Below are 55,705 nucleotides of genomic sequence, written 5' to 3' on the forward strand. Positions count from 1 at the left end.
CCCCGGCAGAGCGGGGCGGTTTTCCATCTAAATATCGGCAACAAGGGGCTGTGTTTCAAGAGATTCCGGGCGAAAACCGACTAAAACACGCAACAAAAATGCCAACAGGCGACTCAAAGTCGCCCATCGCCATAAAAATATGAGAGTCACAGTCACCTTTTCCAGAATTGAGGTGCATCCCAGAAAAAGCGTTTTGCTTCTGCGGATGCTTCCTCGCGGGTGACTCCGATATCGTCCAGCACGGCAGCATCCAGTTGTGCCAGATTTCGCCGCTGTCTGGACAGTTCGAACGCTTGAGAGATCAGGGACACCAGGGAACGTTTGGCCGGTTTGCAGGGATTATGGATTGCGAGTTGCGTCATAGCTTGTCCTTTCTGTATTCTCGATGGTTTTGCTGGCTGTTATCAATTTCCTTGATTGATATGGGTGAGTGTGACACATTTTAAAAACGAATATTTTTGATGGAACGCATAAGGAATCGTGAAGATGCGAAATCTGGACATTACAACCCTGCGATCCTTTGTGGCGGTGGCGGATCAGGGCGGTGTGACCCGCGCCGCCGGATTTCTGCACCTGACGCAGTCTGCGGTGTCCATGCAGCTGAAGCGGCTGGAGGAGCTGCTGGGCCTGGAGTTGCTGGACCGAAGCGGCAGGACAATTGCTCTGACCGCATCCGGTGAGCAGCTGCTGGCCTACGCGCGCCGCATGATTGCCCTGAATGACGAGGTAATCTCAAAACTCACCGATCAGGCCTTTGAGGGCGAAGTGGTTCTGGGCGTTCCCCATGACATCGTCTACCCCGCGATTCCCCGGGTCCTGCAACGGTTCAACGCAGATTTTCCCCGCGTCAGGGTGCAGTTGGTGTCGTCCTATTCACTGCAATTGAAAGACATGTACAAGCGGGGCGAATGTGATGTGATCCTGACGACCGAACCGTCTTCGGCCGCTGGTGCAGAGACCATCGCAGAGCTGCCGTTGCGCTGGATCGGCGCGCCGGGCGGGTCTGCATGGCGCAAGCGCCCGTTGCCTCTGGCACTGGGGCGGCGCTGCTTGTTCAGACCGCAGGTCATATCGGCGCTGGATGCGGCCGGAATACCGTGGGAGCTGTCCGTGGAAACCGAAAACGACCGTACCATAGAAGCCACGGTCAGTGCCGATCTTGCGGTTCACGCAATGCTGGACGGAACCGAGGCCGCACATCTTGAACAGATCGACTCGGCTGGGGCTCTGCCGGATTTACCTGCGCATATGATCAACCTCTACGGTGGCGAGCAGGGCCGGGATGCGGTTGTCGAAGCTCTGGCACAGTTGGTGCGACAGAACTTCAGATTGCTGGGCGGTACCCAGTTGCGGGCCGTGGTTGGATGATCACGATCAGGGCGTGATCACGATCTTGCCCGTGGATTTTCGCTCTTTCAGCAACTGCATTGCATGCGCGACATCTTCAAGGGGCAGGACGTGACTGATGTGCGGTTTTATCCTGCCCTCTGAATGCCACTTGAACAGGGTGTCGAAACTGTTGCGCACAGCTTCGGGTCGGAATTTCAGATAGCCGCCGATATACACCCCGATCACGGTCAGGTTTTTGACCAGCAGATGATTGGCCGGAATCTGCGGGATGTCGCCCCCGGCGAAGCCGATGGGCAGCAAACGCCCTTCGGGATTGGTGGCCCTGAACGCGGCCTTGAACACATCCCCGCCGATGACGTCATAGACGACATCCGCGCCACCCAGCGATTTGACCCGCTCGCGCAGGTCTTCGGAAGCATCGATCAGATGATCGGCACCAGCGGCACGGGCAACGGCAAGCTTGTTCTCGCCGCGCGCCTGCGCGATGACCGTGGCGCCCATAAGCTTGCCGATTTCGACGGCAGTCAGGCCGACGCCTCCCGCTGCGCCGGTGACCAGAAGGGTTTCACCCGGTTGCAGGCGTGCCCTGTGATCAAGGGCCATGTGACTGGTGGCATAAGCGATCTGGATGGCGGCGGCGTCTTCGAATCCGGTGTCGTCCGGCAGCACGATCGCACGATCCGCGTCGAATACACCGTACTCGGCCAGCCCACCCTGACCGGAATAGACTGCGATCCGGTCGCCTGGGCCGAGTGTTGAAACGCCGGGCCCGACTGTCTCCACGATACCGGCGATCTCCATGCCCAGGGTGAATGGGGCAGGTGGCGTGTCCTGATACGCCCCCGTCTGCATCAGCAGATCGGCGAAATTCAGGCCGCAAGCTTTTATCGCGACCCGCACCTGGCCTTCGCCCGGCTCGGGTATTTTCACGTCACAAAGCTGGGCAGACGCCCCGTCGGATGGAATGCAATAGGCCCGCATATTGTTCCTCAAGAGTTTCCGACATAGGCGCGTGTGCCGTCAGAAAAGTCAATCCGTTTGCTGCGCGGGCGCAAAAGGCCCCCGATTTTGAAGGAGGATTCAGTTGCAGGAATATGGTTCTGTAAAGGCTTTGGGTAATACAACCACAAATCCCTGTCAGGGGCATTCGACTCAACCAGCTTGAAAAAAATCTCAAAACCGGCATTATAAACAATCAGTGCTGTAAACGGGGGGCGGTACAGTCCGTATTAGGGAGCGGTTAAGGGGAGCTCTCTAAAACTGCGATATCGGACGTCGCAAAATCCCGTGCAGATGTTTGTGTAGTATAGGAGAATACCAATGACTCATCACGTCGATGTCCATGTGGGCAAGCGCGTTCGGCATCGCCGCTGGCTGATTGGGATGACCCAGCAGCAGTTGGCGCAGCAAGTTGGTATCAAGTTTCAGCAAATCCAGAAATATGAGACCGGTGCCAACCGAATCAGCGCATCCCGCCTGTGGGACATCGCCGAGGCGCTGGATGTTCCGGTCAGCTTTTTCTTCGAAGGTCTGGAAGAAGCCCAGAAAGGCGATGCGGACAAGAAATCCGTCCCTGCCGACCTGATGGGTGACAAAGAGGCTTTGGATCTGGTGCGCTCTTACTATGCGATTCCGGAAAACCAACGTCGCCGCCTGTTCGAGCTGGCGCGGGTTCTCAGCGACGTTGCCTGACTGACTTGACTTTGTCGCGGATTGCTCGCACCTCAGGGTCATGCAACCGACGACACAGAGCGATATCGAAATTGCCGAAGAAATGGCCGAAGCTGCGCGTGAGGCCATACTTCCCTTTTTTCGTCAAACAAATCTGGAAACCACGAACAAGTTGGCCGATGGGTTCGACCCGGTGACAGTGGCTGATCGTGCCGCTGAACAGGCGATGCGGGACGTTCTGGCGCGGCGGCGCCCGGATGACGGTGTGCTGGGCGAAGAGTTCGGCGCGCATACGGGCACCAGTGGCCGCACCTGGGTACTGGATCCCATCGATGGGACCCGTGGGTTTATCAGCGGCACGCCAACCTGGGGTGTTCTGATTGCGCTGAGTGATCAGGACGGGCCTTTTATGGGTGTAATCGATCAGCCGTATATCGGAGAGCGCTTTGTCGGATCGTCTTCCGGTGCTCACATGACCGGTCCGCAGGGCACCAGAAGTATGCAAACGCGCGATACCAGGGCGCTGGATCAGGCGACCTTGTTTACCACGTTCCCCGAGGTTGGAACCCCGAAGGACCGCGCAGGGTTTCATGCCGTGTCCGAGCAGGTGCAGCTGACGCGCTATGGAATGGATTGCTATGCCTATGCGCTTCTGGCTGCCGGTCAGGCGGATTTGGTGATCGAGGCGGGCTTGAACTCCTATGATATCCAAGCGCCGATTGCCGTTATTCAGGCGGCCGGCGGTATCGTGACCGATTGGCAGGGCGGCCCCGCACATCACGGCGGCCGGGCGCTGGCTGCGGCAAACGCTGACCTTCACGCCGCAGCGCTTGAGATACTCTGCCAATTCTGAATTCTGTTGCCCGGCGCATCAAAGGCAACTACAACGGTGATGGCCGGTTCTTGCGCCCGTTTTCCACCGGCCGACGCACTTCTTGCATGAGACGGGCAGATGCAGGAGCGCGATATGACGGAAATCCTACTCAAGAATGCTGATCTGATCCTGACGATGGACGAGTCCCGACAGGAATTGTCCAAGGCCGATATTTTGGTTCGCGACGGGCAGATCGCCCGGATCGGGCAGCGACTGGAAACACAGGGCGAGGTGCATGATGTTTCGGGCTGTCTGGTGACGCCTGGTCTGGTGAATACCCACCACCATCTTTATCAAACCCTGACACGGGCGGTGCCGGGCGGGCAGGATGCGTTGCTGTTTGGGTGGCTGCAAACGCTCTATCCCATCTGGTCGCGTTTCGGGCCGGAGGAAATGTTCACCTCGGCCCAGATCGGTTTGGCCGAACTGGCGCTGTCGGGGTGCACGCTCAGTTCCGATCACCTTTACCTCTATCCCAACGGCGCGCGGCTTGAAGATACGATCGCGGCCGCGTCCGAGCTGGGGATGCGGTTTCATCCGACACGCGGCGCGATGAGCATCGGCGAGAGCGACGGGGGCCTGCCACCGGATCATCTGGTGGAAAACGAGGCCGCTATTCTGGACGACATGGTACGTGTCGTGGATGCGTTTCACGACCCATCAGAGGGGGCCATGTGCCGCGTCGGCCTTGCCCCGTGTTCACCGTTTTCCGTCAGCCGGGATCTGATGCGCGATGCGGCGTTGCTGGCGCGGGACAAGGGCGTGATGCTGCATACCCATCTGGCCGAGAATGACGAGGATATCGCCTATTCGCAGGCGCAATTCGGCTGCCGCCCGGGGCAATATGCCGAGGAATTGGGCTGGACCGGCCCGGATGTCTGGCACGCCCATTGCGTCAAGCTGGACGGGGCCGAGATTGATCTGTTCTCGCGCTCGGAAACAGGCGTGGCCCATTGCCCCTGTTCAAATTGCCGCCTCGGATCGGGTATCGCACCGGTGCGGGCGATGCGCGATGCGGGCGTCAAGGTCGGCCTCGGTGCCGATGGATCGGCCAGCAATGACAATGGCAACCTCATGCTTGAGGCGCGCCAGGCGATGTTGCTGCAACGGGTCGCCAATGGTGCAGATGCCATGTCGGCCCGCGAAGCGCTTGAGATCGCGACGCGCGGCGGCGCGGATGTGTTGGGACGTCCCGATTGTGGACGGCTGATGCCCGGAAAACGTGCCGATATTGCGGTGTGGGATACCCGCGGCATCGAAAGCGCGGGCAGTTGGGATCCGGCGGCGCTGCTTCTGGCGGGGCCGATGTCTGTGAAACACCTGTTCGTCGAAGGCCGCCAGATCGTGCGTGACGGGCACATAACGACCGTCGATCTGCCCCGCGTGATCGAACGCCAGAACACGCTTGCCCGGGCGTTGCAGGCCTAAGCCGCCTGCTGTCCGCCGATCCAGACCTCTGCCACGGCGCGATCATCACCCATCATGATGGTTGGGAAGATCGCTTCCCAAACATCTTCTGCACGGGCCTCGCGCTGGGCGATGGCGGGGGTCGAGGCGAGGTCGATCACGACCAGATCCGCCTCCATCCCCCGGGTTATGTTTCCGATGCAGTCGTCCATGCGCAGGCTCCGGGCGGATCCGACCGTACCCAACCACAGCAATTGCGCCGGATGCAGCGGGCGGCCGCGCAATTGGCCGATCTCATAGGCGGCGGCCATGGTGCGCAGCATCGAAAAGCTGGACCCGCCGCCGGTATCCGTGGCCAGACCGATCCGGTGGCCATCATGGATCAGCCCGTTCATGTCAAACAATCCCGATCCGATGAAGGTGTTCGACGTGGGGCAATGGATCAAAGAGGCATCGACTTCGCGCAGCCGATCCCGCTCCCGGTCTTCCAGATGGATGACATGGCCATACAGGCCGTTCTGGCCCAACAGGCCGAATTTCTCGTAGGTATCCAGATAATCCCTTGCTTCAGGGAACAGGGATCGAACCCATTCGATTTCATCCGTTTGCTCGCTCAGGTGGGTTTGCATAAGACAATGGGGATGCTCGGCCCAAAGCGCGCCCATGGCCTCGAGCTGTTCCGGGGTTGAAGTCGGTGAAAAGCGCGGCGTGATCGCATAGGACAAGCGGTCGACGCGATGCCATTTTTCCAGCAGGGCGGCGGATTGGTCGTAAGCCGTCTGCGCGGTGTCGCGCAGACCTTCGGGCGCGTTCCGGTCCATGCAGGTCTTGCCGGCGACGACACGCTGCCCACGCTGTTGCGCCGCGGTGAAAAAGGCATCCACGCTTTCAGGGTGAATCGTGCAAAAACTGCACATGGTCGTGGTGCCGTGGGCGGTCGTCAGGTCCAGATACCGATTGGCGATCTTGGTCGCATAGTCGAAATCGCCGAACTTCATCTCTTCCGGGAAGGTGTAGGTGTTCAGCCAGTCGATCAGCCGTTTGCCCCAGCTGGCGATCATCGCCGTCTGTGGATAATGCACATGCGGATCGACGAACCCAGCCATGATCAGGCGCGTTCCGTGATCCTTCGTGACTGCGTCAGGATGGGCTTTTTTCAGCGCATCGGCGGTGCCGACCTCTGCAATTCGCCCGTGTTCGATCACGACCGCTTCGTCCAGCCGGGTCGCCTCGGTCGGCTCTCCGTCGAAGGGTGATCCTGTGAAACTCAGAACACGCCCTTTCAAAAGCGTCTTTTGCGCCATTTTCCCTGTTCTCCACCTGTTTGGAACCGCACACCAGCATAGGCGGACGAAAGAAGTGGGTAAATCGGCGCATTGTCATTGTTTTCCGGTAGCTGCTTCTTCTATTTAGGGGCCAATCGCAAAAAGGGGCAGAGCATGACGACAGGCAGAGACGAAGCCGGACACGATCAGCCCCGGGATGAAGACGCCTATGCGTTGGACCCCAAGGCAGTTGCGGCGATCCTGTACGCGGTGGATATAGACGACCGCGACAAGCTGGTTGAGTTGATGGAGCCGCTGCACTCGGCCGACATTGCAGACCTTCTTGAACAGATCAATCCGTTTGACCGGGCGCGCCTGATCCGCCTGTACGACAAAGAGTTCGACGGCGACATCCTGTCTGAACTGGATGAATCGGTTCGTGAAGAGGTGATCTCGGTTCTGAACCCGGATGTTCTGGCCGAAGCCGTGCGCGAGATGGAAAGCGACGATGTCGTTGACCTGCTGGAAGACCTTGAGGAACCGCAGCAGGAAACCATTCTGGACGCATTGGAGGATTCCGAAAGGATCGCAGCCGAGCAGGCACTGTCCTACCCCGAGAACTCGGCCGGTCGTCTCATGCAGCGGGAAGTCGTCATGGCGCCCGAACATTGGAGCGTTGGGCAAGCCATCGACTTCATGCGCGCCAATGATGATTTGCCCGAACAGTTCTATCACGTCGTTCTGGTCGATCCGCGCCTTAAACCGGTTGCTCAGGTGACGTTGGGCAAGCTTATGGCGGCGCGGCGTGAAGTGCCGCTGATTAATCTGGCAGAAGAAGAGTTTCACATCATCCCCGTCGATCAGGATGAGGAAGACGTGGCTTATGCCTTCAACCAGTATCACCTGATCTCGGCCCCGGTGGTGGATGCGGATGGCCGTTTGGTCGGTGTCATCACCATTGACGACGCGATGGTCGTTCTGGATGAAGAACACGAAGAGGACATCCTGCGTCTTGCCGGCGTAGGCGACGAAAGCTCGTTGTCCGACAGTGTGGCGGCAACCAGCCGGCGAAGGTTGCCCTGGTTGGCTGTGAACCTGTGCACGGCGATCTGTGCTTCTTTGGTGATTTCGCAATTCGAGGCGGCGATTGATCAACTGGTCGCGCTGGCCATCCTGATGCCGATCGTTGCGTCAATGGGGGGCAATGCGGGAACACAATCGCTCACCGTGGCGGTGCGTGCGCTGGCGACGCGCGACCTGACAAATTCAAACGTGATGCGTGTTATCAGGCGGGAACTGCTGGTGGGGATGTTGAACGGGCTCTGTTTTGCCATCGTGTTGGGGACCGTGGGGATGCTGTGGTTCGATTCCCCGCTGCTGGGTGTCGTGATCGGGGCGGCCTTGGTCGTGAATATGATCATCGCCGGGTTCGCAGGTACGGTAGTACCTGTCTTGCTGGACCGCTTGGGCATCGACCCTGCGCTGGCATCGGGAACCTTTGTGACAACCACGACGGATGTCATGGGTTTCTTCATATTTCTTGGGCTTGCCAGCGTGGTGCTACTGTGACCGATCTGACTGAAATCAAAGCCGCAGCGCGCAAAGCGGCCTTTGCCCGCCGCAAGGCCGCGTTTGATGCCCGCCTGCCGGGTGCAGCCGGGCGCTTGTCCGAGGTTCTGGCAGGACATCGCGGCGTGCCCCTGTCAGGATACATGCCGATCCGGACCGAGATCGACCCGGTGCCCGCGATGGCCGAAGCATCGGCTTATGGCCCGGTGGGTGTGCCTGTCATCCAGGCAGCCGGTCAGCCGCTGAAGTTCTCTCGCTGGACGCCGGACGGTGTGCTCAAGGATGGCCCGTTCGGTGCAAAAGTGCCCCAGGTGGATGACTATTTCGACCCCGAAATTCTGATCGTTCCACTGGTCGCCTTCGACGCAAATGGTGGCCGCCTGGGGTATGGCGGCGGGTTTTATGACCGAACGCTGGAAGGCTTGCGCGCCAAACGCCCGACGCTTGCCATCGGGTTTGCTTTTGATGCGCAAGAGGCTGCGGACCTGCCGCTCGAGCCAACCGACCAACCGCTGGACATGGTTGTCACGGAAAGCCGCGTGCTGACCTTCTAGCTGCTACTGTTCGAAATGGCTGCGCAAATAGTCCCAGGCATCCACCTCGGTGCCGTCCTTCAGGATGCAGACGCCATAGACACTGCCGTCTTCGTTTTTACGAAGCTGGTAGGTCCCGTCGTTTTCAATGCAAAAGGTCGCGGCGGGGTTGGGCATGGATGTCTTGGTGCCTTCGGCAGCGGCAGCAGTTGCAGCCAAAAGGCAGCCGGTCAGAACAATTGACGACTTCACGCAGAATTCCTTCTGTATTCAAGAGACGTATCGAAACATTGCCACGGCAGAATTTGATTTCAACCCCCAAGTCTGCCGTTAATTTCACGCTTCCGCCTTGTTATTGCCCAGTACAGCCCCTACGACCCGGATCATGAGGATTCTGTTTCTTGGTGATGTCATGGGGCGCGCGGGCCGCGCGGCCGTTCAGCAGCATTTGCCGCGCCTGCGCGACGAATGGCGGCTGGATTTTGTCGTGGTCAATGGCGAAAACGCGTCGAACGGCATGGGGCTGAGCGGAGATCACGCCAGGCTGTTGCTCGACGCCGGAGCGGATTGCCTGACGCTGGGCGATCATGCGTTCGACCAGAAAGACATGCTGCAATTCATCGAGAAGGAACAGCGCATCGTACGACCCGTGAACTTCGCCAAGGGCGCGCCGGGGCGGGGTCATCGGCTGTTCACGGCCCCGGGGGGGCGCAAGGTTCTGGTGGTTCAGGTGCTGGGTCAGGTCTTTATGAAACGCCCGTTCGACGATCCGTTCTCGGCTATCGAACCGATCCTGAAATCCCATCCCAGAGGCGGACAGGCGCAGGCGATCATCGTGGACATGCATTGCGAGGCGACGTCCGAGAAGATGGCGATGGGGCACTACTGCGACAAACGTGCAAGCCTTGTGGTGGGAACGCATACCCATGTCCCGACGGCTGATTCCCAGATTCTGCCGGGTGGCACCGCTTATTTGACCGATGCCGGCATGTGCGGAGATTACGATTCGGTCATCGGCATGGACAAGCAGGAGCCCATGCGACGGTTCATCACCGGCATGCCCAAGGCGCGCTTTACCCCAGCAAACGGCGAAGCCACACTGAGCGGCGTGTTCGTGGAAACCGACGATCGTGACGGACAGGCCAAAACCGTGCGTATGGTGCGCGTCGCAGGGCGTCTGGAACAAGCCGGGCCCGAGTAATCATCGTCAGGCTTGCTCTGTCGGGCGCAATGCGTGAAACTGCATGTCATCAGGCGCTTGGGCCCGGGTTCGGACAGAATACCACGAATGAATTTCCTTTCACTGACAGACACAGGAAGCGCGGTTCTGGCGCTGGTCATCGTTGCGGGCATGTTCATCATGTTCCTGCGCGAGGTTTATCCGACCGAGGTCGTGGCCATTGGCGGTGTCTCACTGATGCTTGTAACCGGCATTCTGCCCTATCAAAACGCGCTTGCAGTTCTGTCCAACCCGGCACCCTGGACGATTGCCGCGATGTTCATCATCATGGGTGCTTTGGTGCGGACCGGAGCCTTGGACTCGTTCACCTCGACCGCGCAAAAGCAGGCTCAGGTGAATCCGCGTATCGCCATCGCATTGCTCATGGGGTTTGTCGTGCTGGCCTCGGCGGTGGTTTCGAATACGCCAGTGGTCGTGGTGATGATACCGGTCTTTGTGCAAATCGCCCGCACCCTGAATGTTCCCGCGTCCAAATTGCTGATTCCGCTGAGTTATGCGGCTATTCTGGGCGGCACGCTTACATTGATCGGCACGTCCACCAACCTGCTGGTCGATGGCGTGGCCCGCGCGCAGGGGATGAAACCCTTTACGATTTTCGAAGTCACGCCGCTGGGGATCGCGCTGGTGATCTACGGCATGATCTATTTGCGGTTCATCGCGCCCAAACTTTTGCCCGAGCGGGACAGCATGGCGTCGCTGCTCAGCGACCGGTCCAAGATGAAGTTCTTTACCGAGGCCGTCATTCCGCCGGACAGCAACCTGATCGGGCGCGAAGTGACCGGCGTGCAGTTGTTCAAACGCCCCGGCGTGCGCCTGATCGATGTCATCCGGGGGGATGAGTCGTTGCGGCGCAACCTGAAAGGCGTCGAACTTAAGGTCGGCGACCGGGTGGTTCTACGCACCGAGATGACCGAACTTCTGAGCCTTCAGCGCAACAGGGAACTCAAACGCGTGGATCAGGTATCGGCCGTTGAAACCAAGACGGTTGAGGTGTTGATCACGCCCGGATGCCGTCTGGTGGGTCGGACCCTTGGGATGATGCGGCTTCGGCGTCGTTATGGCGTTTACGTGCTGGCGGTGCACCGTCGCAACCAGAATATCGGCCGTCAGCTGGATGACTTGGTGGTCAGGGTTGGGGATACGCTGCTTTTGGAAGGTGCCCCGGCGGATATCCAGCGGCTGGCGGCGGAAATGGACATGGTGGACGTCACCCAGCCATCGGCTCGTGCCTTCCGTCGAAGCCATGCACCGATTGCGATTGGGGCTCTTGTAGGGATTGTTGCCCTTGCCGCGCTGGGCATTGCGCCCATCCTGTTGTTGTCGATTGTGGCCTGCGCCGTGGTTCTGCTGACCCGCTGTATCGATGCGGATGAGGCGTTTTCTTTTGTGGAAGGTCGCCTGTTGGCATTGATCTTCGCGATGCTGGGCATAGGGGCCGCGCTGGACAGCTCGGGCGCGGTTTCTCTGATCGTCGAGGCCGTTGCGCCGGGGCTCAGTGTCTTGCCGCCATTCCTCATTATCTGGGCGATTTACCTGCTGACCTCGGTGCTGACCGAACTGGTTTCCAACAACGCCGTGGCGGTTGTGGTCACCCCGATCGCCATCGGTCTGGCTCAGGCGGTCGGAATAGATCCGCGCCCACTGGTCGTCGCGGTCATGGTGGCGGCTTCGGCATCTTTTGCTACTCCGATCGGATACCAGACGAACATGATGGTCTATGGCCCCGGGGGCTACAGGTTCACCGACTTCATGAAGGTCGGTGTGCCGCTGAACCTGACGGTCGGATTGTTGGCGTCTCTGCTGATCCCGTTGATCTGGCCGTTATGACATTGGCACAGAATTGCCGCTTTATCCGCGGCGTACTTGTAAATGTCGGATGAACAGCAATCTTTTGTAGAAATATTACTTTAAGGGGTACTGCCATGCTGACATTCGGCCGCTCCACGTTTCCTGCAGTTGCTTTCGCCACCGTTTTGAGCGGCGCATCGCTTGCCGGAACCGTCGAAGGAACCGCAACCTACCGAGAGCGTATTGCGCTTCCGCCTGACACGACCTTGTTCGTCGAGCTTCAGGATATCTCATTGGCGGATGCGCCGGCCGAAACTCTTGCCGCGCAGAGATATGCCTTGACCGGTGTGCCGGCGCAGTTCGAACTGACCTATGATGACGCATTGATTCAGGACGGGCGCAGATACGCCGTGCGTGCTTCGGTCATGCAGGGGCAAAAGCTGTTGTTCACCACCGATACCGTTTATCCGGTACTGACACATGGGGCCGAGAATTCTGCTGACCTGCTGATGATACAGGTGCAACACCAAGGTGCCGCGATGCTGGAAAACACCGAATGGGTCGCTTCGGGCCTCAATGGTGCGGCTGTCGAGACAGAGAAACGACCTGAACTTGCTTTTGGGCAGGGCGGGGCATTTTCAGGCAGCGGCGGTTGCAACCGGTTCAGTGGCCAGGCCGAGATTTCTGACAATCGGATTGCGTTCCCGGACAATATGGCTGCAACGCTCATGGCTTGCCCACCCCCGCTGGATGAGGTCGAGCGGCAGTTTCTCAAGGCGATGCAAAGTGTCACGACCTTCGCGATGCAAGGCAACGCGCTGGCCTTGCTGGATGCTCAGGGTGAGCCGGTGATTAAAATGATGCGCAAGTAATAGGGCAGGGCTGTCACGCGATGGCCCTCGATCGCCCGGCGTTGCGACCCGAAAAGATGCAGCCGCCCAAGAAAGTTCCCTCAAGCGCGTTGTAGCCGTGATAGCCACCGCCACCGAACCCGGCGACTTCGCCGGCTGCGAACAGGCCCGGCACAACCTGACCATCGGTGCCAATCATCTGACTGTCCAGATTGGTCTGCAAACCGCCCAGTGTCTTGCGGGTCAGCACGTGCAGCTTGACCGCGATCAGCGGGCCATTCCTGGGGTCCAGGAACTTGTGCGGTTTGGCGGTGCGGATCAGCTTGTCGCCGCGATAGTTGCGCGCCGCCAGGATCGCCATCATCTGCGCATCTTTTGAGAACGGATTGTCCACCTGTGAATCCCGTGCTTCGATCTGGGCGCGCAGATGCGCCTCGTCGATCAGACCCCCGCCCAGATGGTTCATGCCGCTCACCAGTTCGGTCAACGTGTTGGCGACGACGAAATCCTCGCCCTTTTCCTTGAACGCCTCGACCGGTCCGGTGGCTTTCGACCCCGACAGGATGCGCTGCCGGATCACTTCCTTCCAGCTGCCTGACGTGAAATCGGGGTTCTGTTCAGACCCGGACAGGGCGAATTCCTTCTTGATGACCTTCTGTGTCAGGACGAACCAACTGTATTCATAGCCGGTGTTCAGGATTTCGCGCAGGGTGCCCAGCGTGTCGAACCCGGGCAGGCAGGGGGGCTGCAACCGGTTTCCGCGCGCGTCGAACCACATCGAGCTGGGGCCGGGCAGGATGCGAATGCCATGGTCGGGCCAGATCGGATCCCAGTTGCGCACGCCTTCGGTGTAATGCCACATGCGGTCGCCGTTGATGACATGGCCACCGGCCTTTTCGCTGATGGCGATCATCCGACCATCCACATGGAAGGGCACACCCGCCACCATGTCCTTGGGCGGTTCGCCCAGGCGGTCGCGGGGCCAATTCTGGCGCACCATTTCGAAATTGCCACCAATCCCGCCCGAGGTGACGACGACCGACGGTGCATAGACCTCGAACTCGCCCACCTCGTCACGGTTGGTCTTGGCGCCGCGCGGGGCCGCGTCATCGGCCAGAACCTCGCCCGAGACGCCCTTGGCCTCGCCGTTCTGCATGATGATATGGCTGACCTGATGGCGGAACTTCAGCTGGATCAGACCGGCGCTGACATGGGCGCGGACCCGACGGATGAAGTGTTCCAGCACGCCGGGTCCGGTGCCCCAGGTGATGTGAAAGCGCGGGACGGAATTGCCATGCCCGTTTGCATAAGACCCGCCACGTTCAGCCCAGCCCACGACCGGAAACCAGCGCAGGCCCATGTCATGCAGCCAGGGGCGCATTTCACCGGCGGCGAACTCGATATAGGCCTCGGCCCATTTGCGGGGCCAGGTGTCTACTTCGCGGTCAAACTGCGCGCTTCCCATCCAGTCGCGCAATGCCAGATCGTGGCTGTCGCGGATACCCATGCGGCGTTGTTCCGGCGTGTCGACCATGAACAGGCCACCCAGGCTCCAGAAGGCCTGACCGCCCAGAAAACCTTCTGGTTCCTGATCGAGTATTATTACCTTTTTGCCTCGGTCGCCCAGTTCGGCTGCGGTGGCCAATCCGGCCAGACCAGCACCGATTACGATCGCATCAGCAGTGTTGTTTGTCATAACGGTCCTTTCAGCGCCTGCGGAACCAGACAAGAAACGGCAAAACCACAGCGTACATCGTAATGCCATAAACCGCCGAGGGCAGGGCCAGCGGGCTGAACCCGCTTTCGGTATTCGTGATCAGCGCCGCCAGTGTAATGCCCAGCGTGGCGTTTTGAATTCCGGTTTCGATCGAGATCGTCTTGCACTCATTCCAGGACAGGTTTGATATCCGCGCCAGTCCCAGCCCGATGAACAGCAGGGCGATATTCAAAGAAATCAAGCCTGCGCCCATGATTCCAAGATTGTCGACGAACAATTGCCAGTTCCCGGCCAGTGCCGCGGCAACGATCAGCACGAACAAAACGGTCGCGAGCGTCGACAATCCCGGCTCTACGCGGTTTGCAAACCCTGTTGCAAAGTTGCGAATTCCGACCCCGATGGCCACGGGCAGCGTTGTTATCAGAAACAATGCAACAGCCAGCCCGGTGATCGAAACCTCGGTGGCTTCGTCGCCCATGAAATGCGAGATCGACCACGCGGCCAGTATTGGCACGGTCACCATCGACAAAAGGCTGATCACGGCGGTCAGGCTGACCGAAAGTGCGACATCGGCTTTGGCGAGCTTGGAGAGGATGTTGCTGGTTACGCCGCCCGGGCAAAAACTGAGCAGCATGAAACCAACCGCGATCTCGGGGGGCAATGCAAAGATTGTGACCGTCACGAAGGCCGCGACTGGCAAGAGAACAATCTGGCTTGCCGCCCCGATGGCAAAGGCGCGTCGCCGGCTCAGGACACGACGGAAGTCTGCCACCTCCAGCCCGATGCCCAGAGACAACATGATAATGGCAAGCGACACCGGCAAGCCGACATTCAAAAGCAAATCCAAGGACAACTCCTCCCAAAGTTGCGTCAGATCAGCCTATGCGAGGGGGCAAGGCGCAGGCAACCGCGCCGTTGGGTCATTCGTATCGCCGAACGAACCGGCGCAGGATCTCGCCCGGCTGCGTGACATCGGCCGAATGGCAGTGGTCGATCAGTTTTTGCGCGTCTTCAGGCGGGAAATAGCCGTGATTCTTGTAGATATTGATGCGCTGTTCAAAATCCCTGGCGTCGGCTTCGGGGTGGAACTGCGTGGCGTATATGTTCTGCCCCCAACGGATCATCTGGAACGGGCAGGGGTCTGACGCGACAAGGTGCACGCATCCTTTCGGTAGAGCCTGAACCGCTTCCTTGTGGCCAACGAAAGCGTCGAAGGTGGGTTCCAACCCGGCGGTCAACGGATCCCGCTGCCCTTCCGGGGTCAAACGGCACGTGGATGGCCCAACGGGTTCGCTATATCTGTCCTTGCTGACGTCGCCGCCCAGATACGCCGCCAGAATGCCAAGGCCATAGCAGCAGCCCATGAACGGGTGATCTTGTGCGATGATCTGCGGCATCAACCCCATGATCGCAGCCTCGATCCGGGCATCCAGCGGGGATTTGGTCGCCGGGTCGTCACTGACGCATCCCGGTCCGCCGCCTACGATGACACCGGCATAGTCCGTGACATCCAGCCCTTCTGGCAGGTCGTCGCAATCCAAACGAATGCGATGCGTCTGTTCAGGAGACAACCCGCTCCGGTTCAGGATCGAGGCGTATTCGGCGTCGGACGCATCTGTTTCGGGGCGCAGTTGCAGGATCAAAAACGGTTTCATGCGCAGCCTTTACCCGTCACAGCGGCCAGAATACAAGGATGGCGGGAACAGAAACGGCTATGATCAGCACTTCCAGCGGCAATCCCATGCGCCAGTAATCTCCGAATCGATAGCCTCCGGGACCCAGAACCAGCGTGTTGTTCTTGTGCCCGATGGGGGTCAGGAACGCAGCCGAGGCCGCAACGGCCACGGTCATCAGGAACGGGTCGGGTGACACCTCGAGCGTGCGTGCCATTTGTATCCCGACCGGCGCGGCGACAATGGCGGTGGCGGTGTTGTTCAACACGTCCGACAAAGTCATCGTGACAACCATCAATACGGTCAGAATGGCCCAGGCGGGCAGACCATCGGTCAGCTGGATCAGGGCGTTTGCGATCAGTTCGGTGCCGCCCGAGGTCTCCAAGGCGCTGCCCAGCGGGATCATAGACCCCAGCAGTACGACCACCGGCCATTCGATGTGATTGTAAATGTCGGTGATCGGCATGATCTTGGTCAGCACATAAGCAATCACGACCAGCCCCAAAGCAATGGGCAGATAGATCAACCCAACACTTGCGGCCAAAACAGCGGCGGCAAACAGACCGATGGCCAGCCATGCCTTGTCATTTGCCGTTACGTTCAGCCCGCGTCCGGCAAGGGGCAGGCAGCCCAGCCATTCCGTGACATCCGCAGCGCGGTCGCGGGGGCAGAGCAGCAGCAGGATATCGCCCGGTTCCACCTCGGTCTTGCGGACCTGTTCGGTAATCCTGCGCCCCTGGCGTGAGATGCCCATCAGAACGGTGCTTTGCCGCCAGGCCAGCCCAAGCCCTTGTGCGGTGCGGCCTGTGATGCGCGCGCTTTCCGGCACGACGACTTCAATCACTTCCAGCCCGTCACCCTCGGCCGTCAGCAACTCCTGCCGGCGCGTGTCCGAGAAGTCGAGATTGAGCGCTGCGCGAAACTCGTCCAGCGCCTCGGGTCGGGCTTCCAGAACCAGCGCGTCACCTTCCTGCAAAACGGCGTGCGCCGACCGGCCATAGCGACGCTTGCCATCCCGGATTAAACCGATGATGGCCACATCCGATTTCTCGGCCAACTCAAAAAGTTCACTGACCCGTTTGCCGATATGGGCGGATTCTGGGGGAACGGTCAGCTCGGCGATGTATTCGGCCAAGGTTTCCGATGTCTCGGCCTGCGGTCCGCGATCGGGGATCAGACGCCAGCCTACCAGTGCGACAAAGGCAAGACCGGCGATCGCGGCCAGCCCACCGACCGGGGCAAAATCGAACATGTGAAACGGCTCGCCCAGTGTTTCGGCCCGGATCGACGCTATGATGATGTTCGGGGGGGTCCCGATCAGCGTCGCCATCCCGCCGAGAATGGTGGCAAAGCTCAGCGGCATCAGCGACAGGCCCACCGATCGTCCGGCCTTGCGTGCGGTCTGGATGTCCACGGGCATCAGCAACGCCAGCGCCGCCACGTTGTTCATGAAGGCCGACAGAACCGCGCCGATCCCGCCCATCAGGGCGATATGCGCGCCCAGACCCCGCGAGGCATCAACCAGCGTGCGGGTGATCAGAAACACTGCTCCGGACCGGACCAAACCGGCGGAAACCACCAAAACCAGCGCCACGATGATGGTCGCCGGATGGCCGAACCCGGCAAAGGCACCATCCACGGGCACGACGCCCAGCACAACGCCGATCATCAGCGCGGCAAAGGCCACGAGGTCGTATCGAAACCGGCCCCACAACAGCATTCCGAAGACGGTGATGAAAAGCGCAAAAAGAATGATCTGGTCTGTCGTCATGTCGTCACCATACTAGCCGGTGAAGCCGTCGCAAGCCGCTCTCTTGATCCTGCCCCCTGCAAACGTCTATATGAGCGCCGAACACGCAATCACGATGACGAGGACGCATTATGGCAGGCCACTCAAAATGGGCCAATATCCAGCACCGCAAGGGGCGTCAGGACGCCGCGCGGTCCAAACTGTTTTCCAAACTGTCGAAAGAGATCACCGTTGCCGCCAAGATGGGCGACCCCGATCCCGACAAGAACCCGCGCTTGCGTCTGGCCGTGAAAGAGGCCAAGTCTAACTCGGTTCCCAAGGATGTGATTGACCGCGCGATCAAAAAGTCCACCGCCGGTGAAGGCGACGATTACGAAGAAATCCGCTACGAGGGCTATGGCCCCAACGGCGTGGCCGTGATTGTTGAAACCATGACGGACAACCGCAACCGCACCGCGTCGACCGTGCGTTCGACCTTTTCCAAGAACGGCGGCAATCTGGGCGAGACGGGCTCGGTCGGGTTCATGTTCGAGCGCAAGGGCGAAGTGATTTACCCGGCAACGGCGGGTGACGCAGACACCATATTCGAAGCCGCCATTGAGGCCGGCGCGGAAGATGTCGAAAGTTCAGAGGATGGCCACATCATCTGGTGTGCGGATACGGATCTGAACGACGTTTCGAACGCGTTGGAAGCTGCGCTGGGTGAATCGGAATCCACCAAATTGGTCTGGAAGCCAACCACCACGACCGAGCTGGGTCTGGAAGACATGCAAAAGCTGATGAAGCTGGTGGATGCGCTGGAAGACGATGACGACGTACAGCGCGTCACGACCAATTTCGAAGCCTCGGATGAGGTGATGGCACAGCTCTGAGCTGTTGCGGATCTTGACGGCGAAACCCGGCTCAACCGCCGGGTTTTTCGTTTTCGGACAGTTTCGAAGAGTTGTTGGCTGAACCCTTCGAAACGCATAGGCTGGAAAAACCCGGAATTTCCGAGACAACGCCACCGAAAGATCCACGATGGATGCGACTGCTGAAAAAGCCAAGCGAAACGTGCCGGTTCTTGCTGGGCAGAGTATCGTGTCTCAGGTTGCGTGGACTCTGGGCAGCCCATCGGTGGTTTTGCCGTTTCTGGCCGTGTCATTCGAACTGCCGATGTTCGTGGCGGGCGCGCTGGTTTCGGTGCGAATGATTGGCAGCATGATTTCCGATTTCTTTCTGGCGCAATCCGTCGCGGCGAAATCGCAAAAGAAACGCGCAATCGCTCTGACCGAAGCGATCATCGGATCCTGTCTGGTCCTGGCAATGGTGGCCGCCGCGACCGGGGTCGTTCCGTTGATCGCAGTGGTTTTCGTGGCGGTCTTTTTCGTGATCGGTCTTGTGGACGAGGTGCAGAACCTGATGTTCACCGATCTGCTGGGCGATCAAGTCCACTCGCGTTCGCGCATGGTCCTGCATTACCTGCAACTTGGAGGCGGAGGCCTGTGTGCCATCGGTCTTGCCATGCTGGTGCATCAGATCACCAAGGAAAACCCACCTTTTTCGCGCCACTCAACCATGATCGGTGTATCGGTTGCGTTTTTCATGCTGTCAGGGCTTTTGATGCTGGCCATGACAGAGAATGCCCGCTCGGCGGAGCCGGCAAACAAGACCGGACCCAAAGCAAAGCTGTCGTTCAAGGCCAATGCACAGGGTATTATTGGCATGTTCGAATACTCGTGGTTTCGTCGTTACATGGTCATGCGAATGTTGTTGGTGGCTGTTTCGCTCTCTGTCCCATTCTTTGCGCTGATCGCAGCCGAGGCGCATCACAGCTCGGCCAGGGGACTGACCGCGATGATTGTTTCATCTGCTTCAGGCTATCTTGTGTCCGGGCCTTTGTGGCAGGTCGTGAACATGAAGTCTCATCGTGCCGTCATGGTGGTCGGGACACTGATGGTGGCCGCAACCGGCGGTGTTCTTCTGGCATTTCACTACTTGGGTATCGATCACGATGTGCATCTGCACGCGATCGCGCTGTTTGTCGTCACCGTTGCGGTGACCGGGATCAGCAGCGCGCGCAAGCTCTATTTCCTGGACGTCGCGCCCAAGGAACAGCGCGTTCAGGGATCGGCGGCGATCAAGTCTTTTACTCGATTGTTGGCGGTACTGCTTTCGGCGGCCCTGGCCGCAGTCGCCCACATGCACGAAGTTGCATTGGCCGTCGGGTTCATAGTCGCGGCCAGCCTGGTGGCCTGCGTGACATGCTACCTGACAATGTCGCCGGACCGAAAGGACGCCTCTGGCACACAGGGCTGATGCGTCTCCGCTCAGAAAAAGGAAGAAATCTCGTCCAGGGGCTTTTTCAGCTTTGCAACGGAGGGCACGGTCGCGGTTTCCGAGGGGTGTCCAACTGCGATGACCATTGTTGGTTTCTCTGAAGCGGGCCGACCCAGCGCATCGGTCAGAAACCGCATCGGATTCGGGGTATGTGTCAACGTGCTGAGACCGGCGTGATGCAATGCCGCCAGCAGAAAGCCGGTGGCAATGTTCACACTTTCCGGCACGTAGTAATTCTTGTACCGCGTCCCGTCTTCGAATTGCCCCCAGCGTTGGGCGAAGACCACGATCAGCCACGGGGCGACGGTCAGATGTTCCTTGACCGCGTTTGTCCCGATGGGTTCCAGAGCCTTGATCCATTCATCGCCCGCCCCTCCCGCGTAAAAGCGACGCTCTTCTTCTTCGGCTTCCTCGCGGATGCGCAGTTTCAGCATGGGGTCCGAGACGGCAGCAAAATGCCAGGGCTGGTGGTTTGCACCTGACGGGGCCGTTCCCGCGGTGCGCAGGCAGGTTTCGATCACATCACGAGCCACCGGGCGCGTAGAGAAATCCCGAACGGTATGACGCCGCCGCATCTTTTCAAAGAAAGCCACAGCCGCGTCCTGCATGTCCGCATCACTGATCTCGCATCGGTCGGGCAGGGGAATGGGGTCATAACTGAGGGTGTCGCGCGAGAACATTGGTTCCTCCAATCGAATGAGTCGGACTATTTGACTTGTGACGGTAGCAAAACCCGTTGCGCAGCATGCTGGACCGCTTGTGTAAGGGGTTTGAGCGCCGGGGCAAGAACCCGCCCGACCTGCCAGCTGAGCGCGATGTCCAGTGGCGCATCGGGAACGATCGGGCTCAGCAGTCCGCGCGCCATGGCGTCTTGCACAAGGGCTGCGGGGTTCATGCCCCAGCCAATCCCGGCGACTGCGGCATCAACGAACCCTTGCGAAGATGGCAGGAAGTGGAAAGGCGGTGACAGATGTTTGCCGGTGTGATGTGCGATCCACGCTTTTTGCAGACCGTCCTTCCTGTTGAAGACAAGGCAAGGCGCTTTGCTGAGGGTTTCCTCGGTCACGCCGTTCTTGAACCAGGTTTTGACAAATTTCGGGCTGGCGGTGGGCAGATACCTCAACACGCCCAGCTCAATCGCGTCACAACCGCTTACGGTTTGTCCGCCGACGGTGACGGCGGCGCTGACCTCGCCGCGCCTCAGCCAGTCTGCCGAATGGTCCTGATCGTCGATCACAAGGTCGAACAGCATGTCGGGCACCTGCGCCATCGCGTCAATGAACCAGGTGGCCAGAATGTCGGCGGGTACCGCAACGCGAACCCGCGCGGACCCGGGTTCTTGTGCCAGAGTCAATTCCCGAGCCAGCTGCGCCTCCAGCAGACCGACATCTTCGGCGTAACGTGCGATGCGCTGCCCGGCTGGCGTTCCGGTGCAAGGGGTTCGCCGATGTATGAGCGAGGCGCCCACGCGATCCTCCAGCGCTTTTATCCGCTGGGATATCGCCGAAGGGGTTACAGCCAGTTCCGCCGCCGCCGCATCAAAGCTGCCATGGCGCAGAATGGCTGACAAAGCGGCCAATTGGTGAGGGTCCAGTAGCATTAGCAAAACTTAACTGAGGGCAGCATCTTTAATTTGATAGATCGTATCGCGGCCATTAGTCAACGCAATGGCAACGCAGGAGGTACCATGCCTACATCCGTGATCGCCGGTTTCGCGCTGGGTTTCAGCCTGATCCTCGCCATCGGGGCGCAGAACGCCTTTATTCTGAGGCAGGGCTTGCGGCGCGAGCATGTGTTTGTTCTGTGCCTGACCTGCGCGGTGTCTGATGCCATCCTGATCGGAGCAGGCGTGGCAGGTTTTGGCACCCTGGCACAGGCCGCACCCTGGTTCGAAACCGTGATGCGATACGGTGGGGCGGCATTCCTGATCTGGTATGGCCTGCGCAGTCTTAGGTCGTCCTGGCTGGGTGGCTCGGTGATGGAAATCGGCAATGGCAGGCGAACCAGCCTCAAGGCCGCGCTGCTGACGGTTTTCGCGTTCACCTGGCTGAACCCGCATGTATATCTGGATACGGTCGTGCTGATCGGTTCGATCTCGGCCCAATATGACGACCGGCTTGGTTTCGCCCTCGGCGCGATGACATCCAGCTTTGTATTCTTCTTTTCGCTTGGCTATGGGGCAAGCATCCTGTCGCCTGTTTTTGCGCGCCCCAGGGCGTGGCAGGTGCTGGACGCAGGGATTGGCGTGGTCATGTTGGGTATCGCGCTGAAACTTGTTACCATGTGAAGGGTTGTTCCCGGCCGGGTTTCGGTGTTCAACCTTGAACATGACTTCATCCACCGTATCGTCCCGCCCGCTTGCCGGCATGTTCTGGATGTTCGCCGCCGGCTTGTCCTTTGTTGTGATGACCGCGCTGGTGAAGTCGCTGGGCACATCGATGAATTCCATCCAGGCCGCCTTTCTGCGATATGTGCTGGGGTTGGTGTTTCTGTTGCCGGCCATGCGGTCGATCATGGCGACGCATCTGACCCCCCGCCTGCTGACGCTTTTCGGTCTGCGAGGCATCGTGCATGCGGTTGCGGTCATGCTCTGGTTCTTTGCGATGACACAGATCCCACTGGCCGAAGTTACAGCCATGAATTACATGACACCGGTTTACGTCACACTGGGGGCGGCCCTGTTTTTGGGCGAAAAGCTGGCCTTTCGCCGGATTGCTGCGATTCTGGTCGCTCTGATTGGCGTCCTGATCATCCTGCGGCCCGGGTTTCGCGAAGTGTCATCAGGCCATCTGGCCATGCTGGGAACGGCCCTGACCCTTGGGGGGTCGTATTTATTGGCCAAGATTCTGGTGCGTGACGTACCGCCCGCCGTCGTTGTGGCACATCTGTCGATCTGGGTGACCATTGCCTTGATACCCTTTGCGATCGCCGTTTGGACGCAGCCAAGCCTGCGGGATATCGGGGTTCTTTTTCTGGTGGCCAGCTTTGCGACCGCCGGGCACTATTTCATGACCCTGGCGCTTCAGGCGGCGCCAGTGGCCGTCACGCAGCCGGTGACGTTTCTTCAGCTGATATGGGCCACGATCCTGGGCGCTGCGGTTTTCCATGAAAGCGTTGACGTTTGGGTTGTCGCGGGCGGCACGCTGATCCTTGCCGCCGTGAGCTTTATCTCATGGCGCGAATTCGTGTTGAACCGCCGGGACTTGACGCCTCCGAGTATTGCGCCGAAGCTGTAACGACACCGCTTCCTGATTTTTCATTAATTGACGAGTCAATAAAAACCCCCTAGCGTGGTCCCGTGACGCCTGTTCAAGGGGAGAACGATGCCAAAAGTCGGAATGGAGCCAATCCGCCGGGATGCGATTGTTCGCGCGACAATCGCTGAGCTGGGCTTGAAGAAATCCCTTGATGTAACGGTCAGTCAGATTGCCAAACGTGCCGGCATGTCCAGCGCGCTGGCGCACCACTATTTCGGCGGCAAGGATCAGATCTTTCTGGCCGCCATGCGCCGGATCCTCTCGGACTTTGGCGAAGAAGCAAGGGGCGAGTTGAAAGCGGCTGCGGCGGACGAAAGGGCGCAGGCGATCGTCAGGGCGTGTTTTGCGCCTTCTTGTTTCACACCCGATGTGATCGCGGCCTGGATGACCTTCTACGTGCTGGCTCAGACCAATGATGACGCCCTGCGCCTGTGGCAGATCTATCAGGCCCGCATCAAATCCAATTTGACCCACGCCCTGCGGCACAAGTTGGCTGACCCGCAAGAGGCGGCCGAGAACATGGTTGCCCTGATTGACGGGCTGTACATCCGCGCCGCACTCAGCGCCCCTGAAGAACCGCAACTGGCCGTGAACCACGCGATGCGTGTGCTCAACACTCTGCTCGAGGCTGAAAAATGACAAAACCGAACATTCTGATCCTGATGGTGGATCAGCTCAACGGGACTCTCTTTCCAGACGGTCCCGCTGATTGGCTTCAAGCTCCGAACCTGAAGAAACTGGCGGAACGGTCAACCCGATTTGCCAACGCTTACACGGCGTCGCCCTTGTGCGCGCCCGGGCGGGCCAGCTTCATGTCCGGTCAATTGCCGTCGCGCACCGGCGTCTATGACAACGCGGCCGAGTTTCGCAGCGATATCCCCACATACGCGCATCACCTGCGCCGCGCGGGCTATTATACCTGCCTGTCGGGCAAGATGCATTTCGTCGGTCCCGATCAGCTGCACGGGTTCGAAGACCGCCTGACCACCGACATCTACCCGGCCGATTTCGGCTGGACCCCGGATTACCGCAAGCCGGGTGAACGCATCGACTGGTGGTATCACAACATGGGGTCCGTCACTGGCGCGGGCGTTGCCGAGATTTCCAACCAGATGGAATATGACGACGAGGTCGCCTATAACGCCAAGGCCAAGCTTTATGATCTGGCACGCGGCAAGGATGACCGCCCGTGGTGCGTGACCGTCAGCTTCACGCACCCCCATGACCCATATGTTGCCCGCCGCAAATACTGGGACCTTTACGAAGATTGCGCACATCTGCTGCCCGAAGTCGCCGATCTGGGTTATGACAATCAGGACCCCCACGCCAAGCGCATCTTCGATGCCAATGACTGGCGCAGTTTCGACATCACCCAAGAAGATATCCGCAAGTCGCGTCGCGCCTATTTCGCCAATATCTCCTATCTGGACGACAAGATCGGCGAAATCCTCGAAGTGCTGGAAACCACCCGGCAAGAGGCGATCATCCTGTTCGTTTCGGATCACGGCGACATGCTGGGTGAACGCGGGTTGTGGTTCAAGATGAACTTCTACGAAGGCTCGGCGCGTGTGCCGCTTATGATCGCCTCGCCTGATCTGCCCGCCGGCCGGATAGATGCTCCGGTATCGACAATAGACGTAACGCCGACCCTGGGGGCGTTGGCCGGCGTAGACATGGCCGAGATCGCCCCCTGGACCGATGGCGAAAACCTCGTGCCGTTGGCACTGGGCGAAGAACGAACCACACCGGTAACCATGGAATACGCGGCCGAGGCATCCTACGCGCCGCTGGTCTCGTTGCGATATGGCAAGTGGAAATACAACCGCTGTGCGCTGGACCCTGATCAGTTGTTTGATCTTGAGGCCGACCCGCACGAACTGAACAATCTGGCAGACAGCCCCGAACACGCAGGAACGCTGCAAACACTGCGTGCCAAATCCGAGGCCCGTTGGGATCTGGATCGGTTCGACGCCGAAGTCCGTGCCAGCCAGGCGCGGCGTTGGGTTGTGTACGAAGCGCTGCGGCAGGGCGGATACTACCCGTGGGATTATCAGCCGCTGCAAAAAGCGTCGGAACGCTACATGCGCAATCACATGGATCTGAACATCGTCGAGGAAAGCGCCCGGTTCCCGCGCGGCGAATAACCTCTTCATCTTTTCGAAAATACTCCCGCCGGAGGCATCCAACCTTCTCGGCGGGTCAGGAGTTGTGGAAATGGAAGCAGATTTTGTCATCGTCGGCGCAGGGTCCGCAGGCTGCGCAATGGCATATCGTCTGAGCGAGGCCGGGGCCTCGGTTCTGGTGATCGAACACGGCGGCACCGACATGGGGCCGTTCATTCAGATGCCGGCGGCGCTGAGCTATCCGATGAACATGTCGCGCTATGACTGGGGCTATCAGTCCGAGCCCGAGCCGCACCTGAACAACCGTCGCCTGGCCTGTCCGCGCGGCAAGGTGATCGGCGGGTCGTCCTCGATCAATGGCATGGTCTATGTTCGCGGCCACGCGCGCGATTTCGATACCTGGGCCGAGATGGGGGCTGACGGTTGGTCTTACGCGGATGTTTTGCCTTATTACAAACGGATGGAAACCTGGCACGACGGCGGCCATGGGGGCGATCCGGCATGGCGCGGCACTGACGGTCCGTTGCACGTGTCGCGCGGCCCGCGCGAGAACCCGTTGTTTCAGGCCTTTGTGGACGCCGGTCAGCAGGCCGGTTACGAAGTCACGGGCGACTACAACGGTGAAAAGCAGGAAGGCTTTGGCCCGATGGAACAGACCGTCTGGAAAGGGCGGCGCTGGTCTGCGGCGAATGCCTATCTGAAACCCGCGCTCAAGCGCGACAATTGCGATATCGTGCGCGGTCTTGCGTCTCGGGTTGTCATGGAAAACGGCCGCGCCACAGGGGTCGAACTGATCCGCGGCGGTAGGAAAGAGGTCATCAAGGCCCGGCGCGAAGTCGTTCTTGCTGCATCGTCGATCAATTCACCCAAACTGCTGATGTTGTCCGGTATCGGCCCAGCGGCGCATCTGGCCGAGCATGGGATCGACGTCGTGGCGGATCGCCCGGGGGTTGGTGCCAACCTGCAGGACCATCTGGAGCTTTATATCCAACAGGCGTCGCTGCAACCGATCACGCTCTACAAGCACTGGAACCTGTTCAGCAAGGGCCTGATCGGGGCGCAATGGCTGTTTACCAAAACGGGATTGGGCGCATCGAACCAGTTCGAAAGCGCGGCGTTCATCCGGTCGAAACCGGGCGTGGAATATCCCGACATTCAGTACCACTTCCTGCCGATTGCGGTGCGCTATGATGGGCAGGCCGCTGCCGAGGGGCACGGGTTCCAGGCGCATGTCGGCCCGATGCGGTCGCCGTCACGCGGGACGGTCACATTGCGCTCTGCCCTAGCCGCAGACGCGCCGGTGATCAAGTTCAACTACATGAGCCATGAAAAGGATTGGGAGGATTTCCGCACCTGTATCCGGCTGACCCGCGAAATCTTTGGGCAAGCCGCCTTCAAGCCCTTTGCGGGCAAGGAAATTCAGCCCGGTTCCGCTGTCCAAACGGATGAAGATCTGAACGCCTTTATCGCCGAGCATGCGGAAAGCGCCTATCACCCCTGCGGTACGTGCCGGATGGGGCGCGCGGATGACAAGAATGCGGTAGTCGACCCCCAAGGCCGTGTCATCGGCGTGGACGGGTTGCGCGTTGCGGACAGTTCAGTCTTTCCGCAGATCACCAACGGCAACCTGAATGCGCCGTCTATCATGGTGGGTGAAAAAGTGTCGGATTCGCTTTTGGGCAAAGATCCGTTGCCGAAGGCCAATGATCGTCCGTGGATTCACCCCAACTGGGCAACCGCTCAACGTTAACCTTTCCAAACGGCCCCCGGTTGAATGCGCGTGAAATACCGCGCATATCGGGGGCATGTTAAGGATTTGTTTAGCCTTTGTTCTTCTGCTTCCAGGTCTGACCCATGCCGCAGAGCAACTTGCAGGTCGGGTTCACGTAATCGATGCGGACACCTGGAATGTCGGTGGTGTTCGGGTGCGGCTGCACGGTATCGATGCGCCCGAACTGGATCAGACCTGTCAGGATTCCGACGGATCAAGCTGGCCATGCGGGGCGTGGGCCACTCATAAGGTTCGGGAACAGTTTCAGGGACGGATGACCACTTGTGTCCCGTTGGATCGGGATCGCTACGGTCGCATCGTTGCTCGGTGCAGCGTGGAGCGCGAAGACGTCGCCGCCCGGATTGTAGAGCAGGGCTTGGCCTTTGCGTACCGCAAATATTCGGACACGTATGCAGGTGCCGAACAGGTCGCGAGGATTGAAAACAGGGGATTGCACAAGACACAGATACAGGTGCCTTGGGTCCACAGGGCACGCAAGAAACCGAAATCCTCTGAAACATGCCTAATCAAAGGAAATGTTTCGTCAAAGGGCGAAAGGATCTTTCACGAACCGGGCCAGAGGTACTATGCCAAAACCCGGATCAGTGCAGCCAAGGGCGAGCGATGGTTCTGCTCTGCTGCCGAAGCACGTGCAGCGGGTTGGCGTGCTGCGCGACGCTGAATTCTGAATTTTTCCTGTATGAAATTGATCCGCGTCAAAGTGGGCGGCGCGTCACGCTTCTATCACTGATATGCAACGACATATGAAGGAGCGAACAGACATGTCCCACACCCCGCATGAACTGGCCGAAGAGTTTCCGGACAAGGTTGAACTGATGAGCCAGCTCAAGCAAACGGACGCGCATTTTGCCCGTCTGGCTGATGAGTATCACGAGGTCAATCGCGTTGTGCATCGGGCCGAAACCAACGTCGAACCCATGGAAGACCTGGCCGAAGTTGATTTGCGCAAGAAACGGGCAGCGCTGAAAGACGAAATCTGGGCGATTTTGTCCAAGGCCTGAACACCAGTGCCGGGGCACTCGCTGTCCCGGCCCGGGTCGCCCCCCCCCCCCCGGTTAATTTCTGGCCATACGAAATCAGGTGACTTCGTAGGGCAGGGTGCCGCGCGTATGGGTGTCGATGCTGAGACGGCGTTCCAGCGGCGGGACTGAACGCTGATGGCAGTTTTGCCGCTCGCAGATGCGGCAGGAAATGCCGATGGGCTCGTAAGCGCTGGCGTTGTTTATGTCGAGGTTATCGGCATAGACAAGCGCCGGGGCGTGGCGCACCTCGCACCCCAGCGCAATTGCGTACCGCCTGACCGGTGCGCCGAATGAACCACCTGATTTCGACACATCCCGAGCCAGCGAGATGTAACGCACACCATCCGGCGTTTCTGCCAGTTGCCGAAGGAAGTGTCCCGGCGTTTCAAAGGCCCGATGTACGTTCCAAAGGGGGCAGGCGCCACCGAACCGTGCAAATTGCAGACGCGTGGCCGAGTGCCGTTTCGTGATCGTTCCGGCCTGATCCACGCGGACAAAAAAGAACGGGATACCTTTTGCACCCGGGCGTTGCAGCGTCGACAGTCTATGCGCAACCTGCTCGATCGATGCGCCGAACCGGTTGCTGAGCAGCTCCAGATCGTGGCGCTCTTCCTGAGCAGCGGTCAGGAATGCGGAATAGGGCATCAAGGAAGCGCCGGCGAAATAATTGGCAAGGCCGATCTTGGCGATGGACCGCGCCTCTTCGCTTTGGAACTTGGCAAAATCCAGTGTCGCTTCCAGCAGTTTGTCCTGACTGATCAATGCGACCTGCAACAGCAGTTGAAACACTTGCGTTTGCGGGGTCGAGCGGGAGGAAAGGCGCAGGATTTTGCTTTCGGCGTCATAGGTGCGCAAAGGGGCGATGTCAGAGAACATCACCCGAATGCCACGCTCAGTCAGGCTGTTCAAAGCCGCCTGCCGGATACTGCCCGGGTTTTCGGCGCGATTGGCGAACAGCTCTGCCGCCCGGTCCACGGCGTCGATGTAGTTGTCGCAATAATGGAAGAAGTCCCGCACCTCTTCCCAGGGGCTGGCCTGCATTCGGGCGTCTTCTCGTCCCAGGGCTTCGTCCAGTGAGGCGAGGCGTTCATGCGTTTGCCGGTAGGTTTTGTGCAGCTCGATAAATGCGCGGGCCAATGCCGGGGCGTTTGATGCCGTCAGGCGTAAATCGGCAAGTGGCGGCAGAATATCCGCAAAAACCGGGTCGGCCAAAGCTTCGCGCATGTCCGACACCAGTCGCTCACTGTCGCCGGTGCTGAGCTCGGTGACATCCATGCCGAATTCTTGTGCCAGAGCCAACACAACCGTGGTCGAGATCGGCCGGTTGTTGTTCTCCATCTGGTTCAGGTATGGGAGTGAAACACCCAGTTTCGCAGCGAACTCGCGTTGTGTCAGGGCCAGTCGCGTGCGCATTTCACGCAGTTTCGCGCCAGCATAGAGCTTTTGGGTGGCCATGAGGTGCCTTTGCAAGTTTTCTGTTTTGGAAGATTAACTTTGCAAAGTTTTCGGAGCAAGTCGTTACAGCCCCAATTGATGCTCTCGCCGAATGACGGATCCAATTGCGAAAATCGCCAGAACTGCAGAGGTGAGCATCAGCCAGAGCAAGGGCATGGCGCCGGTTTCCCGGGTCAGTAGGGTGCCTGCCAACGCGCTCAGGCCCGCGCCGCCGCCCAGCATGATTGCGCCGCTCAGCCCTGAGGCAGTTGCGGCCAGATGCGGACGAACGGACAATGCGCCGGAGGTGGCATTGGGAATGGCCATGCCGTTTCCGACGCCCACAAAGGTCATCAAGCTGAAAAAGCTGAGTGCGGTGCCCAGACCTGTGAGGAACAAGGATGCCGAAAGCGCAACGCCCAAGGCGTTCAGCAGGCTGCCCCACAGCACCATCCGGTTGATGCCAATCTGTACGGAAAAGCGACCGCTCAGAAAGTTGCCAACAAAATAGCCCACTGCGGGGGCGCCGAAATATATGCCGACCTGTGCCGCGCTTAGTCCGAACAGCTCGGTTCCAATAAAGGGCGCGCCACCGAGATAGGCAAAGAATGTGCCCGAAGACAACGCGCAGGACAGTGAATAGCCCCAGAACCGTGGCGAGGTCAGAAGTTCAGGGTATTCCTTGAACTGCTGAACAAGGGTCTTGCCGCTTTTGGCTGACGTTTCGCCAAAATCCGCGAAGGTCAAGGCAAGCGTCAAGGCGCCCAGGGCGAAAGGCAGCCAGAAATTCGCTTTCCAGCCAAAGCTTTCCTCCAGCAAGCCGCCGATCGCCGGGCCGATCATCGGGACCACGGCCATACCCATTGTCACGTAACCGATCATCGATGCCGCCTGATCCTGATCGTACATATCCCTTACCGCGGCCCGGCTGAGAACCATGCCGACAACCACGACCGCCTGGCACATTCTGAACGCAAGAAAGATTTCAACGTTGGGCGCATAGATGCATCCAAGGGTGGCCAGCAGGAACAAGCCGATCCCCCACAGCAGAACAGGCCTGCGACCTGCTTTGTCTGCGAGCGGACCAATCAGGATTTGCAGAACGGCATTGACCAGAAGATACAGCGCGATCGACAGCTGCATGACCTTGTAATCGGCGCCAAAATACGCGGCCATGTTCGGCAGGCTCGGCAGAAACAGGTTCATGCTCAGCGCAGACAAGCCCGCGAGCAATACAAGTGTCGCCAATGTGGGTGGTGTGCGGCGAACCGCGCGAGAGCTGAACTGCATAGTTCACATGTATAGTCATGGAATTTTGGATTGCCAGCCATCCAGCGATCTCAACAAGAGACTTTGCAAGTTTACAGTTATCCAGATTGTTGTTGCTGGATATTTGCAAATTTGCCGAAAAGAGCTTTGGATGAGGGGCGCGAAAGGGTAGGGTCCCGGCAAATTTTACAGGGGAAAATCGTCATGAAAGACATCCTTTCCGAGTTGGAAAACCGCCGCAACGACGCACGACTGGGCGGCGGGCAGAGGCGGATTGATGCCCAGCATGCGCGCGGAAAGCTGACGGCGCGAGAGCGGATCGAGTTGCTGCTGGATGAGGGCAGCTTTGAAGAATTCGACATGTTCGTCAGTCATCGATGCACCGAATTCGGAATGGAAAATCAAAAACCTGCGGGTGATGGTGTTGTCACCGGCTGGGGCACCATCAACGGCCGCATGGTCTATGTGTTCAGCCAGGACTTTACGGTCTTTGGTGGGTCGCTGTCCGAGACGCATGCCCAGAAAATCTGCAAGATCATGGATATGGCGGTGCAAAACGGAGCACCGATTGTCGGTATCAACGACTCGGGCGGTGCGCGAATCCAGGAAGGCGTGGCTTCGCTGGCCGGGTATGCCGAAGTGTTTCAGCGCAACATAACGGCCTCGGGCGTGGTTCCGCAGATCAGCGTAATCATGGGCCCATGCGCCGGCGGAGCGGTTTACAGCCCCGCGATGACTGACTTCATTTTTATGGTCAAAGACACGTCTTACATGTTCGTGACGGGCCCCGATGTGGTCAAAACGGTCACCAACGAGGTTGTAACAGCCGAAGAACTGGGTGGCGCCTCGACCCACACCAAGAAATCCTCGGTCGCCGACGCCGCGTTCGAAAACGATGTGGAAGCATTGGCAGAAGTGCGCCGTCTGGTGGATTTCTTGCCGCTCAACAACCGCGAGAAACCTCCGGTGCGTCCGTTCTTTGATGACCCTCACCGGATCGAGGATTCGCTGGACACTCTGGTTCCGGACAATCCAAACACGCCCTACGACATGAAGGAACTCATCACCAAAATAGCCGATGAAGGCGATTTCTACGAAATTCAGGAAGATTTCGCCAAGAACATCATCACCGGCTTTATTCGGCTGGAAGGTCAGACCGTTGGTGTCGTGGCGAACCAACCGATGGTTTTGGCGGGATGTTTGGATATCGACAGTTCACGCAAGGCGGCGCGGTTCGTGCGGTTCTGCGACTGTTTCGAAATTCCGATCCTGACGCTTGTCGATGTTCCGGGCTTTCTGCCGGGCACACAGCAGGAATATAGCGGCGTGATCAAGCACGGCGCAAAGCTGCTTTATGCATATGGCGAGGCGACCGTACCCAAGGTCACGGTGATCACGCGCAAGGCGTATGGCGGTGCCTATGTGGTTATGGCGTCCAAACATCTGCGCGGCGATTTCAACTATGCCTGGCCGACAGCCGAAATCGCGGTGATGGGTGCCAAGGGTGCAACCGAGATTATTCATCGGGCAGATCTGCATGATGCGGAAAAGACCTCACAGCATGTCGCCGATTACGAAGATCGGTTTGCAAACCCCTTTGTCGCGGCCGAACGCGGTTTCGTCGACGAGGTGATCATGCCGCATTCGACCCGCCGGCGCGTGTCCAGGGCCTTTGCCAGTTTGCGCGGCAAACAGCTGAAGAACCCTTGGAAAAAGCACGACAATATTCCGCTTTGACCCATTCGGGGCGGCGTTGTCCGCCCCGGTTGTTGGCACTGGCAGTCCGATTTTTAGCGAAAATGCTCAAAATTGCGGCGGAATTGACAAAAAGTGACAAATAGTTGAATGATCCGACCCGTCAGACATAGAACCGCGCAGGCCAAAAGCACTGCGCGCGCGATCCCGGAAGGAGGAGCCTGCCTTCGGTGGGTCCGGGATCGTGCCATATGTCTGGTGCTGTGTGCGCTCGGCGTTCCTGTTTTTGCCCAGACAGACAGTTCATTGCCGGTGCCGTCCGGTCAGCCGGTGCATCTGAGCGATGTCCTGCTGGACAACAACCCCGGTGAGCTTTGGGTGCGCTTTCGATTTGTCGCCCCGAAGATCGGAGCGTCAGTGGGACGGATCGGCTATGACGTGGCGTCCAAGGATATGGAGCATCTGTGCCAGGTTCTAGCCGTTCCTTATGTGGCTCTGCACGAATTGCAGCCATCCAGAGTTGTCATTTCCCTGTCTGATCGCCCGGTGGAATTTGGCGACACCGCTCCGGACGCGACACAGTATTTTGAAGCCTACCGGCTGGAGCAGTCCCGGTGTATCTGGGAAGGGCTTTGACCATGAACTTACGCTGTCATGACGTCAAAGCTTCTCAGACCAACGGTGCGGCTTTGGAGGTGCGCAACATGATCCCATCCAAGTTCGGGTTCGAACTATTTTTGTCTGCAAAACAAAGCTGTGGAGTGTCGCCATGCTGAAACATCGCGGGTTTCCGGGGCGTCTTTCAGGCACCGATTTTCAGTTCACTATTCGCCGCGCCAATCCCAAGGGTGTGACGCCGCTGACACGGCGGGAACGGTTCCGGGATCGCAAACCAGCGGACAAACGCGCCGATGCCGCCTTCATGGAGGCCCTTTGGGCGCATTTCGGCGATCAGCCGTTCGAGCGGGGCAATCTGGATGCCGGACGTCTCAGCTGGCTTTTCGGGCGCGAAGTCATCCCGGCGGAAGATCCTTTTGATCCGGCCAGCTATGACGCAATGCTGGTAATCGATGTGGACGCCGCCCGTGCGTCCTTTCCCGACGTAATCGACGGGACAGGCTAATCGTGATCCAAGCCGCCGCATATCAGCCCTTCAAGACCGGTTCCGGGATGACCCTGCCCGAAACCGGGCAGGATCCGTGTGCGGCATCAGAAGTTCAACTGAGCGGCCAGCTGAACGCGGTTTCCGTCAAAGGTTCTGCCGGTCGGCGCGTCGTTCCGTTCGCCATAGATGTACTCGGCGCTAAGTGTCAGATCCTCGGTTGCCTTGTAAAAAGCGTTGACGTGGATCGTTTCCAGTTCGGTAAACGACAGGGTTCCGGTCGAGGTCGGCAGGTCATAGTCTTCTTTGCCGTATGCAATGCCAACATTCCATTTCGGGCTCAGATCCTGCCGGAATTCGAGGGTGTATCCATCCACGTCATTGGCCTGGCCGTTCACGATGGGATCACCAAGGCCGATCAGGTACGGGCCGAGTGCCTCGCCGTTCACATAGTTGACCTGGAACAGGCCGCCCTGCCATGGGCGAACCGAGCCGGATATCGTGAACCCGGTCTGATCAACTTCGACACTGCCGGATTCCGCCTTGCCATAAAGGCCGGACAAACGTGCGACATAAGTCCCGTCATTGTATTCGGCGGATGCGGTCAAAACCGGATCGTCCGAATTCGAACCGCCGACATTCTCTTCGATCGAAACGGCGAAGGACGTGTTCGTTCCGAAAGAGTTGGTATAGCGAACCTGCGGAACCCGCGCGAAAGGGATACCAACGGGGCCGTTGAATTCCACCGAGGTCGGGTAGGTGTCCAGCGGCATGAAGTTGGTCCAGGTCTGTCCGATCAGCCAGTTGTCACCAATGGTGATATTGGCGTGGCGTACACGCAATTCGGCTGTTCCGCCGGAACCGAACAGATCCAGTTCCAGTTGTCCGCCGATATCGCCGATACCGCTTGGGGTGGTGGTGCGCAGACCGATCCGCGATTGGCGGACGGTGGCACCAAATGTGCCATCGGTCGCGGCCGACGGTTCCCCGATGACATTCACGAACGCCGTGTCGCCCTGATCGAACTCGAAATCGTAGAAGAAGTCGGCCTTTACATATCCGTAAACGTCCAGAACGGTGTTGCCGATGCGGAAGTCACCGTTGGCAGGGCCGGCACTGGCGGATTCCAGCGCCTCAACCCGGGCGCGCAAGGCGTCAAGTTCGGCTTGAGTTTGGGCATCCTGGGCAAAGGCAAGCGTGCTGGTCACACAAAGCGCAGAGGCAGCAAGCAGGAGTGCCTTTTTTCTAGTCTTCGTCATGTGGGTGTTCCTTTGAGTGCGAGTGTGCACACGGACCGTTTCACGAGGTTCAAACCTTGGGAAATCACGAGAATGGGAAGTGAAGATGTTGATTTGTCAAGCAAATGTGTGTTTTTCACTGCGCTGAAAAACGACGTCTTGAGCCGCCTGGATAACGCATTGGCGCAAGGCGGTTCTGTATGTCCAACGCTGACCGAGAGTCGTGATGCTGCAACCGCGAAACGCGCGGAAAGCGGCTTGATCTGTCACGAAACTGTGACGGCAAAGAGGCCTCAAACACCCGAGCAGTATCGAACCGGTATCGGCGCGAAGTTGCGCGGCATTTCCGGGTGTGGGCAGATTCCAGCCGAAATCCCGATTGGAAACAATACTGTGTTTGCCGGCAATATTGTGCTGTGCAAACTGGATGAGCCGTGCGGCTCTACTTTGCCTGCGCCGCACATGCACCTACTATTCCGTACCCCTTCCTTGCGCGGGCAGGCTTGTGTTCCCCACATAGTCCTGTCCGCGTTTTTCTTTTTGCCTGTATCGGACAAAAAAAGGCAAAATCCCGCACAAAAATCGCCTGCGCACCCGTTGATATTGAATAACAGGGCGTGTTTCGCGCATCTGACCCGAAAAGGACCAAGAAACCAAAAAGGGCAGATACAATGCGATTCTCACGCTTCATCCTTGCTGCGGCGACCTGCGCGGGCCTGGCCGCCTGCGGAGACACCACGGGCGAACAGGCAATCCTCGGCGGAGGTGCCGGGGCAGTGGGGGCGGCGGTCCTCAACGCGGACCCGTTGTTTGGCGCAGCCGTCGGCGCGGCGGGCAACGTGCTGTACTGCAAAACGCAGAACACCTGTAACTAACGCATATTTTGCGGGGCGCGTGTCGTCCCGCCCGTCATCGCGTATCACGCCGTCGTGGGGATTGTTCCCTGCGGCGGCGTTTTGCGTTTCCAGAACACCAAGCCAAAGGACGTTCCATGTTCAATAAGATCCTGATCGCCAACCGGGGCGAGATCGCCTGCCGGGTTATCAAGACCGCCCGCAAGATGGGTATCGGCACCGTCGCCATTTTCTCGGACGCGGACAAGAACGCGCTGCATGTGTCGATGGCGGACGAAGCCATCCATATCGGTCCGCCACCTGCAAACCAGTCTTATATCGTGATCGACAAGGTGATGGACGCCATTCGCCAGAGTGGCGCGCAGGCGGTCCATCCCGGTTATGGTTTCCTGTCCGAAAACGCCAAGTTTGCCGAGGCGCTGGAAGCCGAAGGCGTGGTTTTCGTCGGCCCCCCGAAAGGCGCGATCGAGGCGATGGGCGACAAGATCACCTCGAAGAAAATCGCGCAGGACGCGAATGTGTCGACGGTTCCCGGATATATGGGGCTGATCGAAGACGCCGATGAGGCGGTCAAAATCTCGAACGAGATCGGCTATCCTGTCATGATCAAGGCCAGCGCCGGCGGCGGCGGCAAGGGCATGCGGATCGCGTGGAATGACGACGAGGCGCGCGAGGGCTTTCAGTCGTCAAAGAACGAAGCCGCAAGCTCGTTCGGGGATGATCGGATCTTCATCGAGAAATTCGTGACCCAACCGCGTCACATCGAAATTCAGGTTCTTTGCGACAGTCATGGAAACGGCATCTACCTGGGCGAGCGCGAATGCTCGATCCAGCGCCGGAACCAGAAAGTCGTGGAAGAGGCGCCGTCGCCGTTTCTGGACGAAGCAACACGCAAAGCCATGGGGGAACAGGCCGTGGCCCTGGCCAAGGCCGTGGGCTATTCCAGCGCGGGAACGGTAGAGTTCATCGTCGACGGTGAAAAGAACTTCTATTTCCTGGAAATGAACACGCGTTTGCAGGTGGAACACCCTGTCACCGAACTGATCACCGGTGTTGATCTGGTCGAACAGATGATCCGCGTCGCAGCGGGAGAAAAGCTGTCGATCACGCAGGACGACGTGACACTGACCGGATGGGCGATCGAAAACCGCCTGTACGCCGAGGATCCGTATCGCGGCTTCCTGCCCTCGATTGGTCGTCTGACCCGGTATCACCCGCCTCAGGAGACGGCAGCCGGGCCGATGCTGGCCAACGGCAAATGGCAGGGGGATGCGCCCGAAGGCGATGTTGCTGTTCGAAATGACACCGGCGTCTACGAGGGTGGTGAGATCAGCATGTATTACGACCCGATGATTGCCAAACTGTGTACTTGGGCTCCGACCCGTGATCAGGCGATCGAGGCGATGCGCGTGGCGCTGGACAGTTTCGAGGTTGAAGGCATTGGCCACAACCTGCCGTTCCTGTCCGCCGTGATGGATCATCCGAAATTCATCAGCGGCGATATGACCACGGCCTTCATCGCCGAGGAATACCCCGACGGGTTCGAGGGCGTCGAACTGGCCGAGGCAGACCTGCGCCGGATTGCGGCGTCCTGCGCGGCCATGCATCGCGTCGCAGAAATTCGCCGGACCCGCGTGTCGGGCCGGATGGACAATCACGAACGCAAGGTCGGCACCGATTGGGTTGTCTCCTTCGGGCGCGAAATCCAGTGGCCTGTCAAGGTCAACGCGGATCAGGATGGGGCCACGATCAGGTTTGACGACGGTCAGGAAATGCGGGTGACGGGTGATTGGACACCGGGTGATCAGCTTGCCGTCATGACGGTCGATGACGCGCCGCTGGTCATGAAGGTGGGCAAGATCTCGGGCGGGTTCCGCATCCGTAACCGCGGCGCGGATCTCAAGGTGCAGATACGTACCCCGCGGCAGGCCGAACTGGCGCGGCTGATGCCTGAAAAACTGCCGCCCGACACCTCGAAAATGCTGCTGTGCCCGATGCCCGGCCTGGTCGTGAAGATCGACGTGGAAGTGGGGCAAGAGGTGCAGGAAGGTCAGGCGCTGTGCACCATCGAGGCGATGAAGATGGAAAACATCCTGCGCGCCGAGAAGAAGGGTATCGTTGCCAAGATCAATGCTGGCCCCGGCGACAGCCTCGCCGTGGACGAAGTGATCATCGAGTTCGAGTGATCATGACCGCGCTTTTGCCATACCTGTCAAAGCCTCTGGCATTCTGTGCCGGGGTCTTTCGGGGTGGCGAAAGCGGTCAGCCGCCTTCGCGCCGATCGCGGATTTCGCGTTCGCGCAGGGGGGTCTTGTCGATGGACCGGCCAATCTCGCGCACGCTCCACGGAGAAGGTTTGCGCAGTTTGACCACGCCGTCCTTGTCGACGAATACCATCTGGAACCCGCGCGGGCGCAGCTGTGACCGGATCGGAGACCGCGCCGATGGGTCGGTATCGGTCAGAACCACCACGTCACGCTCACGCATTGCGGCTTCGCCTTCGAGCAGCATGTCGATCTGTTGCTGGAACCGCGGGTCCGCTGGCGTGTCGGCAAAGACTACGATGGGTCGGTTGACCCAAAGAAACTCGCTGAGTTCGCTGTCACCCACCGGGCGGACAAAACTGTCATCCGTCGTCGCCGTGCCATCCGCCGCCCAGACAGACATCGGGATTAGTGCCAAGAAAACAAAGGCAAGCGTGCGTGTCATGTGGCCTCCTGTTCCTTCGAATATAGCCTCTGTGACACCGATTGCGACCGACGATTTGTACCAAACACTCAAAATGTCGCGCTTGCGTCTGAATGAAACGGCCAAGCGCAAGACCTCAATGCGGAAGCTTTCGACTGCCGCCATCCGAATTGACAAGAGGAAACCGAAATGACCGACACCAAGGATTGGAAAGCGCTGGCCGAGAAAGAGCTGCGCGGACGTCCGCTGGACGACCTGACCAAAGAGACGCTGGAAGGCATTGCGGTCAAACCGCTCTATACGCAGGAAGACACCGCCGGTTTGCCGCATATGGGTTCGCTGCCGGGCTTCGGTCCGTTTACACGCGGTGTGAAGGCCACGATGTATGCGGGCCGTCCGTGGACGATCCGTCAATATGCGGGCTTTTCGACCGCCGAAGAATCCAACGCCTTCTATCGCCGCAACCTGGCGGCGGGCCAGCAGGGTGTTTCGGTTGCCTTCGACCTGGCCACCCACCGCGGCTATGACAGCGACCACCCGCGTGTCGTCGGTGACGTGGGCAAGGCCGGTGTGGCCATCGACAGTGTCGAGGACATGAAAATCCTGTTCGACGGCATTCCGTTGGATCAGGTCTCGGTCTCGATGACCATGAACGGCGCGGTGATCCCGATTCTGGCGAACTTCATCGTGGCAGGAGAGGAACAGGGGCACGACAAATCGGTTCTGTCCGGCACCATTCAGAACGACATTCTGAAGGAATTCATGGTGCGAAATACCTATATCTACCCGCCCGAGCCCTCGATGCGGATCATCTCGGACATCATCGAGTATACCTCGAACGAGATGCCCAAGTTCAACTCGATCTCGATCTCGGGCTATCACATGCAAGAGGCCGGCGCGAACCTGGTGCAGGAGCTGGCCTATACCCTGGCCGACGGGCGCGAATATGTCCGTGCAGCGACACAGGCCGGGATGGACGTGGACAAGTTCGCAGGCCGGCTGTCGTTCTTCTTTGCCATCGGCATGAACTTTTTCATGGAGATCGCCAAACTGCGCGCCGCGCGCACGCTGTGGCACCGGGTGATGACCGATTTCGGCGCGAAATCCGAACGGTCAAAAATGCTGCGCACCCACTGCCAGACGTCAGGTGTTTCGTTGCAGGAACAGGATCCTTACAACAACGTGATCCGCACCGCCTATGAGGCGATGAGCGCAGTTCTGGGCGGAACGCAATCGTTGCACACAAATGCGCTGGACGAGGCGATCGCGCTGCCCACCGACTTTTCGGCCCGTATCGCCCGGAACACGCAGCTGGTGTTGCAGGAAGAGACCGGCGTGACCGATGTGGTCGACCCACTGGCGGGGTCCTATTACGTCGAAAGCCTGACCAACGAGCTGATCGAAAAAGCCTGGGCCCTGATGGAAGAGGTCGAGGAAATGGGCGGCATGACCAAGGCCGTGGCCAGTGGTATGCCCAAGCTGCGCATCGAGGAAAGCGCCGCGCGCCGGCAGGCCATGATCGACCGCGGCGAAGAGGTGATCGTCGGGGTCAACAAGTACCGCAAAGAACAGGAAGATCCGATCGACATTCTGGACGTCGACAACGTGGCCGTACGCGAAGCGCAGGTCGCGCGATTGGAACGTATCCGTGCGACCCGTGACGAGGCTGCTTGCCAACAGGCGCTGGACGCTTTGACCAAGGCTGCCCGCGAGGGTGGAAACCTGCTGGCCGCCGCCGTCGAGGCCGCCCGTGCCCGCGCATCCGTAGGAGAGATCAGCATGGCAATGGAAAAGGAATTCGGCCGCCACCGCGCCGAAGTGAAAACCCTGGCCGGCGTTTATGGCGCGGCCTATGAGGGCGACGAAGGCTTTACCGCGATCCAGAAATCCATCGAGGAATTCGCCGAGGCCGAAGGCCGTCGCCCCCGTCTGCTGGTGGTCAAGATGGGGCAGGACGGTCATGACCGTGGGGCCAAGGTGATTGCCACCGCGTTCGCCGATATCGGGTTTGACGTAGACGTTGGCCCCTTGTTCCAGACCCCGGCCGAGGCCGCGCAGGACGCGGTGGACAATGACGTGCATGTGGTCGGTATTTCCTCGCAGGCGGCAGGGCACAAGACATTGGCTCCGCAACTGGTGGAAGAGCTGAAAAAAGCCGGGGCCGAGGACATCATCGTGATCTGCGGCGGGGTGATCCCGCAGCAGGATTACCAGTTCCTTTATGATCATGGGGTCAAGGCCATCTTTGGCCCGGGCACCAACATTCCCGAGGCCGCTCAGGACATCCTGCGCCTGATCAGCGAAGCGCGCGGCTGACGAAGGTCGGGTTATTCGTCGAAACATCTTGTGATCGCGCCTCTTTGGCGGAAACATACGGCCAGATCCGCAAGGGTCTGGCCGTAAACTTGCAGGAGGTGGCACATGTTACTGGATCATCTGGCCGTCGCGGGTGAAACATTGGAAGACGCATCTGCCCATATCGAACAAGCGCTTGGCGTTGCGCTGCAACCCGGCGGCAAGCACGAGACGTTCGGGACATACAACAAGTTGCTGGGCCTCAGGGGCGGGCTCTATCTGGAGGCGATTGCGATCGACCCGCAGGCGCAAACACCTGGCAGAACGCGGTGGTTCGATCTGGACCGTTTCGAGGGCAGCCCGCGTCTGACCAACTGGATTTGCCGGGTCGAGGATATCGAAGCCTCGCTTGCGTTGTTTCCCGATGGTGTCGGACAACCGATCGATCTGACCCGGGGCGCGCTGCGGTGGCGCATGGCGGTTCCACCAACCGGGCGCTTGCCGTTCGACAACCTGTTTCCCGCACTTATCGAATGGCAGGGCGACCTTCACCCGGCCGACATGCTGCAAAACAGCGGCTGTCGGCTGCGGCGCTTGGTTGTGTACCACCCGGATGCGTTGACGCTGGCCAGACATCTTGGTGCATTGGATCAGGTGGTGTTCGACACCGGTCCGGCCGCGCTCAGGGCGGAGTTCGAGACACCTCATGGGGTCCGGGTGCTGGAATGATCATTCGCCCGGCCATGGCGGCGGATGCGCCCGCAATCGCCAGGATCACCAATGCGATCATCCGCGAGTCCTTGATCACCTTCACGACCGATGAGCGCAGCGCGACGCAAATCACCGAGGATATTACGGCGCGGGGCACCGGCTTCCTGGTCGCCGAACATGATGGGCACGTTGTTGGTTTTGCCACCTATGCCCCGTTTCGTGCGGGCCCCGGATACGCGCAGACGCGCGAACACTCGATCCAGCTGTCACCGGACGCGCGCGGAAAAGGCGTTGGGCGGGCTTTGATGCAAGCGCTTGAGGCGGCCGCACGAACCGACGGGGCGCATGTGCTGGTTGCAGGCATTTCCTCGGCCAATCCGGGCGCCGTGGCGTTTCACGCGGCGCTGGGCTTTTCACAGGTTGGTCGCATGCCCGAAGTTGGGTTCAAATGGGGTCAATGGCTGGATCTTGTGCTGATGCAGAAAATTCTTTCGCCTGAATGATCTGTCGCACCTGACAGTCCTGAATTGTGACGCTAGTGTACTCCCATGTCGATCTGGACCCGCATATCCGATGCCCTCAGCGCGCTGGCCCAAGGCGAAAGCCTGGCCGCAGTTTTTGAAAAGCTGCGAACACCGCCGGAACGATCGGTGGCGTTCACGATTGCGGTGATTGCCCTGGGCGCAAAAATGGCCAAGGCAGATGGTCAGGTGACACGAGATGAAGTCACTGCCTTCCGCGATGTGTTCCAGATCGCGCGCGAAGACGAAGAAGATGCCGCGCGGGTCTTCAACATGGCGCGCACGGATGTGGCGGGGTATCAGGATTATGCCCGCAAGATCGCCCGGATGTTCGCCGAAGACAGCACCACGCTTTGCGACCTGATGGAGGGGCTGTTTCACATCGCCATGGCCGATGGGTTCTACCATCCCAATGAGAACGCGTTCTTGGAGGAAGTGAGCAAGATCTTCGGGCAGTCCGACGCTCAATTCAAAGCATTGCGGGCGCGATTTGTGCCGGATGCGCCAAAAGATCCTTACACGGTTCTGGGCGTGCCGCAGGACATGCCCTTGCCCGATATCCGCAAAGTCTGGCGAAGGCTGGTCCGCGAAACGCATCCGGACGCCATGATGGCGCGCGGTGTCCCGGAAGAGGCGATCAGACTGGCCGAGAAAAAGATGATCGACATCAACCGCGCCTGGGATGAGATCAACGGCGCGCGGGCCTGACAGGATGCGGCTGGCGACCTACAATATCGAATGGTTTGCCAATCTTTTTGATCAAAACGACAATCTGATCGTCGATGACACCTGGTCCGGTCGGCATGATGTCACGAAGGCGCAGCAGGTCGAGGCGATTGCAAAAGTGCTGACCGCGATTGACGCGGATGCGGTATTGATTGTCGAGGCTCCGAACACCGGCAAACGCCAGAACACGGTGCGGGCCCTGCAAACCTTTGCCGAGGCGTTCGATCTGCGCATCTCTGACGCGGTGATGGGGTTTGCCAACGACACCCATCAAGAGCTGGCGCTGCTCTACGACAGGACCATTCTCACCGTGCGCCATGATCCCAAGGGTGACATCGACGACCCCTTGGCCCCCCGGTTCGATGGTGCGTTCAGAATCGATCTGGATATTGATGCGACCGAGGATGTCGTGCGGTTTTCCAAACCACCGATGGAATTGGCGGTGACGACGCAGTCGGGCCACGACGTCCGGCTGATCGGAGCTCATTTGAAATCCAAGGCTCCGCATGGGGCCGGGTCGCGGGATGAGGCGATCCGGATCTCGATTGCCAACCGCCGCAAGCAACTGGCGCAGGCGGTCTGGCTGGCCAGGCGGGTCGAGATGCACGTTGCCAGCCAGGAACCCGTCATTCTGCTGGGAGACCTGAACGACGGCCCCGGGCTGGATGAGTTCGAGCATCTGTTCGGCCGCTCTTCGGTTGAGATTTTGCTGGAGGCAGGTTTGTTCGACCCGCACGCGGTGACGGCTCATGGTTTTCGGCCGGGATCGATACCTTCCACGGCGCGTTTTGCCCGCCCGGAAGAAGGCAGGTTTCTCGAGGCTCTTCTGGATTACATAATGATAACCCAGGATCTGCGTGCATACCGCCCGGCTTGGCGCATTTGGCATCCGTTTCGCGACGCGGCCTGTTGGTCCGCACCGGACCTGCGACAGGCGCTGCTGACGGCGTCGGATCATTTCCCGGTCACACTGGACATCGACCTGTGACCTTTCACGCCTGCGGCTGGGGCGCTATATTCTAGGTATGAAACACGTTTTGCTGATCAGCATGATCACTGCCGGCATCGCCGCGCCCGCCCTTTCGCAGGAAGACAACAGCAAATCCCTGATGGAGCAGGGGGCCGAGCTGTTTTTCGAAGGTCTGCGCAAGGAAATGGAACCGGCGCTGGATGATCTGCTGGGCCTTGCGGATGAGTTTGGCCCGGCAATGCAGTCGTTCTTGCGGGAAATGGGCCCCGCACTGGCCGAGCTGGGGGCCGAGATCAAGGATTGGAGCGCTTATGAAGCGCCCGAGATCTTGCCCAATGGCGATATCATCATCCGCAGGAAACAGGCCGAGGATCCGCCAGAGCCTGAAAATGAAGGTGAAGAATTGCCCGAAGGGGCAACTGATATCTGATCGGATCGAGGGTCAGCCCTTGATGATCACGCGCGTATCGGATTTCAGGGCGTTCGCCAGTGAATTCAGGCGCGCTTCGGCTACTTCGCTGAACAGAGGGGCTGCTGCTTCGGGCAGGTACAGCTCCAACTCCCGCTTTTTGGGATAGAATTTCAGGCGCCCCATATTGGCGTCATTGTGCATCCACAGCATCGCGCCAAAGCGCATGGCCTTGCCCAGAATCTCGGCGTCTTTCTGGCCTTTTTCGTCCAGCAGATCATACAGGGGCGCAAACCGGTTGCCTTCGCGTTTGTTGCGATACCGGTGCTGCAAGGCCAGCCCGATAAAGACACGTTCGGAATGCTTCAAACCGCCCAGATTGGCGCGGGTGACGTTGTCGAAACAGACTTCGGCCCGGTAATCGGGATGAGCACGCCAGCTGACATCGTGCAGCAGGCACGCAGCCTTGATCAGTCGAACGCTGCTGGGGGGCGCTGATTTGAACAGCGGCATCACGAAATCATAGAGGTTTCGGCCAAATCCGGGCAGGCGGGCATCCTTGGATTCGGAAAAAAGGCTGGCTTCGATCAGCGGGTCCCGGTCGCGCAACTCCTGCGACATTTGTTCATACAGCAATCCCTCACGGATCCCATAGCTGGATATGGCGATGTCCTTCGGTTTGAACGTTCGGATCAGCCGGGCCAGAACATCCATCGCGTAGGGGATGAGCGACATCCGCGAGCTGGATACACCGGCCTGGCTGCGCAGCTTTTCATGATCGTTCTTTTCAATGAACTTGATCGTTTCACGAACCTGTTTTGTCGTCATCCGGTATTCATGCAGCACGTTCAGCGGATAGCCCCGCCGCAGCATGTCCAGCCGGGCAAAGGCCCGCCAGCTGCCGCCAACCAGAAACAGACGATCCCGCTGCGGACCCATTTGATCGCGCAGCTGTTCCATCGTGCTTTTGATATGGGCCTTGCGTGCGCGCCGTCCGCCCTTGATATCGCGCAGTTTCAGCGGCCCGAGGGCCGAAGTCAGGCGGCGGCCGACCTGACCGTCTCCGATCTCGGCCAGTTCCATCGACGACCCGCCGATGTCGCAGATCAGGCCATAGGCTCCAGGCCATCCCAGCAGCACTCCCTGAGCTGATAAACGGGCTTCTTCTTCCCCGTCGATGACTTCCACGTGCAGCCCGGTCTCTGCCTTGACTTGATCGCAGAAATCCGGCCCGTCCTTGGCCTCGCGCACCGCTGCCGTGGCCACGACATGCAGGCCCGGCAATTCCAGATCAACCGCCAGATTCTGAAACCGTCGCAGCGCCGCCAGTGCCCGTTCGCGCCCACGCGGGTTCAGTCGCCCGGTCTCGGACAGGCCCGCGCCCAATTCACACATGACCTTTTCATTGTAGAAATAGGCCGGCGATCGGGCCGCACCGTCAAAGATGACCATCCGGACCGAGTTGGATCCGACATCGACAACTCCGACACGCGACAATGCCCGGGTTCCAGGCTCGTCGAACAGTGGCTTTCCGAAAGGCCCCCAATCAGGGATGTCGGTTGCAGCGGTCTGATCCATGTGTCTTCCAGATAATGCTGTGTGAGGATGCGAAATTGGCGGGTGCGGGTCAATCACCCGTCTCGATCTCGTACGGGCTCATGTTCAGAACCCGCACGGCCAGGGAACGGGTGATGTCGCGCTTTTCCATAAGGGCCAATTGATCCAGTTGCGCCACTACGTCGGCCGCAGTTTCAAATCGACGATCCATGTGTTTGACCAGATAGGCGATTACCTCGGGGCCGGGGTTCAGCTGCCGATCTACGAACAGTTTGGCCAGAACCGCACCCAGCAACGCATCGTCGGGCGGATCCAGCGCCACGTGATGGGCGCCTTCGACCCGGCTTTGCAGGTCGGCCAGTGGCAATTCCCAGAATTTCGGGGCCAGCCGACCAGTCATCAGCAGGGCGTTCCCCTCGGCCAGAACCAGATTATGCAGGTGAAACAGCGTTTTCTGCTGGTCGGCATCGTCGGCGATCATGGGCACGTCTTCGACGGCAATCGGCCTGCGTGCCAGATCCGGCACGTTGTCATACCGCAAATCAGCGGCCTGAATGATGCGCCCGCCGGTTTCCGCGGCCCAGACATGCGCCAGATGGGTTTTGCCCGCACCGGCCGGGCCGGTCAGAACAAGCTTGTTTCCCGGCCAGGATGTGGCCGAGATCATCGCCACGGCCAAGGCATTGGCAGGCGACACAAAAAAGTCCTCTCGCCCGAGCGCAGTTTTGGCGGGCAGATCAAAGCTGAGTTGTCGGGCCATTTACTCGGTTTCCTGATCCTGACGTTCAAGACCGGTATAAAGTCGGCTGTCTAGGTACAGCGATGTGGCAAATCGGGCCAGCACGCCCAATGCTGCGGCCACGGGCACGGCGATCAGCATGCCGACAAAGCCGAACAAGGCCCCAAAGACCGACAGTGCCAGCAGCAGCCAGACCGGGTGCAGCCCGACAGAGCTGCCTACCAGTTTGGGTGTCAGGAAGTTCCCCTCGGTGACTTGCCCGATGGCAAAGATCCCCGCGATCAGTCCGACATGTGCCCAATCACCCCAAAACTGAAACAGCGCCAGCCCGATGGCCAACGAGCCTCCGATCAGGGCGCCCAGATAGGGGATGAACGTGACCAGCCCCGCGATGAACCCCACGATCAGGCCGAATTGCAGACCGGCAAGCATCAGCGCGACGGCATAGTAGGTACCTAGGATCAGGCAGACCGTTCCCATCCCGCGCACGAAAGAGGCCAGCACGGCGTCAATCTCACCGGCCAGCCGCCTGATGGTGGGGGCGTGGTCACGCGGCAGGAGCTCTCCGATGCGAGCGACCATGCGATCCCAGTCCAGCAGCAGGTAAACAGCCACGACGGGCACGATTACCAGAAGGACAACAATGTTTATCGCGGACCCGAGTGAGGCAAGAACCGTTTGCAGAACATCCCCGGTCTTGGACTTCAGCATGTCACCGAAGGACACCAGCATCTGATGAGTGTTTGATTCCCGGTCCAGCAGCGACGGGAATTGTTTTTCAATGAACCCGCGCAATTGCTTGAAAAGGTCAGGCAGAACGTCGATCAGATCCAGCAATTGAGTAATCAGGGCGGGCACGACCATCAGGATCGCCAATATAAACCCCAAAATCCCGATGACGGTGATGATGGCTGTGGCTGCGATGCGCGACAGGCCCAACCGCTCCAGCCGATCCGCAACGGGATCAAGGAAATACGCAATTGCTCCGCCTATGACGAAGGGCAGCAGGACATCCCCCAAAGCCCAGAGGATCAAAACAAAAACCGCAGCGGCGACGCCCCAGTATCTCAGCTGATCCTTTACCGGCAAAGCCATCGTGATCCCCTTGTTCAGGCCCTTGCAGGCGTTCTTGGCGCATCAAAGCCCATGATGCAAGCGCTTCATGGGCAGGGGCTTTGCCCGTTTCAATCGTGCAACGTCCCCAGTTCAGGGGTGTCTTCGTCTGCGGCTTCATCGGGCCAGTTGGTGCGCCAGATTTCTGCCGACCAGTGCCCACAATGAACCGCCGGGCGGTCGAAACCGGACAGGGCGTGCAACAACGGTTCAACAATGACGTCATGGCGGGGTACGGCGAAATAAGGGAAAGAATACCGTTCCTTGCCCGACCGGTTGACCACCCGATGTGGCGTGGATTTCAATCGCCCGCCTGACCAAAGTTCCAGCATGTCGCCGATATTCACCACGAAACCACCGAGTGGGCAGTCCGGTGAAATCCACTTGCCGCTGCGGGTCTGCACCTCGAGCCCGCCCACCGGATCGGGCGCGATGATGGTCAGTGCGTCCGTATCCTTGTGCGGATGGATGCCATAGCCCGCTTCTTCCGCGGCCTGCGGGGGATAGTGCAGCAATGTCATATTGGTCATCGGGTTGCGGAACGCGTCGCGCAAAATGCCAGGGGTCAAGTTCAGGCCGGATTCCAATGCGCCCAACAACACATCAGTGACCTGATCCAATTGACGCCAATAGTCCAGGATGACCTCTTTGGCGCTGGGAACTTCGGCGGGCCACAGGTTCGGGCCGTACAGGGCACATTCAGCGCGCACGGGGTCGGTGGCGGCAACCTCGTGGTGCAGCTTGTACCCCTCGTATTTGTCGGCCTTGCCGGATCCGTCATTCGGTGTGAAAAAACCCATCGGGATATAACCGCGATAATTCTCGCGCGTGATGGCCTGATCCCATTTGCGGGATTCATTGATGGCAAAGATCTCTCTTGTGGTCTGACGGACCTGATCCACCGCCTGCTGGGGCACACCTGTTCCGGTGATGGACAGAAACCCGATTCCTGTGCAGGCCTCAATTATGCCTTGTACCGTTGCGGCAAAGGCTGCGCTGCCGGGATCGGACAGCGGCGATATGTCTATTGTCGGAATCCTGTCCATCAGTGAATCCTGACCCCCTGACGCTCTAGTTCCGTGTGAACAGGTGCCAGGTTCAATTGGTCCAGGCTCTGATTGCTTTTCAGTGCCATCGCCGCCGCAATGCCCGCACCCTGGCCCATGACGGCGCAGCAGGCCATGTTGCGCGTGGCGGCATGGGCCACCCGGTCCGCACCATGCGACCGGCCCGCGACCAACAGGCCCTTGACCCCTTTTGGCAACATCGAGCGATAAGGAACCTGCATATACCGCCCCGTGGTTGGCAGGATCAGAATGCCATAGCCGTCGATGAATTCGGGATAGATGCCGATGGTATCCTCGAACCGGCCCTGATGGCGGGCATCGTTATCAGTCATGTTGTAGACCGCATCGATTTTGCGGGTGTCGCGGATACCGATGGTCATCCCGAAATTCCGAAGCCGCGCGTTTTCGCATCCCGGCATGAACCGGCGCAGCGCCTCGATGGCCAGCATGGATTGGCGACGGCCCTCGATTTCGCCGCGCGTCAGGCTGTCGGGATCGGTGCCGTCGATCTCGGCCAGATGGATGAGGTTCATGTAGGTCAGCTCGCCCGTGTCATGCATCGCGCCCCAGGTGCCGGCAATGGTATTCAGATGCGGCGGGATCAGCCCCTGATCGATGGCCTGCTGGAAGGGCTTGTGCACAAAGGGCGAGAACATGTCGTCCTCTTTGCCGCTGGTTTCGATGTTCCACTCACCGCCGCCGCCCCAGTCCTTGTAGGTCTGCGGGTCGGCTTTGACGCCTTCCATAAAGGCGCGCTTGTCCACCCCGGCCAGATGGAACATGACAGAGGCCGCCATCATGTCCTCCCTAGGTGTTTTATGCGTCGGAGCCCCCGCGCGATGGGCCACATCGGCGTCGCCGGTGGCATCGATTACCACCTTGGCCAGTATCGCCTCGCGCCCGGCCTTGGATTCGGTGATGATGCCAGTGATCCGGTCCCCTGCCATGATGGGGGCGACGAATTGCCGGTGCAGCATCGGGTGAACACCCGCCTCTTCGACCAGCTTGTCCGCCACCAGCTTGAACCCTTCGCTGTCCAGTTCATAGCTGAGCGACTGGCTTTCGGGCACCGCCGCGCCCATCTCTTTGGCGCGGGTTTCGAACTCCATCCCGATGCCGCCGGCCTCGACGGTTTGCTCGTGCCGGTACCAGGCGAATCCTTCGACGCCGACGGCAGTGATGTTGCCGCCCATACAGCCGAACCGGTCAACTAGCGACACGTCTGCGCCTGCGCGGGCCGCTGCCAGCGCTGCTGCCAACCCGGCCGGGCCAGAGCCCACGACCAGAATATCGGTCTGGTGGATGACAGGTATCTGCCGGGCGGGTTCCTGAATTGTCTGCAACAGCGCCTCCTGGTGTTTGTGTTCCCGCCACAATTGAAATTCCCAATTGGCGGGTCAATCAAAAACCCGACTGACCTTGGGTCGCAAATGCGCCATTGTCCGGCGTCGCTTTCACAGCCCGCCAGCGCAGAGAGCCGACGTGCCGGGCCGAAACGTGCTATACTGACGCCCTGCCTTGGGGGACGGAGCAATGCCCGACATCTATCAGAGCCTGGATCAACAGGGGGAAGACACGGTTCGCGTCGTCGCGGACCGTCTGGAGTTTCGCGGCGAAATGCCGGATTTCGTGAAAATGCGCGAACGCTATTTCGACCGGCTCGACTGGGCCTCGTGCCACCGCATTGTCGATCTGGGCTGTGGCACGGGCGTCGTGACACGGGCGCTGGCTGACCGGGTCGGCCCGGAATGCGAGATTGTCGGGTCGGATCTGGCGGCGGAGCTGATCAAGGTCGCAATGGAAAAGACGGATGCCGCAGGGTTGGCGGGCCGCATCCGCTACGAGGTCGCGGATTCCCGGAACACCGATGCCGGCGAAGGCAGCGTTGATATCGTCATCGCGCATACGGTGATCAGCCACGTGGCGGACCCGGCGGCGATGCTGGAGGAAGCCGCGCGGCTGACGCGGCCCGGCGGCGCGATCGCCATTTTCGATGGCGACTATGCGTCGTTGACGATCGGCGCTGGCGACCCTGACGCCAACGCGATGGCGGTGGACGCAATCTTGCAGACGGTTGTCGGCAATCCATTCGTTCTGCGGCATCTACCGTTCCTGGCCCGGCAGACGGGGCTGGAAGTTGCCGGTTTCATCCCGGAATTGCTGGCCGAGGCTGGGCAGACCTCGTTTTTCGGAAACATGATCGACGCCTATGTCGGCCCTTGCATTCAGGCAGGCGCGATCGACGCCGAGACCGCCTTGAAATGGGCCGAAGGTCAGAAAGCAGCCGCGCGGGAAGGCACGTTCTTTGGTTCGTGCAACTATTACACTTATTTGCTGCGCAAGCCTGAATGATGCGCCGCCTTGCCTAGCCTTTGTGGATCGCGTAGAGCATTCGGGCTTTCGCTAGACAAATAGGATCGTTCATGCGCCTCAGCCGTTACTTTCTGCCCGTTCTCAAGGAAAACCCGTCCGAGGCCCAGATCGTTAGCCACCGGCTGATGCTGCGTGCCGGGATGATCAAGCAGGCTTCTGCCGGGATATATTCCTGGCTGCCGCTGGGTTTCAAAGTGCTGCGCAAGCTGGAAAACATTGTCCATGAAGAACAGGCCCGGGCCGGTCACATCGCGATCCAGATGCCCATCATCCAATCGGCGGATTTGTGGCGCGAATCCGGCCGCTATGACGATTACGGGCAGGAAATGCTGCGCATGAAGGACCGGCATGACCGGGACATGCTGTTCACGCCCACGGCCGAAGAACTGGTGACCGATATTTTCCGCGGCCACGTGAACAGCTACAAAGACCTTCCGCTGACCCTCTATCAGATCCAGTGGAAATTCCGCGACGAAATCCGCCCGCGTTTCGGCGTGATGCGGGGCCGCGAGTTCTATATGAAGGACGGCTACAACTTCGACCTCACCAAGGAAGATGCGCTGCACGCCTATAATCGCCATCTTGTCAGCTATCTGCGTACCTACGAGCGTATGGGCCTTCAGGCGATCCCGATGCGCGCGGATTCGGGGCCCATCGGCGGCGATGACACCCATGAGTTCCTCGTGCTGGCTGACACTGGTGAATCCGAGGTCTTCTATGACAGCGCCGTCACCGATCTTACCTTTGGTGATCGTGAGATTGACTATGACAGCCGCGAACAGTGTCAGGCGATCTTGGAAGAGTTCACCTCGAAATACGCACGCACGGATGAAACGCATGACGAGGCGCTGTTCAATCAGATCCCCGAAGAACGCCGCCGCGTGGCGCGTGGTATCGAAGTTGGGCAGATCTTCTATTTCGGCACGAAATATTCCGAGCCGCTGGGTGCCACCGTGCAGGGCCCGGATGGAAAACCGGTTCCGGTGCATATGGGCAGTCACGGGATTGGTGTCAGCCGCCTGGTCGGCGCGATCATCGAGGCCAGCCATGACGACAAAGGCATTATCTGGCCCGAGGGCGTGACCCCGTTCCATTGCGGCATCGTGAACCTGAAGCAGGGCGATGAAGAAGCGGATGCGGCCTGTGACAAAATCTACAATGCTCTGACAGCCTTGGGGCTGGAGCCGCTTTATGATGACCGTAATGAACGGGCAGGGGGCAAGTTTGCGACCATGGATCTGATTGGTCTGCCCTGGCGGATTACGGTCGGGCCGCGTGGCCTGAAGAATGGTGTCGTTGAACTGACTTGCCGCCGGACCGGCGAAAGCGAGGAACTGAGCCCCGAGGCGGCCGTTACCAAAGTTGCTGAAATCTACCAGCAGATTGCCTGAGCACCGTCACCGGTGACGGGTCTTGCTGTCACGCAACACAGATCCATTTCGCGAAGGTGGCCATGCGATTGGCTTGGCCACCAAATGTGATCTGACCAATTCGATCGGTTGAGACGTCAGTCTTGGTCTGCCGTCGGGCGCGTTGCAAGGATATCTCCGTTGGCGCCATCACCGCGTGCGACCACGATCGGACGGCCCAGCCGGTTGACCAGGTCGCGAAACTCAAGACCCAGAAACCGCAACCCGCAAACCCGCGCGTCCGTAGTGCGATCCGTGATACACAGACGCCCTTGCCGGAAAACCAGACGGTACCCTTTGTCTTTCAGAATATCCGTCAGATTGCCCCAGCTTGCCGCGCTGGCAAAGATCGGCCGAATGGCCGCACGCAGCAGCGCCGCTGTTTCACAATCCAGTTCTTTTGATGCTTGGCGAGACGGAATAACCCCCGCACCGTTGGTTGAAATTTGAAAATTCATTGAGCGACCCCCGCTCCTTAAATGTGTTCCCCCACATACAGGGTGACAAAGTTTCTGAAAATAATCAAAAAGAGTAATAAAATTTCGCGCCCATTGTTGCTTTTTCGATTCAGGAGCTCACAAAGCGCGATGATTAACTTCATACATGAAACAATACCGGTTTGTCTGTGATGCGCTTCACAACTCATGGTGTAGCAGCAGATTTCCAAGTCATCCGTTTGGCCCAGTCGCCGTGCTGGGCAACCGGATTGATTCGGCTCGTTCAGGCTGAGGAGCGGGTTCAGAGCGACAACCGGCTTGACCATCGGGTGAAATGCCGAAACTGTCCCCGCGAACATGAACACCCCGGAGCAGGCATGGCCAACACACCCCCGCCCTTTGCCCCTTTTGAATGGAAAATCGCATGGCGTTATCTGCGGGCCCGCAGGGCCGAGGGCGGCGTCAGTGTGATGACCTGGATTTCTCTGATCGGGATCACATTGGCAGTGTTTGCCCTGATCGCGACACTGGCGGTCCGGTCCGGCTTCCGTTCCGAATTCGTCGGCACCATCCTGGGCGCCAACGCGCATGTAACGGTCTATTCGTCAGGCGAGATTGACGCGCAGGGGCGGGTGGATCGCACAATCGCCGACTACGAAGAGCGCGCGGCCCGGATAGCACAAGTGCCCGGAGTTCAACGCGCGGCTCCTTTGGTGAAGGGGCAGGTGCTGATCACCAACCGCGACCGCAGCAGCGGGGTTGAAGTGTTTGGAATCCGACCCGACGATCTGCGTGATCTGCCCGGAATTGCCCGGGCAGAGCAGGCTGTGGGGGACTTGTCTGAATTCCAGGCGGGTGCGGATGTCATCGCAATTGGTTCAGGCGTGGCGCGCAGCATCGGGGCAACGGTCGGGGATGTCGTCAAGTTGACGTCGCCCAACGGCGTCAAAACCGCCTTCGGTACGTCGCCCCGCGTGAATGCCTATCGCGTTGTCTATGTGTTCTCGGCCGGGCGCTATGACATCGACCGCACGCGCGTCTACATGCCGTTTTCGCAGGCGCAGGGTTTCTTCAATCGCGAAGGTGTGGCTGACGAAATCGAAGTGATGGTGGACAACCCCGAAGACCTGGGCCCGATCCTGATTTCGATTCTCGAGGCCTCGGGCGAGCGCAGCCAGATCTGGACCTGGCAGGATGCATCCGGTGGGTTCCTGCGGGCATTGGAAGTTGAAGACAACGTGATGTTCATCATCCTTTCGATCCTCGTTCTGATCGCCGCGATGAATATCGTTTCGGGCCTGATCATGCTGGTCAAGAACAAGGGCCGCGATATCGGCATCCTGCGTACCATTGGCCTGAGCGAAGGATCGGTTCTGCGTGTCTTTTTCATCTGCGGCGCTTTTACCGGACTGATCGGAACGGCAATGGGGGTCATCCTGGGGTGCCTTTTTGCGATCTATATTGATCCGATCTTTTCCTTCGTGAATTACGTGATGGGCGGCGGCGTCTGGGATCCGTCGATCCGGGGCATCTATGCCTTGCCCGCCGAGCTGCATCTGAGCGACGTTCTCAAGGCGATCGGCCTGTCGCTTGGCCTGTCCTTTGTCGTCACCTATTTCCCTGCCCGTCGAGCGGCGCGGCTGAACCCGGTCGAGGCGTTGCGCTATGAATGATGTCACATTGCGTCTGAAAGGTCTGACCAAGACCTATCTGAAAGGCAAACCGGGCGAGGTGCAGGTCCTGCGCGGAGTTGATCTGGATCTGCGCGCGGGTGAGGCCGTAGCGATGGTCGCGCCTTCTGGGGCAGGTAAATCAACGCTTCTGCATATCGCCGGTCTGCTGGACATGCCCGACGAAGGAACCGTTGAAATCGGCGGGCAGAACGTATCGGGCAAGGGCGACCGGACCAGAACCGCACTGCGTCGGCAGGATGTCGGGTTCGTGTATCAATTCCACCACTTGCTGCCGGAATTCACGGCATTGGAAAACATCACCCTGCCGCAACTGGCCAATGGTGTGCCGGACAAGGCCGCACAGGCCCGAGCGTTGGATCTGCTGGACCGTGTCGGTGTGGCCGCACGCGCCAGCCATCGCCCCGCCGCACTCTCTGGTGGGGAACAACAGCGGGTGGCGTTTTGCCGGGCCTTGGCGAATGCGCCCAGTGTTTTGTTGGCGGATGAACCGACGGGTAATCTGGACCCCGAAACCTCGGATCAGGTCTTTGATACACTGATGAAACTGGTGCGGGACGAAGGGTTGTCGGCGTTGATAGCAACGCACAATCTTGACCTTGCGGCGCGCATGGACCGGATGGTTCGGCTTGAAGGCGGGGTGCTCAGGCCAGTTGAGTGATCGCAACGCCAATGGCCATGACGGCGATCCCGCCCATCCGCAAGAGTGTAAGCGGTTCGACCTGTGCGCCGAACAGGCCGAAATGGTCGATGGCCGCAGCGCTGATCAATTGCCCGAGCAGCACAAAGAACACGGCATTGCCCACCCCGAAATGTGGTGCGACATGGGTGATCGACAGGACATAGAAAGCAATCAGGACGCCTGCAAGCAACAGGTGTTTCGGCGCATTGGCAATCTTGGACAAGGCCGCAAATCCGGGAAACAGCGCCATGACCAAGGCGGAGGCGGCGAAGGCAATGGCAAACAACACAACAGCTGCCGCAGTTGGCGACCCGATGACTTTTCCCAGCGCCGCGTTGAGCGCGGCCAGGATCGGAATTCCAAATCCGGCGGCCAGCATGATGGCGGCGTATTGTGTCATTGCCCGAAACCTCTGTACCTTTTTCGTTGATCTGGATCATTGCGCCAAGACGGTCATCGGGCAACCCTGCAAATGCCAATCCAGGCAGGAGGATACGATGTTCAAGGCAACAATCAGTGTAATG

56 protein-coding genes (1 of these 56 cut by a window edge) are annotated in these 55,705 nt (G+C 59.3%); 34 read left to right on the forward strand and 22 right to left on the reverse strand.

The window, feature by feature from the left end; genetic code table 11:
- Window positions 1–152 precede the first annotated feature (152 nt).
- Entirely contained in the window at window positions 153–362 is a 210-nt protein-coding gene (locus GOW04_RS00300; protein ID WP_171114765.1) for a DUF1127 domain-containing protein, read from the reverse strand.
- A 124-nt stretch (window positions 363–486) separates the two neighbouring features.
- Here GOW04_RS00300 and GOW04_RS00305 point away from each other — a divergent pair, with 124 nt between their 5' ends.
- The gene (locus GOW04_RS00305) at window positions 487–1,368 is read left to right on the forward strand and encodes a LysR family transcriptional regulator (protein ID WP_171231199.1); all 882 of its coding nucleotides are present in this window, start codon (window positions 487–489) and stop codon (window positions 1,366–1,368) included.
- A 6-nt stretch (window positions 1,369–1,374) separates the two neighbouring features.
- Here GOW04_RS00305 and GOW04_RS00310 read toward each other — a convergent pair whose 3' ends face one another.
- Window positions 1,375–2,331, reverse strand: coding sequence for an NADPH:quinone oxidoreductase family protein (locus GOW04_RS00310; RefSeq protein ID WP_171232004.1), 957 nt, complete (start codon window positions 2,329–2,331; stop codon window positions 1,375–1,377).
- A gap of 339 nt (window positions 2,332–2,670) precedes the next feature.
- Between GOW04_RS00310 and GOW04_RS00315 the strand changes: the two genes are divergently transcribed.
- From GOW04_RS00315 to GOW04_RS00325, 3 genes are all read left to right on the forward strand, one after another.
- Window positions 2,671–3,042 carry a helix-turn-helix domain-containing protein gene (locus GOW04_RS00315; protein ID WP_152458749.1) on the forward strand — a complete coding sequence of 124 codons (372 nt, stop codon included), beginning with the start codon at window positions 2,671–2,673 and terminating at the stop codon, window positions 3,040–3,042.
- 40 nt (window positions 3,043–3,082) lie between these two features.
- A complete protein-coding gene (gene hisN, locus GOW04_RS00320) occupies window positions 3,083–3,874 on the forward strand; it encodes a histidinol-phosphatase (protein WP_171231200.1) in 792 nt (263 codons plus the stop codon).
- Window positions 3,875–3,988: 114 nt separating this feature from the next.
- On the forward strand, window positions 3,989–5,323 hold the full coding sequence (locus GOW04_RS00325; RefSeq protein WP_171231201.1) for an 8-oxoguanine deaminase: 1,335 nt from the start codon (window positions 3,989–3,991) through the stop codon (window positions 5,321–5,323).
- On the opposite strand, the gene guaD is transcribed toward GOW04_RS00325, so the two are convergent.
- Window positions 5,320–6,606, reverse strand: coding sequence for a guanine deaminase (guaD, locus tag GOW04_RS00330; RefSeq protein WP_171231202.1), 1,287 nt, complete (start codon window positions 6,604–6,606; stop codon window positions 5,320–5,322). The genes GOW04_RS00325 and guaD overlap by 4 nt on opposite strands.
- A 135-nt stretch (window positions 6,607–6,741) precedes the next feature.
- Between guaD and mgtE the strand changes: the two genes are divergently transcribed.
- Window positions 6,742–8,136: a magnesium transporter gene (gene mgtE, locus GOW04_RS00335; protein ID WP_171231203.1), complete on the forward strand. Its 1,395-nt coding sequence runs from the start codon at window positions 6,742–6,744 to the stop codon at window positions 8,134–8,136.
- Window positions 8,133–8,690 carry a 5-formyltetrahydrofolate cyclo-ligase gene (locus tag GOW04_RS00340; protein WP_152458744.1) on the forward strand — a complete coding sequence of 186 codons (558 nt, stop codon included), beginning with the start codon at window positions 8,133–8,135 and terminating at the stop codon, window positions 8,688–8,690. The genes mgtE and GOW04_RS00340 overlap by 4 nt, the downstream gene beginning before the upstream one ends.
- 3 nt (window positions 8,691–8,693) lie before the next feature.
- On the opposite strand, the gene GOW04_RS00345 is transcribed toward GOW04_RS00340, so the two are convergent.
- Window positions 8,694–8,921, reverse strand: a complete 228-nt coding sequence (locus GOW04_RS00345) for a DUF333 domain-containing protein (protein ID WP_224853568.1) — start codon at window positions 8,919–8,921, stop codon at window positions 8,694–8,696.
- A gap of 133 nt (window positions 8,922–9,054) precedes the next feature.
- Here GOW04_RS00345 and GOW04_RS00350 point away from each other — a divergent pair, with 133 nt between their 5' ends.
- From GOW04_RS00350 to GOW04_RS00360, 3 genes are all read left to right on the forward strand, one after another.
- Complete coding sequence (locus tag GOW04_RS00350) at window positions 9,055–9,870, forward strand: TIGR00282 family metallophosphoesterase (RefSeq protein WP_152458743.1); 816 nt, start codon at window positions 9,055–9,057, stop codon at window positions 9,868–9,870.
- A gap of 87 nt (window positions 9,871–9,957) precedes the next feature.
- Window positions 9,958–11,736 carry an SLC13 family permease gene (locus GOW04_RS00355; RefSeq protein ID WP_171231204.1) on the forward strand — a complete coding sequence of 593 codons (1,779 nt, stop codon included), beginning with the start codon at window positions 9,958–9,960 and terminating at the stop codon, window positions 11,734–11,736.
- Between the two features lie 95 nt (window positions 11,737–11,831).
- Window positions 11,832–12,569, forward strand: a complete 738-nt coding sequence (locus tag GOW04_RS00360) for a YbaY family lipoprotein (RefSeq protein WP_171231205.1) — start codon at window positions 11,832–11,834, stop codon at window positions 12,567–12,569.
- 13 nt (window positions 12,570–12,582) lie between these two features.
- Here the strand turns inward: GOW04_RS00360 and GOW04_RS00365 are convergent, their stop codons facing one another.
- From GOW04_RS00365 to GOW04_RS00380, 4 genes are all read right to left on the reverse strand, one after another.
- Entirely contained in the window at window positions 12,583–14,244 is a 1,662-nt protein-coding gene (locus GOW04_RS00365; RefSeq protein WP_171231206.1) for an FAD-binding dehydrogenase, read from the reverse strand.
- Between the two features lie 10 nt (window positions 14,245–14,254).
- Window positions 14,255–15,112 (reverse strand): bile acid:sodium symporter family protein, encoded by an 858-nt coding sequence (locus GOW04_RS00370; RefSeq protein ID WP_171231207.1) that lies wholly within the window; start codon window positions 15,110–15,112, stop codon window positions 14,255–14,257.
- A 73-nt stretch (window positions 15,113–15,185) separates the two neighbouring features.
- The gene (locus GOW04_RS00375; RefSeq protein WP_171231208.1) at window positions 15,186–15,920 is read right to left on the reverse strand and encodes a glutamine amidotransferase; all 735 of its coding nucleotides are present in this window, start codon (window positions 15,918–15,920) and stop codon (window positions 15,186–15,188) included.
- 16 nt (window positions 15,921–15,936) lie between these two features.
- Window positions 15,937–17,709 (reverse strand): SLC13 family permease, encoded by a 1,773-nt coding sequence (locus GOW04_RS00380; RefSeq protein WP_152458738.1) that lies wholly within the window; start codon window positions 17,707–17,709, stop codon window positions 15,937–15,939.
- Between the two features lie 110 nt (window positions 17,710–17,819).
- On the opposite strand from GOW04_RS00380, the gene GOW04_RS00385 reads away from it, so the two are divergent.
- The gene (locus tag GOW04_RS00385) at window positions 17,820–18,560 is read left to right on the forward strand and encodes a YebC/PmpR family DNA-binding transcriptional regulator (RefSeq protein WP_152458737.1); all 741 of its coding nucleotides are present in this window, start codon (window positions 17,820–17,822) and stop codon (window positions 18,558–18,560) included.
- Between the two features lie 148 nt (window positions 18,561–18,708).
- Window positions 18,709–19,986: a permease gene (locus tag GOW04_RS00390; RefSeq protein ID WP_171231209.1), complete on the forward strand. Its 1,278-nt coding sequence runs from the start codon at window positions 18,709–18,711 to the stop codon at window positions 19,984–19,986.
- Window positions 19,987–19,997: 11 nt separating this feature from the next.
- Here the strand turns inward: GOW04_RS00390 and GOW04_RS00395 are convergent, their stop codons facing one another.
- Window positions 19,998–20,687, reverse strand: coding sequence for a nitroreductase family protein (locus GOW04_RS00395; protein ID WP_171231210.1), 690 nt, complete (start codon window positions 20,685–20,687; stop codon window positions 19,998–20,000).
- A gap of 26 nt (window positions 20,688–20,713) precedes the next feature.
- Window positions 20,714–21,607 carry a LysR family transcriptional regulator ArgP gene (locus tag GOW04_RS00400; protein WP_171231211.1) on the reverse strand — a complete coding sequence of 298 codons (894 nt, stop codon included), beginning with the start codon at window positions 21,605–21,607 and terminating at the stop codon, window positions 20,714–20,716.
- Between the two features lie 87 nt (window positions 21,608–21,694).
- Here GOW04_RS00400 and GOW04_RS00405 point away from each other — a divergent pair, with 87 nt between their 5' ends.
- The 7 genes from GOW04_RS00405 to GOW04_RS00435 all read left to right on the forward strand — a co-directional run bounded on the left by GOW04_RS00405 (window position 21,695) and on the right by GOW04_RS00435 (window position 28,180).
- The gene (locus tag GOW04_RS00405; protein ID WP_171231212.1) at window positions 21,695–22,294 is read left to right on the forward strand and encodes a LysE/ArgO family amino acid transporter; all 600 of its coding nucleotides are present in this window, start codon (window positions 21,695–21,697) and stop codon (window positions 22,292–22,294) included.
- Between the two features lie 40 nt (window positions 22,295–22,334).
- The gene (locus GOW04_RS00410; protein WP_171116467.1) at window positions 22,335–23,243 is read left to right on the forward strand and encodes a DMT family transporter; all 909 of its coding nucleotides are present in this window, start codon (window positions 22,335–22,337) and stop codon (window positions 23,241–23,243) included.
- A gap of 87 nt (window positions 23,244–23,330) precedes the next feature.
- On the forward strand, window positions 23,331–23,903 hold the full coding sequence (gene betI, locus GOW04_RS00415) for a transcriptional regulator BetI (RefSeq protein WP_171231213.1): 573 nt from the start codon (window positions 23,331–23,333) through the stop codon (window positions 23,901–23,903).
- The gene (gene betC, locus GOW04_RS00420) at window positions 23,900–25,408 is read left to right on the forward strand and encodes a choline-sulfatase (protein WP_171231214.1); all 1,509 of its coding nucleotides are present in this window, start codon (window positions 23,900–23,902) and stop codon (window positions 25,406–25,408) included. The genes betI and betC overlap by 4 nt, the downstream gene beginning before the upstream one ends.
- Before the next feature lie 70 nt (window positions 25,409–25,478).
- Window positions 25,479–27,137 carry a choline dehydrogenase gene (gene betA, locus GOW04_RS00425; RefSeq protein ID WP_171231215.1) on the forward strand — a complete coding sequence of 553 codons (1,659 nt, stop codon included), beginning with the start codon at window positions 25,479–25,481 and terminating at the stop codon, window positions 27,135–27,137.
- 55 nt (window positions 27,138–27,192) lie between these two features.
- Window positions 27,193–27,840, forward strand: a complete 648-nt coding sequence (locus tag GOW04_RS00430) for a thermonuclease family protein (protein ID WP_171231216.1) — start codon at window positions 27,193–27,195, stop codon at window positions 27,838–27,840.
- Between the two features lie 100 nt (window positions 27,841–27,940).
- Window positions 27,941–28,180 carry a YdcH family protein gene (locus GOW04_RS00435; RefSeq protein WP_152458727.1) on the forward strand — a complete coding sequence of 80 codons (240 nt, stop codon included), beginning with the start codon at window positions 27,941–27,943 and terminating at the stop codon, window positions 28,178–28,180.
- Between the two features lie 75 nt (window positions 28,181–28,255).
- Here the strand turns inward: GOW04_RS00435 and GOW04_RS00440 are convergent, their stop codons facing one another.
- Window positions 28,256–29,656: a short-chain fatty acyl-CoA regulator family protein gene (locus tag GOW04_RS00440; RefSeq protein ID WP_171231217.1), complete on the reverse strand. Its 1,401-nt coding sequence runs from the start codon at window positions 29,654–29,656 to the stop codon at window positions 28,256–28,258.
- Window positions 29,657–29,719: 63 nt separating this feature from the next.
- Window positions 29,720–30,925, reverse strand: a complete 1,206-nt coding sequence (locus tag GOW04_RS00445; protein ID WP_171231218.1) for a multidrug effflux MFS transporter — start codon at window positions 30,923–30,925, stop codon at window positions 29,720–29,722.
- A gap of 183 nt (window positions 30,926–31,108) precedes the next feature.
- Here GOW04_RS00445 and GOW04_RS00450 point away from each other — a divergent pair, with 183 nt between their 5' ends.
- The 3 genes from GOW04_RS00450 to GOW04_RS00460 all read left to right on the forward strand — a co-directional run bounded on the left by GOW04_RS00450 (window position 31,109) and on the right by GOW04_RS00460 (window position 33,722).
- A complete protein-coding gene (locus GOW04_RS00450; protein ID WP_171231219.1) occupies window positions 31,109–32,641 on the forward strand; it encodes an acyl-CoA carboxylase subunit beta in 1,533 nt (510 codons plus the stop codon).
- Window positions 32,642–32,749: 108 nt separating this feature from the next.
- The gene (locus tag GOW04_RS00455; RefSeq protein WP_171114817.1) at window positions 32,750–33,235 is read left to right on the forward strand and encodes a DUF6497 family protein; all 486 of its coding nucleotides are present in this window, start codon (window positions 32,750–32,752) and stop codon (window positions 33,233–33,235) included.
- Window positions 33,236–33,368: 133 nt separating this feature from the next.
- A complete protein-coding gene (locus GOW04_RS00460) occupies window positions 33,369–33,722 on the forward strand; it encodes a hypothetical protein (protein ID WP_152458722.1) in 354 nt (117 codons plus the stop codon).
- 86 nt (window positions 33,723–33,808) lie between these two features.
- On the opposite strand, the gene GOW04_RS00465 is transcribed toward GOW04_RS00460, so the two are convergent.
- Window positions 33,809–34,960 (reverse strand): DcaP family trimeric outer membrane transporter, encoded by a 1,152-nt coding sequence (locus tag GOW04_RS00465; RefSeq protein WP_171231220.1) that lies wholly within the window; start codon window positions 34,958–34,960, stop codon window positions 33,809–33,811.
- A gap of 650 nt (window positions 34,961–35,610) precedes the next feature.
- On the opposite strand from GOW04_RS00465, the gene GOW04_RS00470 reads away from it, so the two are divergent.
- Both GOW04_RS00470 and GOW04_RS00475 read left to right on the forward strand, forming a co-directional pair.
- Window positions 35,611–35,814, forward strand: a complete 204-nt coding sequence (locus GOW04_RS00470; protein ID WP_170343657.1) for a hypothetical protein — start codon at window positions 35,611–35,613, stop codon at window positions 35,812–35,814.
- Between the two features lie 116 nt (window positions 35,815–35,930).
- Complete coding sequence (locus GOW04_RS00475) at window positions 35,931–37,979, forward strand: acetyl/propionyl/methylcrotonyl-CoA carboxylase subunit alpha (RefSeq protein WP_171231221.1); 2,049 nt, start codon at window positions 35,931–35,933, stop codon at window positions 37,977–37,979.
- Window positions 37,980–38,055: 76 nt separating this feature from the next.
- Here the strand turns inward: GOW04_RS00475 and GOW04_RS00480 are convergent, their stop codons facing one another.
- On the reverse strand, window positions 38,056–38,502 hold the full coding sequence (locus GOW04_RS00480) for a DUF4174 domain-containing protein (RefSeq protein WP_152458718.1): 447 nt from the start codon (window positions 38,500–38,502) through the stop codon (window positions 38,056–38,058).
- A gap of 168 nt (window positions 38,503–38,670) precedes the next feature.
- Here GOW04_RS00480 and scpA point away from each other — a divergent pair, with 168 nt between their 5' ends.
- From scpA to GOW04_RS00510, 6 genes are all read left to right on the forward strand, one after another.
- Complete coding sequence (gene scpA / locus GOW04_RS00485) at window positions 38,671–40,797, forward strand: methylmalonyl-CoA mutase (protein ID WP_171231222.1); 2,127 nt, start codon at window positions 38,671–38,673, stop codon at window positions 40,795–40,797.
- Between the two features lie 105 nt (window positions 40,798–40,902).
- The gene (locus GOW04_RS00490; protein ID WP_171231223.1) at window positions 40,903–41,505 is read left to right on the forward strand and encodes a VOC family protein; all 603 of its coding nucleotides are present in this window, start codon (window positions 40,903–40,905) and stop codon (window positions 41,503–41,505) included.
- The gene (locus GOW04_RS00495) at window positions 41,502–41,990 is read left to right on the forward strand and encodes a GNAT family N-acetyltransferase (RefSeq protein WP_171231224.1); all 489 of its coding nucleotides are present in this window, start codon (window positions 41,502–41,504) and stop codon (window positions 41,988–41,990) included. Before GOW04_RS00490 ends, GOW04_RS00495 begins: the two co-directional genes overlap by 4 nt.
- Window positions 41,991–42,035: 45 nt before the next feature.
- Window positions 42,036–42,716: a molecular chaperone DjiA gene (locus GOW04_RS00500; protein ID WP_171114829.1), complete on the forward strand. Its 681-nt coding sequence runs from the start codon at window positions 42,036–42,038 to the stop codon at window positions 42,714–42,716.
- Between the two features lie 4 nt (window positions 42,717–42,720).
- Window positions 42,721–43,722 carry an endonuclease/exonuclease/phosphatase family protein gene (locus GOW04_RS00505; RefSeq protein ID WP_171232005.1) on the forward strand — a complete coding sequence of 334 codons (1,002 nt, stop codon included), beginning with the start codon at window positions 42,721–42,723 and terminating at the stop codon, window positions 43,720–43,722.
- A 37-nt stretch (window positions 43,723–43,759) separates the two neighbouring features.
- Entirely contained in the window at window positions 43,760–44,134 is a 375-nt protein-coding gene (locus tag GOW04_RS00510; RefSeq protein WP_171231225.1) for a hypothetical protein, read from the forward strand.
- A 12-nt stretch (window positions 44,135–44,146) separates the two neighbouring features.
- Here the strand turns inward: GOW04_RS00510 and GOW04_RS00515 are convergent, their stop codons facing one another.
- The 5 genes from GOW04_RS00515 to GOW04_RS00535 all read right to left on the reverse strand — a co-directional run bounded on the left by GOW04_RS00515 (window position 44,147) and on the right by GOW04_RS00535 (window position 49,932).
- Window positions 44,147–45,691, reverse strand: coding sequence for a Ppx/GppA family phosphatase (locus GOW04_RS00515; protein ID WP_152458711.1), 1,545 nt, complete (start codon window positions 45,689–45,691; stop codon window positions 44,147–44,149).
- Window positions 45,692–45,740: 49 nt separating this feature from the next.
- The gene (locus GOW04_RS00520; protein ID WP_171231226.1) at window positions 45,741–46,430 is read right to left on the reverse strand and encodes a DnaA ATPase domain-containing protein; all 690 of its coding nucleotides are present in this window, start codon (window positions 46,428–46,430) and stop codon (window positions 45,741–45,743) included.
- On the reverse strand, window positions 46,431–47,504 hold the full coding sequence (locus GOW04_RS00525) for an AI-2E family transporter (protein ID WP_152458709.1): 1,074 nt from the start codon (window positions 47,502–47,504) through the stop codon (window positions 46,431–46,433).
- A gap of 89 nt (window positions 47,505–47,593) precedes the next feature.
- Window positions 47,594–48,568, reverse strand: a complete 975-nt coding sequence (locus tag GOW04_RS00530) for an isopenicillin N synthase family oxygenase (RefSeq protein WP_171231227.1) — start codon at window positions 48,566–48,568, stop codon at window positions 47,594–47,596.
- Window positions 48,568–49,932 (reverse strand): FAD-dependent oxidoreductase, encoded by a 1,365-nt coding sequence (locus GOW04_RS00535; RefSeq protein WP_371814332.1) that lies wholly within the window; start codon window positions 49,930–49,932, stop codon window positions 48,568–48,570. Before GOW04_RS00535 ends, GOW04_RS00530 begins: the two co-directional genes overlap by 1 nt.
- 190 nt (window positions 49,933–50,122) lie before the next feature.
- Here GOW04_RS00535 and GOW04_RS00540 point away from each other — a divergent pair, with 190 nt between their 5' ends.
- Window positions 50,123–50,941 carry a methyltransferase domain-containing protein gene (locus GOW04_RS00540; protein WP_171231228.1) on the forward strand — a complete coding sequence of 273 codons (819 nt, stop codon included), beginning with the start codon at window positions 50,123–50,125 and terminating at the stop codon, window positions 50,939–50,941.
- Window positions 50,942–51,012: 71 nt separating this feature from the next.
- The gene (gene proS, locus GOW04_RS00545; RefSeq protein WP_152458706.1) at window positions 51,013–52,353 is read left to right on the forward strand and encodes a proline--tRNA ligase; all 1,341 of its coding nucleotides are present in this window, start codon (window positions 51,013–51,015) and stop codon (window positions 52,351–52,353) included.
- A gap of 116 nt (window positions 52,354–52,469) precedes the next feature.
- On the opposite strand, the gene GOW04_RS00550 is transcribed toward proS, so the two are convergent.
- Both GOW04_RS00550 and GOW04_RS00555 read right to left on the reverse strand, forming a co-directional pair.
- Entirely contained in the window at window positions 52,470–52,829 is a 360-nt protein-coding gene (locus tag GOW04_RS00550) for a hypothetical protein (RefSeq protein ID WP_152458705.1), read from the reverse strand.
- Window positions 52,830–52,846: 17 nt separating this feature from the next.
- Window positions 52,847–53,167: a hypothetical protein gene (locus GOW04_RS00555; protein ID WP_171231229.1), complete on the reverse strand. Its 321-nt coding sequence runs from the start codon at window positions 53,165–53,167 to the stop codon at window positions 52,847–52,849.
- Between the two features lie 18 nt (window positions 53,168–53,185).
- Here GOW04_RS00555 and GOW04_RS00560 point away from each other — a divergent pair, with 18 nt between their 5' ends.
- Both GOW04_RS00560 and GOW04_RS00565 read left to right on the forward strand, forming a co-directional pair.
- Window positions 53,186–54,481 (forward strand): lipoprotein-releasing ABC transporter permease subunit, encoded by a 1,296-nt coding sequence (locus tag GOW04_RS00560; RefSeq protein ID WP_171231230.1) that lies wholly within the window; start codon window positions 53,186–53,188, stop codon window positions 54,479–54,481.
- The gene (locus GOW04_RS00565) at window positions 54,474–55,160 is read left to right on the forward strand and encodes an ABC transporter ATP-binding protein (protein WP_171231231.1); all 687 of its coding nucleotides are present in this window, start codon (window positions 54,474–54,476) and stop codon (window positions 55,158–55,160) included. Before GOW04_RS00560 ends, GOW04_RS00565 begins: the two co-directional genes overlap by 8 nt.
- Here GOW04_RS00565 and GOW04_RS00570 read toward each other — a convergent pair.
- Window positions 55,144–55,581 carry a DMT family transporter gene (locus tag GOW04_RS00570; protein WP_171227871.1) on the reverse strand — a complete coding sequence of 146 codons (438 nt, stop codon included), beginning with the start codon at window positions 55,579–55,581 and terminating at the stop codon, window positions 55,144–55,146. The genes GOW04_RS00565 and GOW04_RS00570 overlap by 17 nt on opposite strands.
- A 97-nt stretch (window positions 55,582–55,678) precedes the next feature.
- On the opposite strand from GOW04_RS00570, the gene GOW04_RS00575 reads away from it, so the two are divergent.
- A protein-coding gene (locus GOW04_RS00575; RefSeq protein ID WP_171231232.1) for a cytochrome c crosses the window boundary here: on the forward strand, window positions 55,679–55,705 show its 5' portion. Its footprint extends 381 nt past the window's final position; 27 of the gene's 408 nt are visible here — the first part of the coding sequence; it begins with the start codon at window positions 55,679–55,681; its stop codon lies beyond the right edge, outside the window.

This window comes from Ruegeria sp. HKCCA4812 (assembly GCF_013034245.1).
GTDB lineage: Bacteria > Pseudomonadota > Alphaproteobacteria > Rhodobacterales > Rhodobacteraceae > Ruegeria.

Excerpts from the sequence above, each read along its gene's own strand:
- GOW04_RS00350 (WP_152458743.1), top strand. The coding sequence starts at position 9,055 with ATGAGGATTCTGTTTCTTGGTGATGTCATGGGGCGCGCGGGCCGCGCG.
- GOW04_RS00460 (WP_152458722.1), top strand. The coding sequence starts at position 33,369 with ATGCTGAAACATCGCGGGTTTCCGGGGCGTCTTTCAGGCACCGATTTT.
- scpA (WP_171231222.1), top strand. The coding sequence starts at position 38,671 with ATGACCGACACCAAGGATTGGAAAGCGCTGGCCGAGAAAGAGCTGCGC.
- GOW04_RS00495 (WP_171231224.1), top strand. The coding sequence starts at position 41,502 with ATGATCATTCGCCCGGCCATGGCGGCGGATGCGCCCGCAATCGCCAGG.
- GOW04_RS00530 (WP_171231227.1), bottom strand. The coding sequence starts at position 48,568 with ATGGACAGGATTCCGACAATAGACATATCGCCGCTGTCCGATCCCGGC.
- GOW04_RS00525 (WP_152458709.1), bottom strand. The coding sequence starts at position 47,504 with ATGGCTTTGCCGGTAAAGGATCAGCTGAGATACTGGGGCGTCGCCGCT.
- GOW04_RS00515 (WP_152458711.1), bottom strand. The coding sequence starts at position 45,691 with ATGGATCAGACCGCTGCAACCGACATCCCTGATTGGGGGCCTTTCGGA.
- GOW04_RS00470 (WP_170343657.1), top strand. The coding sequence starts at position 35,611 with ATGCGATTCTCACGCTTCATCCTTGCTGCGGCGACCTGCGCGGGCCTG.
- GOW04_RS00405 (WP_171231212.1), top strand. The coding sequence starts at position 21,695 with ATGCCTACATCCGTGATCGCCGGTTTCGCGCTGGGTTTCAGCCTGATC.
- GOW04_RS00355 (WP_171231204.1), top strand. The coding sequence starts at position 9,958 with ATGAATTTCCTTTCACTGACAGACACAGGAAGCGCGGTTCTGGCGCTG.
- GOW04_RS00410 (WP_171116467.1), top strand. The coding sequence starts at position 22,335 with ATGACTTCATCCACCGTATCGTCCCGCCCGCTTGCCGGCATGTTCTGG.
- GOW04_RS00445 (WP_171231218.1), bottom strand. The coding sequence starts at position 30,925 with ATGCAGTTCAGCTCTCGCGCGGTTCGCCGCACACCACCCACATTGGCG.
- GOW04_RS00565 (WP_171231231.1), top strand. The coding sequence starts at position 54,474 with ATGAATGATGTCACATTGCGTCTGAAAGGTCTGACCAAGACCTATCTG.
- GOW04_RS00395 (WP_171231210.1), bottom strand. The coding sequence starts at position 20,687 with ATGTTCTCGCGCGACACCCTCAGTTATGACCCCATTCCCCTGCCCGAC.
- GOW04_RS00550 (WP_152458705.1), bottom strand. The coding sequence starts at position 52,829 with ATGAATTTTCAAATTTCAACCAACGGTGCGGGGGTTATTCCGTCTCGC.
- GOW04_RS00305 (WP_171231199.1), top strand. The coding sequence starts at position 487 with ATGCGAAATCTGGACATTACAACCCTGCGATCCTTTGTGGCGGTGGCG.
- GOW04_RS00570 (WP_171227871.1), bottom strand. The coding sequence starts at position 55,581 with ATGACACAATACGCCGCCATCATGCTGGCCGCCGGATTTGGAATTCCG.
- GOW04_RS00455 (WP_171114817.1), top strand. The coding sequence starts at position 32,750 with ATGATCCGACCCGTCAGACATAGAACCGCGCAGGCCAAAAGCACTGCG.
- betA (WP_171231215.1), top strand. The coding sequence starts at position 25,479 with ATGGAAGCAGATTTTGTCATCGTCGGCGCAGGGTCCGCAGGCTGCGCA.
- GOW04_RS00380 (WP_152458738.1), bottom strand. The coding sequence starts at position 17,709 with ATGACGACAGACCAGATCATTCTTTTTGCGCTTTTCATCACCGTCTTC.
- GOW04_RS00490 (WP_171231223.1), top strand. The coding sequence starts at position 40,903 with ATGTTACTGGATCATCTGGCCGTCGCGGGTGAAACATTGGAAGACGCA.
- GOW04_RS00385 (WP_152458737.1), top strand. The coding sequence starts at position 17,820 with ATGGCAGGCCACTCAAAATGGGCCAATATCCAGCACCGCAAGGGGCGT.
- GOW04_RS00435 (WP_152458727.1), top strand. The coding sequence starts at position 27,941 with ATGTCCCACACCCCGCATGAACTGGCCGAAGAGTTTCCGGACAAGGTT.
- proS (WP_152458706.1), top strand. The coding sequence starts at position 51,013 with ATGCGCCTCAGCCGTTACTTTCTGCCCGTTCTCAAGGAAAACCCGTCC.
- GOW04_RS00540 (WP_171231228.1), top strand. The coding sequence starts at position 50,123 with ATGCCCGACATCTATCAGAGCCTGGATCAACAGGGGGAAGACACGGTT.
- GOW04_RS00430 (WP_171231216.1), top strand. The coding sequence starts at position 27,193 with ATGTTAAGGATTTGTTTAGCCTTTGTTCTTCTGCTTCCAGGTCTGACC.
- GOW04_RS00300 (WP_171114765.1), bottom strand. The coding sequence starts at position 362 with ATGACGCAACTCGCAATCCATAATCCCTGCAAACCGGCCAAACGTTCC.
- GOW04_RS00365 (WP_171231206.1), bottom strand. The coding sequence starts at position 14,244 with ATGACAAACAACACTGCTGATGCGATCGTAATCGGTGCTGGTCTGGCC.
- GOW04_RS00475 (WP_171231221.1), top strand. The coding sequence starts at position 35,931 with ATGTTCAATAAGATCCTGATCGCCAACCGGGGCGAGATCGCCTGCCGG.
- GOW04_RS00555 (WP_171231229.1), bottom strand. The coding sequence starts at position 53,167 with ATGTTCGCGGGGACAGTTTCGGCATTTCACCCGATGGTCAAGCCGGTT.
- GOW04_RS00510 (WP_171231225.1), top strand. The coding sequence starts at position 43,760 with ATGAAACACGTTTTGCTGATCAGCATGATCACTGCCGGCATCGCCGCG.
- GOW04_RS00360 (WP_171231205.1), top strand. The coding sequence starts at position 11,832 with ATGCTGACATTCGGCCGCTCCACGTTTCCTGCAGTTGCTTTCGCCACC.
- guaD (WP_171231202.1), bottom strand. The coding sequence starts at position 6,606 with ATGGCGCAAAAGACGCTTTTGAAAGGGCGTGTTCTGAGTTTCACAGGA.
- betI (WP_171231213.1), top strand. The coding sequence starts at position 23,331 with ATGCCAAAAGTCGGAATGGAGCCAATCCGCCGGGATGCGATTGTTCGC.
- GOW04_RS00315 (WP_152458749.1), top strand. The coding sequence starts at position 2,671 with ATGACTCATCACGTCGATGTCCATGTGGGCAAGCGCGTTCGGCATCGC.
- GOW04_RS00440 (WP_171231217.1), bottom strand. The coding sequence starts at position 29,656 with ATGGCCACCCAAAAGCTCTATGCTGGCGCGAAACTGCGTGAAATGCGC.
- mgtE (WP_171231203.1), top strand. The coding sequence starts at position 6,742 with ATGACGACAGGCAGAGACGAAGCCGGACACGATCAGCCCCGGGATGAA.
- GOW04_RS00450 (WP_171231219.1), top strand. The coding sequence starts at position 31,109 with ATGAAAGACATCCTTTCCGAGTTGGAAAACCGCCGCAACGACGCACGA.
- betC (WP_171231214.1), top strand. The coding sequence starts at position 23,900 with ATGACAAAACCGAACATTCTGATCCTGATGGTGGATCAGCTCAACGGG.
- GOW04_RS00520 (WP_171231226.1), bottom strand. The coding sequence starts at position 46,430 with ATGGCCCGACAACTCAGCTTTGATCTGCCCGCCAAAACTGCGCTCGGG.
- GOW04_RS00400 (WP_171231211.1), bottom strand. The coding sequence starts at position 21,607 with ATGCTACTGGACCCTCACCAATTGGCCGCTTTGTCAGCCATTCTGCGC.
- GOW04_RS00500 (WP_171114829.1), top strand. The coding sequence starts at position 42,036 with ATGTCGATCTGGACCCGCATATCCGATGCCCTCAGCGCGCTGGCCCAA.
- GOW04_RS00480 (WP_152458718.1), bottom strand. The coding sequence starts at position 38,502 with ATGACACGCACGCTTGCCTTTGTTTTCTTGGCACTAATCCCGATGTCT.
- GOW04_RS00325 (WP_171231201.1), top strand. The coding sequence starts at position 3,989 with ATGACGGAAATCCTACTCAAGAATGCTGATCTGATCCTGACGATGGAC.
- hisN (WP_171231200.1), top strand. The coding sequence starts at position 3,083 with ATGCAACCGACGACACAGAGCGATATCGAAATTGCCGAAGAAATGGCC.
- GOW04_RS00465 (WP_171231220.1), bottom strand. The coding sequence starts at position 34,960 with ATGACGAAGACTAGAAAAAAGGCACTCCTGCTTGCTGCCTCTGCGCTT.
- GOW04_RS00505 (WP_171232005.1), top strand. The coding sequence starts at position 42,721 with ATGCGGCTGGCGACCTACAATATCGAATGGTTTGCCAATCTTTTTGAT.
- GOW04_RS00310 (WP_171232004.1), bottom strand. The coding sequence starts at position 2,331 with ATGCGGGCCTATTGCATTCCATCCGACGGGGCGTCTGCCCAGCTTTGT.
- GOW04_RS00390 (WP_171231209.1), top strand. The coding sequence starts at position 18,709 with ATGGATGCGACTGCTGAAAAAGCCAAGCGAAACGTGCCGGTTCTTGCT.
- GOW04_RS00375 (WP_171231208.1), bottom strand. The coding sequence starts at position 15,920 with ATGAAACCGTTTTTGATCCTGCAACTGCGCCCCGAAACAGATGCGTCC.
- GOW04_RS00560 (WP_171231230.1), top strand. The coding sequence starts at position 53,186 with ATGGCCAACACACCCCCGCCCTTTGCCCCTTTTGAATGGAAAATCGCA.